This window comes from Pseudonocardia humida (assembly GCF_023898865.1).
GTDB classification, from domain to species: Bacteria; Actinomycetota; Actinomycetes; order Mycobacteriales; family Pseudonocardiaceae; genus Pseudonocardia; species Pseudonocardia humida.
This window is the reverse complement of sequence record NZ_JAGSOV010000024.1, coordinates 1-56,107: the sequence shown is the minus strand read 5'-3', so window position 1 is coordinate 56,107 and position 56,107 is coordinate 1. Positions and strand designations below refer to the sequence as shown.

55 protein-coding genes and 1 pseudogene (1 of these 56 cut by a window edge) are annotated in these 56,107 nt (G+C 72.9%); 32 read left to right on the top strand and 24 right to left on the bottom strand.

The annotated features are described in order from the left end of the window. Together KDL28_RS12120 and KDL28_RS12115 are read left to right on the top strand one after the other, a co-directional pair. Nucleotides 1–366 carry the end of a ferritin-like domain-containing protein gene (locus tag KDL28_RS12120; RefSeq protein WP_252437862.1) on the top strand. It extends 606 nt beyond the left edge of the window, so 366 of the gene's 972 nt are visible here — the last part of the coding sequence; its start codon lies beyond the left edge, outside the window; it ends in the stop codon at nt 364–366. A gap of 142 nt (nt 367–508) precedes the next feature. Further along, complete coding sequence (locus KDL28_RS12115) at nt 509–1,915, top strand: M1 family metallopeptidase (RefSeq protein WP_252437860.1); 1,407 nt, start codon at nt 509–511, stop codon at nt 1,913–1,915. 5 nt (nt 1,916–1,920) lie between these two features. On the opposite strand, the gene KDL28_RS12110 is transcribed toward KDL28_RS12115, so the two are convergent. After that, nucleotides 1,921–2,697, bottom strand: coding sequence for an alpha/beta fold hydrolase (locus KDL28_RS12110; protein WP_252437858.1), 777 nt, complete (start codon nt 2,695–2,697; stop codon nt 1,921–1,923). A gap of 43 nt (nt 2,698–2,740) precedes the next feature. Between KDL28_RS12110 and KDL28_RS12105 the strand changes: the two genes are divergently transcribed. The 4 genes from KDL28_RS12105 to zwf all read left to right on the top strand — a co-directional run bounded on the left by KDL28_RS12105 (nt 2,741) and on the right by zwf (nt 6,251). After that, nucleotides 2,741–3,373 carry a TetR/AcrR family transcriptional regulator gene (locus KDL28_RS12105; protein ID WP_252437856.1) on the top strand — a complete coding sequence of 211 codons (633 nt, stop codon included), beginning with the start codon at nt 2,741–2,743 and terminating at the stop codon, nt 3,371–3,373. 17 nt (nt 3,374–3,390) lie between these two features. Next, nucleotides 3,391–4,338, top strand: a complete 948-nt coding sequence (locus KDL28_RS12100; RefSeq protein WP_252437854.1) for an ornithine cyclodeaminase family protein — start codon at nt 3,391–3,393, stop codon at nt 4,336–4,338. Nucleotides 4,339–4,401: 63 nt separating this feature from the next. Continuing rightward, on the top strand, nt 4,402–4,677 hold the full coding sequence (locus KDL28_RS12095) for a ubiquitin family protein (protein WP_252437852.1): 276 nt from the start codon (nt 4,402–4,404) through the stop codon (nt 4,675–4,677). Between the two features lie 56 nt (nt 4,678–4,733). Then, a complete protein-coding gene (zwf, locus tag KDL28_RS12090; protein ID WP_252437850.1) occupies nt 4,734–6,251 on the top strand; it encodes a glucose-6-phosphate dehydrogenase in 1,518 nt (505 codons plus the stop codon). A 124-nt stretch (nt 6,252–6,375) separates the two neighbouring features. Here the strand turns inward: zwf and KDL28_RS12085 are convergent, their stop codons facing one another. Further along, a complete protein-coding gene (locus KDL28_RS12085; protein WP_308215992.1) occupies nt 6,376–6,588 on the bottom strand; it encodes a DUF397 domain-containing protein in 213 nt (70 codons plus the stop codon). A gap of 246 nt (nt 6,589–6,834) precedes the next feature. After that, nucleotides 6,835–7,737, bottom strand: a complete 903-nt coding sequence (locus tag KDL28_RS12080) for a helix-turn-helix domain-containing protein (protein ID WP_252437846.1) — start codon at nt 7,735–7,737, stop codon at nt 6,835–6,837. 331 nt (nt 7,738–8,068) lie between these two features. Between KDL28_RS12080 and KDL28_RS12075 the strand changes: the two genes are divergently transcribed. Beyond that, nucleotides 8,069–8,572 (top strand): hypothetical protein, encoded by a 504-nt coding sequence (locus KDL28_RS12075; protein WP_252437844.1) that lies wholly within the window; start codon nt 8,069–8,071, stop codon nt 8,570–8,572. A 13-nt stretch (nt 8,573–8,585) separates the two neighbouring features. Continuing rightward, on the top strand, nt 8,586–8,720 hold the full coding sequence (locus tag KDL28_RS40400) for a hypothetical protein (RefSeq protein WP_256501321.1): 135 nt from the start codon (nt 8,586–8,588) through the stop codon (nt 8,718–8,720). Nucleotides 8,721–8,749: 29 nt separating this feature from the next. Here KDL28_RS40400 and KDL28_RS12070 read toward each other — a convergent pair whose 3' ends face one another. The 4 genes from KDL28_RS12070 to KDL28_RS12055 form a co-directional block, all read right to left on the bottom strand. Beyond that, nucleotides 8,750–9,643: an alpha/beta fold hydrolase gene (locus KDL28_RS12070; protein ID WP_252437842.1), complete on the bottom strand. Its 894-nt coding sequence runs from the start codon at nt 9,641–9,643 to the stop codon at nt 8,750–8,752. 82 nt (nt 9,644–9,725) lie between these two features. Further along, nucleotides 9,726–10,526 carry a phosphotransferase gene (locus KDL28_RS12065; RefSeq protein ID WP_252437841.1) on the bottom strand — a complete coding sequence of 267 codons (801 nt, stop codon included), beginning with the start codon at nt 10,524–10,526 and terminating at the stop codon, nt 9,726–9,728. A gap of 249 nt (nt 10,527–10,775) precedes the next feature. Beyond that, the gene (locus KDL28_RS12060) at nt 10,776–12,023 is read right to left on the bottom strand and encodes an ARMT1-like domain-containing protein (protein ID WP_252437839.1); all 1,248 of its coding nucleotides are present in this window, start codon (nt 12,021–12,023) and stop codon (nt 10,776–10,778) included. Nucleotides 12,024–12,135: 112 nt separating this feature from the next. Further along, complete coding sequence (locus KDL28_RS12055) at nt 12,136–13,137, bottom strand: L-histidine N(alpha)-methyltransferase (protein ID WP_252437837.1); 1,002 nt, start codon at nt 13,135–13,137, stop codon at nt 12,136–12,138. A 67-nt stretch (nt 13,138–13,204) separates the two neighbouring features. Here KDL28_RS12055 and KDL28_RS12050 point away from each other — a divergent pair, with 67 nt between their 5' ends. The 6 genes from KDL28_RS12050 (at nt 13,205) to KDL28_RS12025 (ending at nt 18,357) form a co-directional block, all read left to right on the top strand. After that, on the top strand, nt 13,205–13,864 hold the full coding sequence (locus KDL28_RS12050) for a HemK2/MTQ2 family protein methyltransferase (protein ID WP_252437835.1): 660 nt from the start codon (nt 13,205–13,207) through the stop codon (nt 13,862–13,864). Then, nucleotides 13,861–14,073 carry a CDGSH iron-sulfur domain-containing protein gene (locus tag KDL28_RS12045; RefSeq protein ID WP_252437833.1) on the top strand — a complete coding sequence of 71 codons (213 nt, stop codon included), beginning with the start codon at nt 13,861–13,863 and terminating at the stop codon, nt 14,071–14,073. Before KDL28_RS12050 ends, KDL28_RS12045 begins: the two co-directional genes overlap by 4 nt. After that, the gene (locus tag KDL28_RS12040; protein WP_252437831.1) at nt 14,070–15,113 is read left to right on the top strand and encodes an iron-containing redox enzyme family protein; all 1,044 of its coding nucleotides are present in this window, start codon (nt 14,070–14,072) and stop codon (nt 15,111–15,113) included. Before KDL28_RS12045 ends, KDL28_RS12040 begins: the two co-directional genes overlap by 4 nt. Before the next feature lie 440 nt (nt 15,114–15,553). Continuing rightward, nucleotides 15,554–16,639: an NAD-dependent epimerase/dehydratase family protein gene (locus KDL28_RS12035; protein ID WP_252437829.1), complete on the top strand. Its 1,086-nt coding sequence runs from the start codon at nt 15,554–15,556 to the stop codon at nt 16,637–16,639. Nucleotides 16,640–16,812: 173 nt separating this feature from the next. Then, the gene (locus KDL28_RS12030; protein ID WP_252437827.1) at nt 16,813–17,697 is read left to right on the top strand and encodes a DUF2382 domain-containing protein; all 885 of its coding nucleotides are present in this window, start codon (nt 16,813–16,815) and stop codon (nt 17,695–17,697) included. Between the two features lie 150 nt (nt 17,698–17,847). Next, a complete protein-coding gene (locus KDL28_RS12025; RefSeq protein ID WP_252437825.1) occupies nt 17,848–18,357 on the top strand; it encodes a hypothetical protein in 510 nt (169 codons plus the stop codon). A gap of 45 nt (nt 18,358–18,402) precedes the next feature. On the opposite strand, the gene KDL28_RS12020 is transcribed toward KDL28_RS12025, so the two are convergent. Next, nucleotides 18,403–18,813, bottom strand: coding sequence for a PaaI family thioesterase (locus KDL28_RS12020; RefSeq protein ID WP_252437823.1), 411 nt, complete (start codon nt 18,811–18,813; stop codon nt 18,403–18,405). Nucleotides 18,814–18,866: 53 nt separating this feature from the next. On the opposite strand from KDL28_RS12020, the gene KDL28_RS12015 reads away from it, so the two are divergent. Continuing rightward, entirely contained in the window at nt 18,867–19,469 is a 603-nt protein-coding gene (locus tag KDL28_RS12015) for a TetR/AcrR family transcriptional regulator (RefSeq protein WP_252437821.1), read from the top strand. Between the two features lie 104 nt (nt 19,470–19,573). Continuing rightward, on the top strand, nt 19,574–20,278 hold the full coding sequence (locus KDL28_RS12010) for a FadR/GntR family transcriptional regulator (protein WP_252437819.1): 705 nt from the start codon (nt 19,574–19,576) through the stop codon (nt 20,276–20,278). Nucleotides 20,279–20,302: 24 nt separating this feature from the next. On the opposite strand, the gene KDL28_RS12005 is transcribed toward KDL28_RS12010, so the two are convergent. The 3 genes from KDL28_RS12005 to KDL28_RS11995 form a co-directional block, all read right to left on the bottom strand. Further along, on the bottom strand, nt 20,303–20,500 hold the full coding sequence (locus KDL28_RS12005) for a hypothetical protein (protein ID WP_252437817.1): 198 nt from the start codon (nt 20,498–20,500) through the stop codon (nt 20,303–20,305). Between the two features lie 74 nt (nt 20,501–20,574). Beyond that, nucleotides 20,575–22,401 carry an amino acid permease gene (locus KDL28_RS12000; RefSeq protein WP_252437815.1) on the bottom strand — a complete coding sequence of 609 codons (1,827 nt, stop codon included), beginning with the start codon at nt 22,399–22,401 and terminating at the stop codon, nt 20,575–20,577. Between the two features lie 155 nt (nt 22,402–22,556). Further along, nucleotides 22,557–23,138 carry a tetratricopeptide repeat protein gene (locus KDL28_RS11995; RefSeq protein WP_252437813.1) on the bottom strand — a complete coding sequence of 194 codons (582 nt, stop codon included), beginning with the start codon at nt 23,136–23,138 and terminating at the stop codon, nt 22,557–22,559. Nucleotides 23,139–24,531: 1,393 nt separating this feature from the next. Here KDL28_RS11995 and KDL28_RS11990 point away from each other — a divergent pair. Next, on the top strand, nt 24,532–27,120 hold the full coding sequence (locus tag KDL28_RS11990) for a PEP/pyruvate-binding domain-containing protein (RefSeq protein ID WP_252437811.1): 2,589 nt from the start codon (nt 24,532–24,534) through the stop codon (nt 27,118–27,120). A 7-nt stretch (nt 27,121–27,127) separates the two neighbouring features. On the opposite strand, the gene KDL28_RS11985 is transcribed toward KDL28_RS11990, so the two are convergent. Both KDL28_RS11985 and KDL28_RS11980 read right to left on the bottom strand, forming a co-directional pair. Then, a complete protein-coding gene (locus KDL28_RS11985) occupies nt 27,128–27,925 on the bottom strand; it encodes an alpha/beta fold hydrolase (protein ID WP_252437809.1) in 798 nt (265 codons plus the stop codon). Between the two features lie 97 nt (nt 27,926–28,022). After that, a complete protein-coding gene (locus tag KDL28_RS11980; protein ID WP_252437807.1) occupies nt 28,023–29,480 on the bottom strand; it encodes a purine-cytosine permease family protein in 1,458 nt (485 codons plus the stop codon). A 261-nt stretch (nt 29,481–29,741) separates the two neighbouring features. Between KDL28_RS11980 and KDL28_RS11975 the strand changes: the two genes are divergently transcribed. Next, nucleotides 29,742–30,551, top strand: a complete 810-nt coding sequence (locus KDL28_RS11975; protein ID WP_252437805.1) for an SAM-dependent methyltransferase — start codon at nt 29,742–29,744, stop codon at nt 30,549–30,551. Nucleotides 30,552–30,569: 18 nt separating this feature from the next. On the opposite strand, the gene KDL28_RS11970 is transcribed toward KDL28_RS11975, so the two are convergent. Both KDL28_RS11970 and KDL28_RS11965 read right to left on the bottom strand, forming a co-directional pair. Next, nucleotides 30,570–31,628, bottom strand: a complete 1,059-nt coding sequence (locus KDL28_RS11970) for a DUF6777 domain-containing protein (protein ID WP_308215994.1) — start codon at nt 31,626–31,628, stop codon at nt 30,570–30,572. Beyond that, on the bottom strand, nt 31,607–32,998 hold the full coding sequence (locus KDL28_RS11965) for an Hsp70 family protein (RefSeq protein WP_252437801.1): 1,392 nt from the start codon (nt 32,996–32,998) through the stop codon (nt 31,607–31,609). Before KDL28_RS11965 ends, KDL28_RS11970 begins: the two co-directional genes overlap by 22 nt. A 219-nt stretch (nt 32,999–33,217) precedes the next feature. Between KDL28_RS11965 and KDL28_RS11960 the strand changes: the two genes are divergently transcribed. The 12 genes from KDL28_RS11960 to KDL28_RS41470 all read left to right on the top strand — a co-directional run bounded on the left by KDL28_RS11960 (nt 33,218) and on the right by KDL28_RS41470 (nt 46,534). After that, the gene (locus tag KDL28_RS11960) at nt 33,218–34,720 is read left to right on the top strand and encodes a gluconokinase (RefSeq protein WP_252437799.1); all 1,503 of its coding nucleotides are present in this window, start codon (nt 33,218–33,220) and stop codon (nt 34,718–34,720) included. A 670-nt stretch (nt 34,721–35,390) separates the two neighbouring features. Continuing rightward, the gene (locus KDL28_RS11955) at nt 35,391–36,788 is read left to right on the top strand and encodes a DNA-binding protein (protein ID WP_252437797.1); all 1,398 of its coding nucleotides are present in this window, start codon (nt 35,391–35,393) and stop codon (nt 36,786–36,788) included. Nucleotides 36,789–36,804: 16 nt separating this feature from the next. After that, nucleotides 36,805–39,087 carry a catalase/peroxidase HPI gene (katG, locus tag KDL28_RS11950; RefSeq protein ID WP_252437795.1) on the top strand — a complete coding sequence of 761 codons (2,283 nt, stop codon included), beginning with the start codon at nt 36,805–36,807 and terminating at the stop codon, nt 39,085–39,087. Nucleotides 39,088–39,327: 240 nt separating this feature from the next. Then, on the top strand, nt 39,328–39,789 hold the full coding sequence (locus KDL28_RS11945; RefSeq protein ID WP_252437793.1) for an MSMEG_3727 family PQQ-associated protein: 462 nt from the start codon (nt 39,328–39,330) through the stop codon (nt 39,787–39,789). Nucleotides 39,790–39,801: 12 nt separating this feature from the next. Next, nucleotides 39,802–41,499, top strand: coding sequence for a PQQ-dependent dehydrogenase, methanol/ethanol family (locus tag KDL28_RS11940; protein WP_252437791.1), 1,698 nt, complete (start codon nt 39,802–39,804; stop codon nt 41,497–41,499). A gap of 32 nt (nt 41,500–41,531) precedes the next feature. After that, nucleotides 41,532–41,627, top strand: coding sequence for a pyrroloquinoline quinone precursor peptide PqqA (gene pqqA, locus KDL28_RS11935; protein WP_252437789.1), 96 nt, complete (start codon nt 41,532–41,534; stop codon nt 41,625–41,627). 140 nt (nt 41,628–41,767) lie between these two features. Continuing rightward, nucleotides 41,768–42,664 (top strand): pyrroloquinoline quinone biosynthesis protein PqqB, encoded by an 897-nt coding sequence (pqqB, locus tag KDL28_RS11930; RefSeq protein WP_252437787.1) that lies wholly within the window; start codon nt 41,768–41,770, stop codon nt 42,662–42,664. Beyond that, a complete protein-coding gene (pqqC, locus tag KDL28_RS11925; RefSeq protein ID WP_252437785.1) occupies nt 42,661–43,371 on the top strand; it encodes a pyrroloquinoline-quinone synthase PqqC in 711 nt (236 codons plus the stop codon). The genes pqqB and pqqC overlap by 4 nt, the downstream gene beginning before the upstream one ends. A gap of 5 nt (nt 43,372–43,376) precedes the next feature. Then, nucleotides 43,377–43,682 (top strand): pyrroloquinoline quinone biosynthesis peptide chaperone PqqD, encoded by a 306-nt coding sequence (pqqD, locus tag KDL28_RS11920; RefSeq protein ID WP_252437783.1) that lies wholly within the window; start codon nt 43,377–43,379, stop codon nt 43,680–43,682. Next, a complete protein-coding gene (pqqE, locus tag KDL28_RS11915; protein ID WP_252437781.1) occupies nt 43,675–44,772 on the top strand; it encodes a pyrroloquinoline quinone biosynthesis protein PqqE in 1,098 nt (365 codons plus the stop codon). Before pqqD ends, pqqE begins: the two co-directional genes overlap by 8 nt. 31 nt (nt 44,773–44,803) lie before the next feature. Continuing rightward, the gene (locus KDL28_RS11910; protein WP_252437779.1) at nt 44,804–45,940 is read left to right on the top strand and encodes a sodium:calcium antiporter; all 1,137 of its coding nucleotides are present in this window, start codon (nt 44,804–44,806) and stop codon (nt 45,938–45,940) included. A gap of 21 nt (nt 45,941–45,961) precedes the next feature. Beyond that, the gene (locus KDL28_RS41470) at nt 45,962–46,534 is read left to right on the top strand and encodes a TMEM165/GDT1 family protein (RefSeq protein WP_252437777.1); all 573 of its coding nucleotides are present in this window, start codon (nt 45,962–45,964) and stop codon (nt 46,532–46,534) included. A gap of 15 nt (nt 46,535–46,549) precedes the next feature. On the opposite strand, the gene KDL28_RS11900 is transcribed toward KDL28_RS41470, so the two are convergent. Next, a complete protein-coding gene (locus tag KDL28_RS11900; RefSeq protein WP_252437775.1) occupies nt 46,550–47,491 on the bottom strand; it encodes a LysR family transcriptional regulator in 942 nt (313 codons plus the stop codon). Between the two features lie 72 nt (nt 47,492–47,563). Here KDL28_RS11900 and pcaD point away from each other — a divergent pair, with 72 nt between their 5' ends. Both pcaD and KDL28_RS11890 read left to right on the top strand, forming a co-directional pair. Further along, a complete protein-coding gene (gene pcaD, locus KDL28_RS11895; protein ID WP_252437773.1) occupies nt 47,564–48,364 on the top strand; it encodes a 3-oxoadipate enol-lactonase in 801 nt (266 codons plus the stop codon). A 425-nt stretch (nt 48,365–48,789) separates the two neighbouring features. After that, the gene (locus KDL28_RS11890; RefSeq protein ID WP_252437771.1) at nt 48,790–49,125 is read left to right on the top strand and encodes a hypothetical protein; all 336 of its coding nucleotides are present in this window, start codon (nt 48,790–48,792) and stop codon (nt 49,123–49,125) included. Between the two features lie 255 nt (nt 49,126–49,380). Here the strand turns inward: KDL28_RS11890 and KDL28_RS11885 are convergent, their stop codons facing one another. The 8 genes and pseudogenes from KDL28_RS11885 to KDL28_RS11850 form a co-directional block, all read right to left on the bottom strand. Then, a complete protein-coding gene (locus KDL28_RS11885) occupies nt 49,381–50,253 on the bottom strand; it encodes a DUF899 family protein (RefSeq protein WP_252437769.1) in 873 nt (290 codons plus the stop codon). A gap of 222 nt (nt 50,254–50,475) precedes the next feature. Further along, nucleotides 50,476–51,271: pseudogene (locus tag KDL28_RS11880) on the bottom strand (transposase family protein). A gap of 117 nt (nt 51,272–51,388) precedes the next feature. Beyond that, nucleotides 51,389–52,054 carry a class I SAM-dependent methyltransferase gene (locus tag KDL28_RS11875; RefSeq protein WP_252437767.1) on the bottom strand — a complete coding sequence of 222 codons (666 nt, stop codon included), beginning with the start codon at nt 52,052–52,054 and terminating at the stop codon, nt 51,389–51,391. A 635-nt stretch (nt 52,055–52,689) separates the two neighbouring features. Further along, complete coding sequence (locus KDL28_RS11870) at nt 52,690–53,055, bottom strand: VOC family protein (protein WP_252437765.1); 366 nt, start codon at nt 53,053–53,055, stop codon at nt 52,690–52,692. A 591-nt stretch (nt 53,056–53,646) separates the two neighbouring features. Continuing rightward, entirely contained in the window at nt 53,647–54,438 is a 792-nt protein-coding gene (locus KDL28_RS11865) for an alpha/beta fold hydrolase (RefSeq protein WP_252437763.1), read from the bottom strand. A 23-nt stretch (nt 54,439–54,461) separates the two neighbouring features. After that, nucleotides 54,462–55,004, bottom strand: coding sequence for a dihydrofolate reductase family protein (locus KDL28_RS11860; RefSeq protein ID WP_252437761.1), 543 nt, complete (start codon nt 55,002–55,004; stop codon nt 54,462–54,464). A gap of 57 nt (nt 55,005–55,061) precedes the next feature. After that, the gene (locus KDL28_RS11855) at nt 55,062–55,751 is read right to left on the bottom strand and encodes a helix-turn-helix domain-containing protein (RefSeq protein ID WP_252437759.1); all 690 of its coding nucleotides are present in this window, start codon (nt 55,749–55,751) and stop codon (nt 55,062–55,064) included. Nucleotides 55,752–55,773: 22 nt separating this feature from the next. Continuing rightward, nucleotides 55,774–56,107: transposase (locus tag KDL28_RS11850; RefSeq protein ID WP_252437758.1), on the bottom strand; the 334-nt coding region annotated here is incomplete at its 5' end.

Below are 56,107 nucleotides of genomic sequence, written 5' to 3'. Positions count from 1 at the left end.
TACAAGGGCGCCGCCCCGCTCATCGAGAACAAGACGTTCCTGGAGGCCGCGGCCGGGATCCTGGCCGTCGAGGCGTACCACGCCGGGCTCATCCGGGCGACGCTGCAGGCGCGCGGTGCGGTCGACCTGGCCGACAAGATCTCCGACGCCCGCGACGGCCTCGACGGCGAGGACGACCTCGACCAGGGCCTCACCTTCGAGGACGAGCCCAACATCGTGCCGACCGACGAGAACGCGATCGCGTTCAGCCGCAGCGCCGGCCAGGTGCTCAACATCGTCTACCTCAACCCCGAGAGCGTCACCTCGGGCGGGTTCTTCCCCGAAGGCGTCAACGGCGACATCAACGCCAGCGACGACAACGCCTGAGGTTTCGCCGGGCGCGCCGACCGGACGTCAGGCACCGCGTCCGGTCGGCGCGCCCGTGGCGCCGCACCGAGCCCCGTGCGCGGAACCGGGATCACGCCGGATCCGACGCCCATCGCCCCGATCGGGCGTAGATTCCCCCGGCATGAGGCTCCGCGCGCGGATCGCGACGCTCCTGGGAACATCGGTCCTGGTGCTGGCGGCGGGCGCGGTCCCGGTCGCGGCGCAGGCCGGCCCGCCGGTCGAGGGCTCCACCGGCGGCGGCGACCCGTACTTCCCCGCCGCCGGCAACGGCGGCTACGACGTCGCGCACTACGACCTCGACCTGAGCTACACGCCGCAGACCCGCGCGCTCACCGCGCACGCGGACATCACCGCCACGGCCACGGCCGGCCTGCGCAGCTTCAGCCTCGACCTGCGCGCCCTCGAGGTCACCTCGGTGACCGTGGACGGCACCCCGGCCGCCCACACCCACGGGTCGGGCGAGCTGGTCGTCACGCCGGCGGAGCCGCTGGAGTCCGGTGCCGAGTTCGTCGTCGGCGTCGACTACGGCGGCACGACCGGACGTCCCGAGGACGCCACCGGCGCCCTCTACGGCTGGGTCTCCTTCGACGACGGCGCCTTCGTGGCCAACGAGCCCGAGGGCGCATCGACCTGGTTCCCGGTCAACGACACCCCCGTCGACAAGGCCACCTACTCGTTCGAGATCGACGTGCCGGAGGGCACGGCCGCGATCGCCAACGGCCTGCCGGGTGAGCCCACCACCGCCGAGGGCCGCACCACCTACACCTGGGAGGCCGACGACCCCCAGGCCAGCTACCTGGCCACCGCCTCGACCGGCGACTACCTCCTCACCGAGGACACCGGCCCGGGCGGGCTGCCGATCGTCAACGCCGTCGACGCCGACCTCGACCAGGCCGCCGCGGCCGCCGTGCTGGCGACGCAGCCCGCGATGATCGAGTACTTCGAGTCGGTCTTCGGCCCGTACCCCTTCGGCTCCTACGGCGCCATCGTCGACGACGACGAGGAGCCCGGGTACGCCCTGGAGACCCAGACCCGCCCCATCTACTCGGGCGTCCCGACCGAGAGCACGGTGGCCCACGAGCTGGCCCACCAGTGGTTCGGCAACAAGGTGACCCCGGCGCTGTGGGAGGACATCTGGCTCAACGAGGGCTTCGCCACCTACGCCGAGTGGCTGTGGGCGCAGAACACCGGCGGCCCGACGCCGCAGCAGCAGTTCGACGAGGCCTTCGCCGTCCCCGCCGACGACCCGTTCTGGACGGTGCCGCCTGCCGACCCGGGCGCGCCGAACCTCTTCGACGCCGCCGTCTACAACCGGGGCGCGATGGCGCTGCAGGCGCTGCGCGTGACGATCGGCGACGACGCCTTCGCGCAGGTGCTGCGCCAGTGGGCCGACCGCGACGAGCTCACCCCGGTGCGCACCGACGACCTGCGTGAGCTCGCCGAGGAGATCTCCGGCCAGGACCTCGAGGCGCTCTTCCAGGCCTGGCTGCGCACGCCGGCGAAGCCCGCCGCCCCCACCCCCGCCTGATCCGGTCAGCGGGGGGCGAGGGCGTCGGCGAGGACGTCGGGCTGCTGCAGGTAGACCTCGTGGTCCTTGGCGTCCTCGACGACCAGCGGCGCACGTCCGACGAGCTCGGCGAGCCGCTCGGCGATCATCGCGTGCAGCGGGCTGGTGCCCCCGCCGACGGCGATGACCACTCGGTCGGCGGGCAGCTCACCGGCGGCGAAGCGGTGCCGGGTGATGATCCGGGCGTCGTCGCGCAGGGCGGCCTCGGCGTTGACGGTCTGCAGGCGCACCGCCTCGGACGCCATGTCGGCGCGGCCCTCGGACAGCACGTCCAGCATCACCGCGTAGGCACCCGCCCAGTCGTCGGGGTGGGCCTGCAGGTGCGCGTCGATGGGCGCCACGACCTGGGCGTGCAGGGCGTCGGCGTCCGGTAGCACGCCGAGCGCCGCCGGCTCCCAGGCGATCGCCTCGGTCACGACGTCCGGGTGCCGCGCGGCCAGCGCCAGCGCGATCACGCCGCCGGAGCTGAACCCCAGCACCGTCGCCGGTGCGGCGCCGAGTCCGCGCAGCAGCGCGGCCGCGTCGTCGACGTGCGCGGCGACGCCGCCGTCGGGCCAGCCGGTGCGGGTGCTCGCGCCGGTGCCGCGACGGCTGTACCAGAGCACCCGGCGGCCGCGGGCGGCGAACGCCTCGGCCTGCGGGGCCAGCATGTCGACGTCCTCGGCCGCCCCGTGCACGAGCAGCAGCGGACGACCCTCCCCGGTCACGCGGTGGTCCAGCTCCATCGGGTCCCCCTGGATCATTCGATTAACTGCGACTATATTGAATATAGGCTAGGTTGGGTGGATGACGTCAAGGGCTTACGACGCGAGCGGGCGCCGCGAACAGGCCCGGGCCAACCGGGCCCGCGTGCTGGACACGGCCCGGGAGCTGTTCGTCGCCGACGGCTACACCGCCACGTCGATCGCGAGCATCGCCAAGGCCGCCGGGGTGTCGACCCCGACCGTGTTCGCCGCGTTCACCTCCAAGGCGAACCTGCTCAAGGAGGCCGCGGAGTCGATGCTGGTCGGCGACGCCGAGCCGGTGCCGCTGGCCCAGCGCCCGCAGATGCGCCGGGTGTACGAGGCGCCCTCGGCCGCCGAGGTCGTGGCCCGGCTCGCCGAGTTCGCCGCCGACGCCGCTCCGCGCGCGTACCCGATCTACTCCGCGGTCTTCGCCGCCGCCGACACCGACCCGCAGATCGCCGCCATCGTGCGCACCTTCGACGACCAGCGCCTGGTCGGCGCCGGCCACCTGGCCGACGCCGTGTGCCGGCACCTGCCCGACGGTCCGGCCCGCCACGCCGAGCTCCGCGACGTGATCTGGTCGCTGACCTCGCTGCACCTCTACGGTCAGCTGGTCGTCCAGCGCGGCTGGCCGGTGCGCCGCTACGGCGACTGGATCGCCCGGGTGCTCACCGCCTCGCTGCCCACCCCCTGAACCGCCGGGAGCCCGAGATGCCCCAGATCCTGGTCCTGAGCAGCGACGACGTGGCCGAGCTGCTCGACCTCGACGCCCTGCTGCCCGCGCTCGCCGAGGCGTTCCGGCGGTTCAGCGCGGGCGGGACGAGCGCACCGCCGCGCACCGGCGCCTTCGCCGGGGCCGGCGTGCTCGCCGCGATGCCCGCCCACCTGCCCGGCGCCGGGCTCACCGTCAAGCTGGTGTCGGTCTTCCCCGACAACCACGACCACGGCCTGCCCTCGCACCAGGCGCTGATCGCCGTGTTCGACGACGCCACCGGCACGCCGCTGGCCCTCATGGACGGCACGCGCATCACCACCGCGCGCACCGGCGCCGCGGCCGCCGTCGCCGCCGACGCGCTGGCCCGCCCCGACGCCGGGGTGCTGGCGATCCTCGGCGCCGGCGTGCAGGGCGGCTCGCACCTGGACGCCTTCGACCGCATCCGCGACTTCGCCGAGATCCGCATCGCCTCGCGCACCGCCGCGCACGCGTCCGCCCTCGCCGCACAGCACCCGAGGGCGCGGGCGGTCGGCTCGTTCGAGGAGGCCGTGCGCGGCGCCGACGTCGTCTGCTGCTGCACCGACGCCCGCGAGCCCGTGCTGCGGACGTCCTGGCTGAGCCCGGGCGCGCACGTCGGGTCGGTGGGCGGCAGCTTCGGCCCGGAGCTGCCCCCCGACCTGCTCGCCGACCGGCGGGTGTTCGTCGAGTGGCGCGGTGCCGCGACCAACCCGTCGCCCGCGGGCGCGCACGAGCTGCAGGGCCTCGACCCGGCGGCGGTCACCGAGATCGGCGAGGTGCTGGCCGGGACGGCGCGCGGACGGACCTCCGACGAGGAGATCACCGTCTACAAGTCCACCGGGCACGCCGTCGAGGACGCCGCCGCGGCCCGGCTCGTGCTGGACCGCGCCCGGGCCACCGGCCGCGGCACCACGGTGAGCCTGTAACCACCGCACCGAATGCGACGATCGGCGCTACCGGCGGTCACCGCCCGGCTGCACACTGCCCGGATGCTGTTCATCGGCGGCTCCGACGAGGGCATCGGGAACCACGCCGGCTTCGTCGTCGGCCGGTACCGCGACGGCGCCCTCTCCGACGCCTGGACCGACGTCACCCGCTGCGCCCCCGGCACGTTCACGGCCTTGCTGCCGGCCTGCCGGTGCGGGTGGCGGGGGCGGGCGCAGCAGCCCGACGACGCCGGCGCGCTCCGCTGCCGTCGGGAGTGGACCCGCGAGCACCTCCAGCACGTCGTCCCGACCCGGCACGCTCCGTCGCACCAGCGGTAGCACGTGGGAAGAGCCTCCATCGGAGATCGACGAAGCGGTGCGCGGGAGGCCCGGTAGTGCAACCATTCAGCGTGCTCAACTACCCGCCGCAGACCATCGCCTACCCGGCCCCTGGCTCACGGCCGTACGGACGCCTGCCGGAGAGCCTTCCGCCGCACGTCATCGTCCTGTTCGGAGCTACCGGCGATCTGGCGCGGCGCAAGCTGCTGCCGGGGCTCGCGCACCTGGCGACCTCGGCCCTCACCCCCAACATCCGGGTGGTGGGCTCGTCGCTCGAGGAGATGTCCGACGACGAGTTCCGGCAGTTCGCCCGCAGCGCGATCACCGAGTTCGGCAAGCACCGGCTGACCGACGAGCAGTGGAACGCGTTCGCCGCGAACCTGCGCTACTGCTGCAGCAAGTCCGGGTCGGAGACGCTGGCCGGGGCCGTGGCCGAGGCCGAGCGCGAGTTGGGCGACGGCCAGGAGGTGCACCGGCTGCACTACCTCAGCATCCCGCCCAAGGCCGCCCGCGAGGTCATCACCCTGCTGCACGACGCCAAGCTGGTCGACCGCGCGCGGGTGGTGATGGAGAAGCCGTTCGGCACCGACCTGGAGAGCGCGGTCGCCCTCAACCGGTTCGTGCACCTCACCTTCGACGAGAGCCAGATCTTCCGGATCGACCACTTCCTGGGCAAGGAGGCCGCGCTCAACGTACTGGCGCTGCGCTTCGCCAACGGGCTGTTCGAGCCGATCTGGAACCGCAACTTCATCGACCACATCCAGATCGACGTCCCCGAGACCCTCGGCCTCGACCGGCGCGCCGACTTCTACGAGGCCACCGGCGCCTACAAGGACATGGTCGTCACCCACCTGTTCCAGATCATGGCGTTCGTGGCGATGGAGCCGCCGACGGCGCTGGAACCGCGGGCGATCAGCGAGGAGAAGAACAAGGTCTTCCGGTCGCTGCTGCCGATCATGCCCACCGACGTGGTGCGCGGGCAGTTCGGCGGCTACCGCGAACTGGAGGGCGTGGCCCGCGACTCGGACACCGAGACCTTCATCGCGCTGCGCGCCTTCCTGGACAACTGGCGCTGGGCGGGCGTGCCGTTCTACCTGCGCACCGGCAAGCGCCTCGCGGAGGGCCAGCGGATCATCTCGATCGCGTTCAAGGAGGCCCCGCGGTCGATGTTCCCGGCGGACTCCGGCGTGGGCCAGGCCGGCCCCGACCACCTGACGTTCGACCTGGCCGACGAGTCTCGGATCTCGCTGTCCTACTACGGCAAGCGACCCGGGCCGGGCATGAAGCTGGACAAGCTGAGCATGCAGTTCTCCACCCAGGAGACCGACCGCGCCGGCGACGTCCTGGAGGCCTACGAGCGGCTGATGCTCGACGCCATGCGCGGCGACCACACGCTGTTCACCACCGCCGACGGCATCGAGAGCCTGTGGGAGCGCTCAGAGCCGCTGCTGCAGAACCCGCCGCCGGTCAAGTCGTACCCGCCGGGCAGCTGGGGCCCGAACGCCATCCACCAGCTGATCGTCCCGCACGCCTGGCGGCTGCCGTTCGAGCGGTCGTGGCGGGAGAAGCGGTAGGGGCACCGACCAGGCACGGTGGCGGGGGGGGCCCCCCCCCCCCCCGCGCGCCCCCCCCCGCGGGGGGGGGGGGGGGGGGCCCCCCCCCCCGCACGGGGGCGGCCCCCCCCCCCCCCGCGGCGGCTCACCGCCGCGGGTCGTGGTGGACCGGATCGAACTCGCCCGACCGCACACCGTCGAGAAACGCCCGCCATTCGGGGACACTGAAATCGAGGACGACTGCGCGCCGATTCTTGGAATCACGCACCAATGCGTGACCCAGCAACAGCTTGACTTCCACGCAGTTATCCGTGTCGCTGTACGAGCTCTTTCGCCAGCCAGACCCCTCACCGCCCACCGACAGCCCTCCCAGTCAGCAGGAGCCGTGCCCGCGGCACATGTGCAGTGACCACACGGCTCCCGACCCCCGCACTCCCAGGCGAGCGTATGCACCCGCACAGGGCAATGCCACCGCTGAGCGGGGGCTTCGCAACCGAGGACCCCGGTTCAGAGCATCGAGATGTGCGCTGTCCGGAGGCTCGTCACCCGCACCCTTGACACGGTGGGTGCGGCACGGTAGTGACTGCTCTTGTCGGCTAGGACGTCAGGTGGAACCTCCCGAGAAGCTGTCGATCGCACGGTCGAAATACGTGCGGAACGCCTTGGCGGGTGCCGCGATGTCCTCGAGGGCGAAGAACTTCTCCTGGTAGTCGGCCGTCAGCGCGAGGTCGTCGCTGAACGACGAGGTGCCTCGCGAGTGTTCGAGGAAGACCACGTCCGGGTCCGCGACATCGGGGAACTCCATGTGCACGTACGGACCACGCATACCGTCGTGCGCATTCAGCTCGAAGGGCAGGACCCTGATGGACGCGACGCCGTTGTCGTTGAGCGCGAGCAGGTGCTCCAACTGGCTGCGCATCACCTCGACGCCGCCGACCGCCTGCCGGAAGACGGCTTCGCCGAGCAGGACGAATACCTCCGGCCGAGTCTCGCGCTCGAGCAGCTCCTGGCGGTTGCGCCTGCTCTCGACGATCCGGTCGATCTCCTCGGAGCTGATCTTGCTGGAGGACTGCAGAATCGCCCGGGTGTACTCCTCGGTCTGCAGCAGACCCGGGACCAGGAGCGGCTCGACCTGCCGGATGAGGGATGCGGACGCCTCGTAGCCGTAGTACTTGATCGTGTCGGGAGACAGGACGTCGCGGAACTCGGCGAACGGCTGGCGCTTCGAGCCCTGCGCCATCTCGGTGAGCGCCGCGAGTTGCTCCTCGTCGGCCAACCCGTACAGCGCGGCGAGGGCCCTCAGGTCGGTGACCGTGATGCCGACCTGACCGCTCTCGATCCGGATCACCTTGGACGGCGACCAGTACAACGCCTGGGCGACGTCGCGCTGGGTCTTGCCAGCGGCCGTCCGAAGGCGCTTCAGCTCGACTCTGAGCCTGCGTCGCATTGCCGCGGGGTCTTCCAATTCCGTTCCGTTCTCCTCGTGACCGGGCCGCAGCCCGGCCACCCCATGGGGAGATCACCGACCGCCTCGTCGAGGTGGTCGGTGATCCTGCCAGTCGGCTGCTGCATGTCGTTCCGCAGCGACCGGATCGTTACCCGTCAACCAGCGCTCAGCGTGACGCTTGGCACAAGTTGCAACATAGCACTATGCTGCCAGCATGCCGCCATCAAGTGACTCGACACCCAGCGTACCGCCACGGCGCTGGGTGCGTCGTGGTGGCGTGCACCAAGCTACTCGACAGGATGAACACCCATGTGACCGGCCTCCACCTGGCAGTTCCCGGGCCGCTGGGTTGCTTCGCGGAAGGCCCGGAACCAGCCGAGGAGTGGGAAGAATGCCGAACAGCCCTGCCCGCGGCGCGAACCGTGGTCCGGCCGCCGAGGAGCCGCACCCGGTCCTGCGGTACCTGACCGACGGCGGTCGTCAGGAGTGGCAGAACGCGCTCGCCCGCTACGACCGCGAACTGGCCGGCGAGCTCGGCCGGCGGGCGGCACCCGTCCTCGACAGCGGCCGCACGCCCGAGCTGACCTCAGCCGACGTGTCAGCGGCGGTGGCCGCGTTCGAGGACCGCCTGCGGGCCGAGCCGCCCGCGGCGGAGGAGCCCGGTTCCCGCTCGTCGCTCTGGGCGGCGATCACGCTGACGCTGGCGTCGGTCGGCATCGGCGTCATGCCGAACTTCCTGGGCGACCAACCCTGGCAGTACGTCCTGTTCGTGGTGCTGATCATCGTCGGGGTCGTCGGGCTGGTGCTGACCTGGGTGGCCGGCACGAGCGGGCGCCGGCGTGCGACGCGCGGCGGCACCCAGGGACCTCCCGGCCCATCCGGCCACAACACCTGAATCGAGCGGCGCCATGCTCATCGCGGTCGTGATCGTCGGACTCGTCCTGCTGGTCGTGCTCGCCGTCCTGGTCGGCGTGGAGTCGCGGCGGCGCGGTGAGATCCGTTCCGGTGCCGGGTGGCACAACGACGAGGAGCGGCTGGACTAGCGCCCGAGCGCCGGTGCGGCTGCCACGCCTCAGGGGCGGGCCCACTGCATCAGCAGCATCCGCAGTGCGGTGACCAGCGGGAGCGGCTGGTCGAGCATCGGGTGGTGGCCCGCGTCGGGGAGCTCGACGATCGGCACCCGGTGCCCGAGCAGGGCGTCGATCTCGGCGGCCATCGACGGCGGCACCAGACCGAACTCGGTCCGGATGAACGCGGCCCGGCAGCGCAGCTGGGGCAGCATCTCGCGCAGCAGCCGGCGCCTGCCGAACATCGTCGGGTCGAACTTCCAGGTCCAGCCGCCGTCGGCGGTCTGAACGGACTGCTCGGCGATGTGGCGGCGCACGTAGGGCAGCAGCACGTCCTGCTCGGGCATCGTACGGAACCGCTCGACCATCTCCTCCCGGGACGGGTAGACCCGGGTCTGCCTGCGGCGCCTGCGCAGGCCGTCCTCCTCCGGGGGCTGGTCGTTCAGCGGGGAGTCGATGATGGCGATGCCGTCGACCCGGTCGCCGTGCTCCACCCCGACCTGGGCCGCGACCCAGCCACCCATGCTGTGCCCGACGACGAGCGGCGCCCCGGTGATGCCCCCGGCCGCGGCGGCGGCCAGCACCTCGTCGGCCCAGATCCGCATGTCGTAGTCGGGGCGCCGGCCGCTGTCGCCGTGCCCGCTCAGGTCGAGCGCGACGACCCGGTGGGTCTCGGCGAAGAACGGGGCGATGTGGTCCCACCAGCCCGAGTGCGCGGCGCCGCCGTGCACCAGCACCAGCCCCGGCAGCTCCGCGGATCCCCAGCAGCGCAGGTGCACGCGACAGCCCTCGACGGTGGTGTCGAGGTGCCGCGGCGCGACGGCGAGCGCGGTGCGGAACCAGCGCGGGGCGTCGGTCGCCGCGGCCGGCGGGGCCGACGGGCTCGGGGGTGGGGTCATGGCGGTCTCCTCGGTGCACCGCAGTTCTACCCGACCCGACGGCGCCGGTCCGGGCCGACGGGTGTGGCGCCGGGCACGGCGGTCAGGGCCCGAGGTCCCACAGCAGCCGGTAGTACGCCGTGCGCCGGGGGTCGGGCTCGACGCCGTACGCGTCGAGCAGGGTGCGCTCCCACCCGTCGCCGTAGTTCCACTGCGTGCTCCAGGTGGCCACCGCGAGGTCGGCCCAGCGGTCGGCGACGCCGAGGGCGCCGAGGTCGACGTGGCCGCTCCAGGCGCCGTCGTCGGTCAGCAGGGTGTTGGGCGCGCAGGCGTCGCCGTGGCAGACGACGGCGCGGTCGACCGGGGGTGGTTCGGCCACGGCGGCGAGCGCCGCGGCCACGTCGATGTCCCGATGGCTCGCGTGCCACCGGGCCGGGTCCAGCTCCGCGGACCTGCGGTGCGCCGACGCGACCCGGTCCGCCGCCGACCAGGTGAACGGGCACCGGTCCACCGGCAGGGCGTCGTGCAGGGCGCGCAGCCCGCGTCCGAGTGCGGTGACCGCGGTGCGCGGGTCGGCCTTCCAGCGCGGCTCGACCGCGTTGCCGCCCGGCAGCGCGGCGGTGACCATCCACTCGCCGGCGGCGTCGCGGCCGTGCTCGACGACCTCGGGCACCGGCGTGAACGGGGCGGCCCAGCTCAGCCGGGCCACCTCGCCGGCCAGCGGCGGGAGGCCGGCACCGGCGGGCGACCACTTCACGTAGTGCGGACCGATCCGGAACGTCGTGCCGCCCAGCTCGTTGACCCACACCACCTCGGGCGCCCGACCCCGCGCCATCGCGGCGACGACCGCCGGTACGGCGACCGGCTCGTCGGGACGTCCGGTGAGCGGCTGCACACCGGTCACCCTGCCACCGGGCACCAGCGGTTCGCCGGTTCGTACGGCCGGGCGGCGGCCGCGATTCGCGGCCCCGGGCACGTGGACCCGGCGAGCGCCCCGTTCGAGGGAGTCAGGCCCGGGCTCGGCGCACGGCCGTCGTCGCGATCAGGGCGGCCCGGCCAGCCAGCCGACGACCAGCGCGGCAGTCGGCAGGGTCGCCCTGCTGGGCGTGTCCGAGCTGCTCACGGCTCCCTCACTCACGGTCGCGGGACGCTTTCACCCGGCCGGACCAGCCGACGCGGCGCGCCCGGGCACGAGCTGTACGAGCGCGTGCGTGCCGGCGATCCGCCAGTCCGGCGCGCGGCGGTCGAGCTCGGCCGTCCTGGCCTCCGGCACGCCGACCACGACCTCCGACTCCAGGGTGCGCAGCGCGACGACCGGGCCGGGCAGGTGGGCGGTGGCGTGGGCGAGCCCGGTGCCGGGCGGCCAGGCCCGGTCGCCGACCAGCCGCCGGTAGTTGAGGTCGCCCTTGAGGATCGTCAGGCCGGCCCCGGAGACGTCGGCGGCCAGCTCGCCCGCCATGGCGTCGAAGCCGAGCGGGCCGACGTGGAACCAGCTGGTGCGCAGCCGGATGCGCCCGCCGCGGAAGGCCTCCCGCAGCCGGCGGGCCGCGGTCGCGGCGTAGCCGCCCGCGTCGCCGAGCCTGCGCAGCGCCGCCGCCACGTCGGACGCGGTCGCGTCGACCACGTGGAACGGCACGGGCCGCACGTGCAGCAGCACCTCCCCGGCCCGCCCGGACTCCAGCAGCTCGTCGACCAGCAGGAGATCGGCCAGCAGCTCGCGCCCGGCGTTGTCGACCACCAGGCACACCACGGCCGGCCCAGCCGCCAGCAGCTCCCACAGCGCCGCGCTGTCGTCGACGACGAGGGTCGGGTCGGGCTCGTCGGCGGCTCCGTCGGGCCCGAACCGGGCCGAGTGCGCCGCCACGCCGAGGTCGGCGCGGGCCCCCCGGACGGCGGCCATCAGCAGCGCCCGTGCGCGGCGGTCGGGATCGACGTCGGTGACCCAGTCCAGCTCGGCGAGCTCGGCCTGCAGCAGCGGGTCGACCAGTTGGGCCGTCTTCAGGTGGGCGAAGGGGTCGAGCCAGTGCCACGGTCCGGGCACGAAGAAGTCGACCGCGGCGAGCAGCCTGCGGTGGAAGAAGGTCTCCGCCCACAGCAGCGGCACCTCGTCCCAGGCCTTCCCGACGTGGCCCTTGCCCCACTCGCGCCAGGTGGCGGTGTCCGGGCCGTCGTCGGTGAGGGGGCCGACGGCGCCGGACAGCTCGGCGACGAGCCGGTCGAGCGCTCCGGTCTGCTCGGGCAGGTACGGGTTGGCGTTGCGGGCCTGCTCGGCGGCTCGCGGCAGCCGCCGGTGCACGACGGTCCAGCCGAAGGAGGCCGGGTCGGCCGCGGTCAGCACGGGGGGCTCGGGGGCCGACTCCCGGGCGGCACGCGCGGCCGCGCCGGGAACGAGGTGCCGCACCCGTCCGCCCTCCTCGCCGTCCGCCACCGCGGCGGCCCGTTCCGGGCACGCTACCGGCCCACGGCGACGCCTTGTGTGCCGGATGCAGCGGATCGCATCGATCCCTCGGGGGTCACCGGCGGCGGGCGAGCGCGATGGCGTACCGCCACCGCTGGTCGATCCACTCGTGCTCGACGTCCATGCCGAGCGCGGCGATCTCGGCCGCGAGCCGGTCGCGGTCGAACTTGGCCGAGAACCCGACGTTGATCGAGCCGCCGCGGGCGAGGTCCAGCTCGAGGTCCAGGCCGGGCAGCCGGACCCGCTGCTCGCGCAGGACGTGGAGGTGGCCCTCGACCATGCCGGTGCCCGGGTCGAAGCGGGCCAGGGGCCGGAACCGGTCGACGTCGAAGTCGGCGCCGAAGCGGCGGTTGAGGTGGGTCAGGTGGTTGAGTCGGAACCCGGCGAAGGCGTCGTGGCCGGGCGGGTCGTTGTAGGCGGTCTCGAGCACGTCCGCGGGCTTGAGCAGGTCGACCGAGAACAGGAACCCGTCGCCGGGGCGCAGGGTGGCGGCGATGTCGGCCAGCAGGTCGGCGCGCTCGGCGTCGGTGGCGTTGCCCATGTTGCTGCCCAGGAACGCCACCACCAGCCGGCCGTCGCGGTCGGCGGAGCGCAGGTGCGCGAGCCCCTGCTCGTAGCGGCCCCACAGCCCGACGACGTCCAGGCCCGGCACCTGCTCGACGAGCGCGCGCCCGCTCGCCTCCAGCATCTCGCGGCTGACGTCGATCGGCAGGTAGGTCAGCGGTCGGTGGCGCGCGGCGGCACCGAGCAGCACGGCGGTCTTCTTGGCGCTGCCGCTGCCCATCTCGGCGAGCATGTCCGTGTCGAGGCGGGCGGCGATGTCGTCGGCGTGCCGGCGCAGCAGGTCCCACTCCACGCGGGTCAGGTAGTAGGTCGGCAGCTCGGTGATGGCCTCGAACAGCTGCGACCCGCGCTCGTCGTAGCCGAAGACGGGCGGGATGCGGGGCACCGGTTCGGCCAGCGCGGCGCGCAGGGCGGTGCCGTCGTCCCAGAAGGCGTCGCCGGTGTCGACCGGGACGACACGTACGGTTCGGGCGGCATCCTCGGGTCGCACCATCCGGGCGGGTACCCGCCCAGCGGGCGAGGATGCAGTTTGATCGTGCCCGGGCCGGGCACTGATCCTCGTGCTTCTTCTTCGCCCGCCCGGCGTCTACCGGGCAGACCGCGACACCGCTCTGCTCGTCGACGTGCTCCGGGCGGGGGTGCGGCCCCCCCCCGTGCGCGCCGTCGCCCCCGGCCCGGGCGCGGGGGCCGGGGCCGCCGCCGGGGCCGGGGCCGCGTCGGTCACCGCCGTCGACCTGTCCCGCCGCTCGGCCGCCGCGACCTGGCTCAACGCCCGGTTGCACCGGGCCTCGGTCCGGGTGCGCCGCGGCGACCTGTTCGAGCCGGTCCGCGGACGGCGCTTCGAGGTCGTCGTCGCGAACCCGCCCTACGTGCCCGCCGAGCGCGAGGCACCCGCCCGCTACGGCATCGCCCGCTGCTGGGACGGCGGCCGCGACGGCCGGCTGCTGCTCGACCGCCTGACCTCCGGGCTGCCCGACGTGCTGACGGCGGACGGGCGGGCGCTCGTCGTGCAGTCCGAGGTGTGCGGGGAGGACGCCACCCTGGACGCGATGGCCGCGGCCGGGCTGACCGGCGAGGTGGTGGCCCGCGCGGCGATCCCGTTCGGGCCGGTCATGCGGGCGAGGGCGGCGCTGCTGGAGGCCCAGGGCATGATCGTGCCCGGCCAGCACGTCGAGGAGATCGTCGTCATCGAGGGCCGGATGCCGGGGGCGCAGCGGTGAGCGGGCGCAACCGGGTGGAGATCACCGGGGAGGGCCCGGTGCTGGTCAACGGCCCGGTCGACGTCACCGGCCCGGACGGCGAGGTCGTGCGGTCGGAGCGGTCGGTCACCGCGCTGTGCACTTGCCGGCGCAGCCGCCGCTTCCCGTTCTGCGACACCAGCCACCGCGACCGGGAGCGGCGCGCCCACCGGGGTGGTGGGTCACGATGACCCTGACCCGGCAGGCCCCCGCCCCGTCCACCACCGAGCCCGCCCTGCCCGCGCCCCGCGGGCCGCTCTCCGCCGCGGTGCTGGACGCGCTGCGCACCGGCGGGCGACCCGGCGGCGCGCTCGACGCGGTCCCCGACGACGTCTACGGCGAGGACGCGCAGCTGACCCTCTACTGCCTCTACGAGCTGCACTACCGCGGCTTCGCGGGCGTCGACCCGGAGCGCGAGTGGGACCCCGAGCTGCTGACGGTGCGCCGCGACCTGGAGCGCGCGTTCCTGGCCCGGCTGCGGGAGGACGCCCCGGTCGACGACGTGCGCGGGCCCGCCGACGTCGACGCCGAGATGGCCGGGCTGCTCACCGAGCCGACCGACGCCGACGGCACCGGGGTCTCCCACCACCTGCTGCGCGACGGTGAGCCGTGGCAGTTCCGGGAGTACCTGGCGCACCGGTCGATGTACCACCTCAAGGAGGCCGACCCGCAGGCGTGGGTGATCCCCCGGCTGCACGGGGCGGCGAAGGCCGCACTGGTCACCGTGGAGCACGACGAGTACGGCTCCGGCGACCCGGAGCGGGTGCACGCGCGGCTGTTCGCCGCGATGATGCGCGCCGCGGGCCTCGACGACGGCTACGGCGCCTACCTGGACCTGGCCCCCGCCGAGACCCTCGCCGAGGTCACCCTGATGTCGATGTTCGGGTTGCACCGGGCGCTGCGGGGCGCGCTGGTCGGGCAGTTCGCGGCCGTCGAGCTGACCTCGTCGCCCGGGTCCGACCGGCTCGTGCGGGCGATCGCGCGGATGGGCCTCGGCCCGGAGGTGGCCGAGTTCTACGCCGAGCACGTCGAGGCCGACGCGGTGCACGAGCAGCTGGTGCGCCGCGGGGTGATCCGCCCGCTGCTGGCCGCCGAGCCGGAGCTGGCCGCCGACGTGGTGTTCGGGGTGCGGGCGAGCTCGTTCCTGGCCGAGCGGCTCGAGCGCAGGCTGCTCGGGGCCTGGGGGGCTCGGGCCACGTCGTTGCGCGAGCCCCTTCCGCCCATCGGCTGACACGCACTGCCACAGCCGTCGAGAACGAAGCTGCCGTGATTTTGGACCGGTCCAATCGACGACAACTTCGTTCTCGACGGGAGGGGTCAGCCCTGCACGCGCAGGTCGGCCTTGGCGACCTCGACGTGGGCCGCCTCCCGGACGAGCTGGTCGGCGCCCTCGGCGGCGTCCACCCCCATCCGCTCGGCGAAGTCGGGCGGGGGGTCGCTCGGTCACCCGGGTGGATCCGGCCGGTGCGGAGTTCGGACTGCTCATCGTGGTGGTTCTCCTTCGGATGGTGACGTCGTCCCCACCGTTTCCCGCCGGGCAGACCGCAACAGCGCAGCGTCATCGATCCTGTGGAGTAGTAGACGACCCCTCGGGGTGGGTTTGTTTGACCCCGTACCTCCCCGGGCACGTCCGACGGCGGCACCAGCGAGGTACCGGGGAGCGGGAACCGCATGCGGATAGTGATCACCGGGGCGAGCGGGAACGTGGGCACCGCCCTGCTCGACCGGCTGGCCGACGGGGACGACCACGAGGTGGTCGGGGTGTGCCGGCGACCGCCCGCGCCTGCTGCGCCCTACGACGTGGCGTCGTGGGTCGCGCTGGACCTGGCCGGGCCCGACGCCTCCCTCGCGCTGCGGCCCGTGCTGCGCGGCGCCGACGCCGTCGTGCACCTCGCCTGGGGGTTCCAGCCCTCGCACGACACCGACTACCTCGACCGGACCGGCGTCGAGGGCACCCGCGCCGTGCTGAACGCCGCCGAGGCCGAGGGCGTGCCGCACCTGGTGCACATGTCCTCGGCCGGGGCGTACTCCCCCGGGCCGGACGACCCGGGCCCGGACGCCACCCGCGTCACCGAGGCCTGGCCCACCGACGGCATCGACTCCCTGGCCTACAGCACCGAGAAGGTCGCCGCCGAACGCCTGCTCGACGACCACGAGCGGTCCCACCCCGACGGCGTCGCCGTGGCCCGGCTGCGCCCGGGGCTCATCGTGCAGCGACGAGCGGCGAGCGCCCTGCTGCGCTACGGGCTGCCCGCGTACCTGCCGGCCGCGCTGCTGGGGTACGTCCCGCTGCTGCCGCTGGACCGGGGGCTGTCCATCCCCCTGGTGCACGCCTCCGACGTCGCCGACGCGATCGTGCGGGTGCTCGAACGGCGGGCCACCGGGGCGTTCAACCTCGCCGCCGACCCGCCGGTCACCCGCGACCTGATCGCCGACGTGCTCGGCGCCCCCGCCGTGCACGTGCCGCGGGGGGTGCTGCGCGCGGCCACGGCGCTGGGCTGGCGGACGCACCTGCAGCCGCTCGCCCCGGGCTGGATCGACCTGGCGTTCGCCGTGCCGCTGCTGGACACCGGCCGGGCCCGCCGGGAGCTGGGCTGGGACCCCGCGATCGACTCCCGCACGGCGCTGGCCGAGGTGCTCGCCGGGATGGCCGAGGCCGCCTGGGCCCCGAGCCCGCCGTTGCGCAGGCGCTCGGTCCACCGGGAGCTGGCCTCCCTCGTCCGGCACGGCCCGGTGACGGAGCGCAGTCGACCCTGACCCCGTTCGGCGTAACCCGTGATCGATGAAGATTCTGCATTCGATATGAGTGGGTGGACCGGACGAGGGTATCCCTACGAACGTCCGGGTCAGCAGCAGCAGCGGCGGAAGAACTGCCCGGGAATCGACTGACGACCGCCACAAACGCACTTGGGAAGGACGTGGGATTCTCGATGTTCACGCAGGACCAGATCCGCAGCCTGGTGGGGGCCACCGCCTACGACAGCGACGGCGACAAGATCGGCAAGGTCGGGCACGTCTACTTCGACGACCAGACCGACCAGCCCAAGTGGATCACCGTCAACACCGGTCTGTTCGGGCTCAACGAGAGCTTCGTCCCGCTGGCCGGCGCCGAGAGCCGCGGTGACGACGTGGTGGTGCGCTACGACAAGGCCACGGTCAAGGACGCCCCGAACGTCGACGCCGAGGGCCACCTGTCGGTCGAGGAGGAGGAGCGGCTCTACCGCCACTACGGCCTGGACTACGCCTCCGGCGGCGAGTACGGCACCTCCGGCACGGACCGCACCACCTCCGGCGCGGACTACAGCGCCGCCGGCACCACCGGTACCGCGGGTGGGCGCCACGAGCTGCGGGACACCGAGCGGAGCGACTACCAGGACCGGAGCGCCACCGACCGCGGCCTCGAGGGTCGCGGCCACGACACCAGCGGCCCCAACACCGACGACGCCATGACCCGCTCCGAGGAGCGGCTCAACGTCGGCACCGAGACCCGCGAGGCGGGCCGGGCCCGGCTGCGCAAGCACGTCGTGACCGAGCACCAGCAGGTCCAGGTGCCGGTGTCGCGCGAGGAGGTCCGCGTCGAGCGCGAGCCGATCACCGACGCCAACCGCGGTGACGCCGTCGACGGCCCGGCGATCTCCGAGGAGGAGCACGAGGTCACCCTCCGCGAGGAGCGCCCCGTGGTCGACAAGGAGGCCGTGCCGGTCGAGCGGGTGCGACTGGGCACCGAGACGGTCCGCGAGACCGAGACCGTGGGTGACGAGGTGCGCCGCGAGGAGATCGAGGTCGACGACGACGCCCGCTCCCGCCGTCGCTGACCAAGGATCTCGAGGAATTCGGTTTGCCGATCACGTGAGCCGGTAAACCCCATTCCGAGAAGCCACCGGACGAGCCGGGCAGGGCATGCAGGAACGCCCGGCCCGGCTCGTCCGTGAATACCGGGAACGGACTCGAGAAGGAGAATTCTGATGGGACTCGCCAGCCACGCGATCGCGCTCGGCATCGGATACGTGTTGGGCCATCCGGCCGGTAGGGAGCAGGCGCGGAAGCTGCCGGAGCAGGCCCGGCAGCTGGCCGCCCGCCCGGAGGCCGCCCGGCTGGCCGAGAAGGGCAAGGCCGTCGCCGGGCAGGCGGCGCAGACGGCCAGGCAGCGGCTGGGCCGCTCCGCCGACTCCGGCTCGTCGGACAGCGCCAGCGCGACCGGCGGCGGCACGTCCACCACCGGGGACACCGGCCGGATCGCGACCGAGGGGGGCGCCCGCGGGCGTCGGCGGCTCTTCCTGTTCGTCCGCCCGCGCCGCCGCCCCGGCGGCATCGACGCCCCGACCACCGCCGAGCCCGGTGTGGTCGTCGCCGAGACCAGCGGCGACCCGGCCACCGACGCCCGCTCGGTCAAGGTCACCGACCCCGCCGTCGCCGAGCGGACCGAGGCCGCGATGCACGGCACGCTGCCGCCCTCCGGCAAGCCCCGCTCCTGATCCACCGCTGTCCCGGGCCCCGGCCGCGTTCGCGCGGCCGGGGCCTCAGTCCAGCGGGATGAGGATGGTGCCGCCGGTGGCGATGAGCACCTGCCCGCCGTCGCGCTCGCCGTGCACCTCGGCCCGGGTGAAGATCTGCCGGCGGCCGGCTTTCACGACGCGGGCCGCGGCGACGAACGCCGGCCCGGCGCCCGGGGCCACGTAGTCGACCGCGCAGTGCGAGGCCACGACCCGCTTCCCGACGGCGGTGTGCGCCGCGTAGCCGCAGGCCGTGTCGACCAGCGCGGACATCAGGCCGGCGTGCAGGGTGCCGGCGTACTGCCCCAGGTCGGCGCGCCACGGCAGCCGCAGCGAGACCTCGCCCGGCCGCGCCGCGACGACCTCGAACCCGGCCCACCGGTTGAACGCCGCGGTGGCGTTGAGCTCTCGCAGGTGGTCGAGGACGGCGTCGTTCATGTAGACCAGTCTACATAGAATAGGCTCCGGAGCCCATCCCCGGAGGTCCGCCCATGCCCACCCCGCCGCGCCACCGCGCAGCGCTCGTCCGGGCGGCCGCCCAGCTGTTCCGGCGCCAGGGCTACGGCGCCACCGGCCTGAACGAGATCCTGGCCGCCAGCCGGGCCCCCCGCGGTTCGCTCTACCACTACTTCCCCCAGGGCAAGGTGCAGATCGGGGTCGAGGTCGTCGAGTACGCCGGGCAGCGGGTCACCGCGACGCTCACCGAGCTCGCGCAGACCGAAGCCTCGCCCGCCGACGTCCTGCGCCGCTACGCGCGGATGGTGGTGGGCTGGCTGGAGGACTCGCGGTTCCGCGACGGCTCACCGATCACCACCGTCCTGCTGGAGCTCGCTCCCCAGGAGGCGGGCGTGACCGAGGTCGGCCGAGCCGCGTTCGCCGCCTGGTCGCGCATCCTGCGGGACGGGCTCGTCGCCGGCGGCGTGCCACCCGGACGGGCCGAGCGGCTCGCGGGCCTGGCGCTGTCGGCGTTGGAAGGCGCGCTCGTGCGCGCCCGCGTCGAGCAGGACGGAGGGCCGGTGGTGGACGCGCTCGACCAGGTCGCCGACCTGTTCGACAGCGCACTCGCCGACGGGCGTCCAGACCGCCATCACTGACGTTTCTCGGCAACTGGTTGCGAAGTCGTGTCGCGATCGGCCAGAACGCGGCTCAACTGGTCGGACCAATTGACCAGTTGGTCCGGCTCTGCCACGGTGCCCCCGTGACCCTCGACCGCGTGCACCGCGCCGGCCTGGTGGAGGCGGTCTTCCAGCAGCTGCGCGCGGCCATCCTCGAGGGCGATCTCCCGCCCGGCTCCCGGATGCCCTCCGAGCGCACGCTCGTGGAGCGGTTCGGGGTGAGCCGCCCCGTCGTCCGGGAGGCGCTGTCCCGCCTGGAGCACTCCAGCCTGATCCGGGTGCAGCAGGGCGCCTCGACGACCGTGCGCGACTGGCGCACGGAGGGCGACCTCGGCGTCCTGCTCGACCTGGCCGAGGTCGGCGCGGTGGGCCACCTGGAGCGCGACATCATCGAGGCCCGCCAGGCCATCGGGTCCGACGCCGCCCGGCGCTGCGCCCAGCGGGCCACCCCGCACGATGTCGCGGCGATCACCGCGGCCGCCGACGACCTCGCGGGCGCGGGCCCCGACCTGGTCGAGCTCGACCGGCGCAACCTGGTGTTCTGGCGCGCGGTGATGGTCGCGACCCAGAACATCGCCTACCAGCTGGCCTACAACTCGCTGATCTCCGGCCGGCTGGCGCCGCGCGACCAGCCGGTGCAGGGCCGGGTCGACGAGCTGGTCGACATCACCGCGCACCGCCAGCTCGCGGTGCTGATCGCCGCAGGGGAGGCCGAGGCGGCGGCGGCCGTCGCCTGGGCGCTGCTCGACCGGACCGAGGCCCCGGTCAGCGACGAGGCCACCGGCTGACGACCGCCCGTCGCGGTAGCGCCGTCAGGCCGGGTCCTTGCGGCCCGCCTCCCGCAGGCTCGTCACCGCGACGTAGGCGAACCCCGCCGTGAACACCAGGTTCCACCACTCCCGGGTGAGCAGGGCGACGACCAGCGTCCCCACAGCGGCGAGCGCGCACAGGACGGCGAGCACCCGCAGGAAGCCAGGGCGCCGCTGCCACGGCGTGGTCTCGGTGGCCATGCCCCGACGCTACCGGGCGGGGGAACCGCGGCCGGGACGGTGCGGCGGCACCATCCCGACCGCGGTCGCGGGGGCTACGCGCGCAGCTGCGCCTCGATCGCGGCCAGGCCCTGCTCGCTCGTGGCCTCCCGGACCGGGCCCTTGAACCAGCGCTTGGCCGAGAGCACGTACCAGCCCCCGAACAGCACGAACGCCCCGAACACCGTCAGCGGCGCGTAGTTGACGACCTCCCAGTCGAACTCCTCCGCGCCCGGGATGCCGTTGGGCGAGACCGGCAGCAGGAACAGCACGCAGACCAGCGCGATCCAGCCCACCGCGATCGGCGAGATCCACTTGTAGTGGTTGCCCAGGCTCCACGCGCCGCGCTCGAACCGGTCGCCCGCCTTGATCCGCAGGATGATCGGCATCGCGAACGCGATGTTCAGCCCGATCACCGCGATCGAGGTGCCGACCAGGTAGCCGACCGCGCCGTTGACCAGGGTGGGGATCATCAGCGCCCAGGCCAGCACGCAGATCGCGATCACCGCGTTGACCGGGGCTCGGTTGCGCGCCACCTGCCGCCAGAGCCGGTGGCCGGGCACCGCGCCGTCGCGGGAGAACGCGAACATCATCCGCGAGGCCGAGGTGACCGACGCCGTCCCGCAGAACAGCTGCGCGACCACGGCGATGATCAGCATGAACTCCGCCCAGCCCTCGCCCAGGGCCTCGGTCCAGATGTAGACCACGGCGTCGGCGCCGGCGTCGAGCGTGCCCTGTACGTCCGGGATCGCGAAGGTCACCGCGACCAGCAGGACGAACCCGAAGACGACCGAGACGACGACCGCCATGACCATGCCCCAGGCCGCCGCCCGGGAGGCCTGCCGGGTCTCCTCGCTCATGTGCGCCGACGCGTCGTATCCGGTGATGGTGTACTGGGCCATCAGCAGGCCGATGCCGAACACGAACCAGAAGGCGGTGTCGGAGAACCCGGAGTTGTTGATCGTCTCGGTGAAGACGAAGGCCGCCGACTGGTGGCGCGGCACCACGGCCAGCACCACCACGATCAGCCCCACGCCCACCATGTGCCACCAGGCCGAGACCGCGGTCAGCCGGGCGAGCACGCCCACGCTCAGCAGGTTCAGACCCAGGTGCAGGGCGATGATGGCGGTGTAGACGATGAAGATCGTCAAGGTCTCCGTGCCGAGGCCCGGGAACCACAGGTTCAGCAGCGCGGTGGTGAAGATCGCCGCGCCGTAGTCGATGGCCGCGGTCACCGCGATCTGCCCGACCAGGTTGAACCAGCCGGTGAACCAGCCCCAGGCCGGGCCGCCCAGCTTGGACGCCCAGAAGTACAGCGCTCCCGCGGTGGGCATCGCCGAGGCGATCTCGCCCATCGCCATCGCGATCAGCACGGAGAACGCGCCGACCAGCAGCCAGCCCCAGGTCACCGCGACCGGGCCGCCGTTGTTGAACGCGATGTAGTACGAGGTCAGGCAGCCGGCCAGGATCGAGATGATGGTGAAGGAGATGGCGAAGTTGCTGAACCCGCCCATCTCCCGGTACAGCACCTGGGCGTAACCCAGCCGGTTCAGCAGCGCCTCGTCGCTGTACGCCCCGCCCGCGGGTTGGGCCGGTGCCTCGGGGCGGCCGAAGCCGCCGAAGTCGGCGCCGAGGCCGCCCTGCTGCGCGGGCGGGCCCGGGTAGCCCTGCTGGCCGCCCTGGAACCCGCCCTGGTAGCTGCCTTGGTAACCGCCCTGGTGACCGGCGGGGCCGTCGGCGTACCCGACCGGCGCGTCCGAGTACCCGCCGGATCGGCCGTAGCGGTCGGGGGCCGCGTAGCCGCCGGACGGCGGAGTGGGCGGGTACCCACCGCGGTCGTCCGACGGCTGGCCGCCGGCACGACTGTCGTAGGGAGCCGACATCGGATCACCTCGATCTGTTCATGCGCCGGCCCCGTGGGTGAAGGCCGGCGCAGGTCGAGTTCCACGCACTCCCGTCGGAGGGCGGGTGGAGACCCCGTCGCGGACCGGGGACCGGTGGGCGACGGGCGGCGGGGGGAGGACGCGGAGCCGGGCCATCAGGCGCTGGTTCCGATGAGTCCCCAGGCGTGACCGCACTCCAGGAGCATGGCCGTGTAGGTGTGCCGGGCCCCGTAGGTCTCCTCGGCGTCGGTCAGGGCGGCGACGAGCAGCCGGTGCGCCGAGGAGACGTCGCCCGCAGCCGCGTGGGCCAGCGCCAGCCCCATCCGCGAGGTGAGCGTGTCGGGGTGGGTGGGGCCGAGCCGGCGGGCCCGCTGCAGCGCGACCTTGCCGGACATCGCGACGGCGTCGTCGGCGTTGCCCTGGGTGCGGTGCACCGCCGCGAGCGCGTCGCGCGCGGTCATGGTGTCGGGGTGGTCGTCGCCCAGGACGCGCACCCGGTCGGCCAGGTTGTCGACGACCTGCTTCAGGCCGCGCCTGCGCTGCCCCGCCGCGACCTGCGCGACGCCCAGGTTGCCGGCGACGATCAGCGTCGCGGCGTGCTCGGGGCCGAGCACGGCGCGACAGCCGGCGAGCGCCTGCTCGAACTGCGGCACCGCCTCCCGGTACCGCCCGGCCGCGAACAGCGCGGCGCCCTCGTCGTTCCGGGCCGCGGACTCCTCGACGTGCAAGCGACGCACCCACCCTCCACCGTCGGCGGCCGGCTCGTTGCCGCCCGGTTCCGCACCGGTCGCGTCGGGGCCGCGGCGAGGGGACGGCACCCTGTTCCAGGTGTCGTTCTCGGCGGGGTCGAGCTGACCGGAGCTCGTGGGCTGCATCGAGGGGGCGATCCGTTCGGGTACTCAGGGCCGAGTTCGGACGTCCATGACGGGGTCATCCGGCCGGCCGATTGATCGGGGAACACTAGCGCAACACTCAACTCAAAGTAGCGATGTGCCTCACACCTGCCACCCGATCGAGGCCACCGAGCGCCGATGTGTCGGCATCGAGGGCCGAGCGGACCGCGCATCCGGAGCGGTTGTCGCATTCCCGCAGCGCACGCCGTTGACAGCGTGACGGCGACTACTCTCTCCACTCGGCTCGTTACTCTGTGTGGCGTAGTGACCGATCCGGTGCACTTAATGCGCCACGCCGGTCGCCACTCGTCGACCGCTTGCCGCACGGACCCTCAAGCAAAGCCACCGCGGAGCCGTAACAAGATCGCCATAAGAACGGAAGTCGTTCGACACATCCGTTCACTCCCCGGCGCACCGGGAATCGATGTCCATCCACATTGCCCGCCGCGCGGATCCGCACCGCGGGGTCCGATGTGGATCTCAGCTCCGCCCACCCACCGCCCGTCCGTCGGGCCGCGGCCCCACCGCCGTCGCCGTCGACCCGGGCCCGACCGGCCCGAGCCCGGTCGGGTCCGCTTCGACAGGTACCTGACCTGGACTTATGCCTGGATCACCCCGGCCGACCGGACGAAACGTGACGATCCGGGCGAGCTTCCTCGTCCCGGCTCCGGAGCACCGACCGGGCGGGCGGTTCGGCCGGTTCCCCCGATCCCGCCACGGGCGCGACGCACCTCGGCGCCGCAGCCGCCCGCCGGAATCGGCACACCGTCGACGTCGCTCCATCATTCGCCCGCGACGCGAGCCCCGGCCCTGGCGAATTCCCGCCAGTTCAGCGCCCGCTTGCGTTCGGGCGTACGCCGGTGCGGATCCCCGGCCGATTCGATGATCCATAAGGCGGCGGGCGGGCGGACGCCGCCATTGGTACGACTGCCCACCCCGTCGCCCCGCTCGCCCTACTCCGACGCCCCCTCCGAGAGCCACCCGGGAGCTGCCGGCAATGGTCGTCCCGATCATCGGCCGGGCATCGGCATGATCGTCGACCCGCCGTTCCCTCACTCCCCGTAACAGCACTCTCCGTGGCCACGTCGTGCCCGTTGTTCACTCGGACGGCTGCCCGGCAACGGTGGTGATCGTCGGGACGCCACCCGCATGCGCATCGATCGCCGCGTGGCAGGCGACGCGGCGACGTCCGGTGTTCACCTCGTATTTCATCGCGCGTTGAGTTAAGCTCACCGGCATGACAGTCGTCGGTCTCGACAGCCCCGCCGCCCGCAGCCCGGAGCTCGTGGGCGGCAAGGCGGCCAACCTCGCCGAGCTGTTGTCCGCCGGATTCGCCGTGCCGACCGGCTTCTGCGTCGTCACCGACGCCTACCGGGAGGCCGCGTGCGCCGCGGGCCTCGACGCGGTGGTCGCCCGCGAGCGCGACGCCGAGCTCGCCCGGCACGCCCGGGACGCCCTGCTGCGGGCACCGGTGCCACCGGCCGTCGCCGAGGCCGTCAGCGCGGCCTACGCGGGGCTGGGCGACGACGTCCCGGTCGCGGTGCGCTCCTCGGCCACCGCGGAGGACCTGCCCACGGCCAGCTTCGCCGGTCAGCAGGACACCTACCTCAACGTCGTGGGCACCGGCGCGGTGCTCGACGCCGTGCGCCGCTGCTGGGCCTCGCTGTGGACCGACCGCGCCGTGGCCTACCGCGACACCGCGGGCATCGACCAGCGCACGGTCGCGCTGGCCGTGGTCGTGCAGCGGATGGTCGACGCGCGCAGCGCCGGCGTGCTGTTCACCGCCGACCCCGTCAGCGGCGGGCGCACGCGGACCGTCCTGGACGCGAGCCCGGGGCTGGGCGAGGCGGTCGTCTCCGGGGCGGTCAACCCCGACCACGTCGTCGTCGACGGCCCCGCCGACACCGCCGCGGTCGACTACCGACCCGGCGACAAGGCCGTCGAGATCCGGGCGCTGCCCGGCGGCGGCACCGAGCGCGTCGAGCGGGCGGGCGCAGCGCACGAGCGCACCCTCACCGACGCGCAGGTTCGCGAGCTGGTCGCCCTCGGGCGGCGCGTGGAGGCCTACTACGGGTCCCCGCAGGACATCGAGTGGGCCTACGACGGCGGGGGCCGCGCCTGGCTGACCCAGTCGCGCCCCATCACCACGCTGCACCCGGTCCCCCCGCCGACCGGCCCCGGCCTGCGGGCCTACCTCAACCTCAGCCTGGCCCAGGGCCTGACCCGGCCGATCACGCCGCTGGGGATCTCCGCGTTCCGCGTCATCGGGGCGGTCGGCTCGCGCCTCGCCTTCGGCTTCCCCGCCGAGGAGCCCACCGGCCCGGTGGCGATGACCGTGGCCGGCGGCCGCGTCTTCGTCGACATGACCGCCGCCCTGCGCAACCCGGTCGGCAGGCGGCTGCTCCCGCTGGTCCTCGGCGTGATGGAGGCCCGGTCGGCGGTCGTGGTGCGCGCGCTGCTGGAACGCCCGGAGTACGCGGCGGGCTCGCGCTCGCCGCTGCCGTTCGCCCGCCGGGTGGCCCGGGCGCTGGTGCGGTTCGCCGTGCCGGTGCAGATCGCGCGGGCCCTGGTGAGCCCGGCGGCCGCGCGGCGGCGCATCGACCGGATCGGCGCCCGGCTGACCGACGGCCTGCCCGCGGCCGACACTGCCGCCGCCCGCCACGAGCGGGCGCTCGAGCTGCTGCGCCGGGTCTTCCCCGTGCTGCCGTCGGTGGTGCCCGCGGCCGGGGCCGGGTTCGTGATGCTCGGCGCGGCCCGGCGCCTGGCCGGCCCCGACATCGACGCCCACACCACCCACGAGCTGCTGCGCTCCCTGCCGCACAACGTGACCACCGAGATGGACCTCGAGCTGTGGCGGATCGCCGAGCGGCTGCGCGCCGACGAGGCGTCAGCGGCCCGGTTGAGCGCCGGCACCGGCCCGCTGCCCCCCGTGCTGCGCCGCGAGCTCGACGGCTTCCTGCGCGAGCACGGCCACCGCGCCGTCGCCGAGATCGACGCGGGCATGCCGCGCTGGCGCGACGACCCGGCGTACGTGCTCGGGGTGCTGGCCAACTACCTGCGCCTGCAGGACCCCGCCGCCGCGCCGGATGCGGTGTTCGCCCGCGGCACGGCGGCCGCCCTGGCCACGCTCGACGACGTCGTCGCCCGCGTGCGGCGCCGCTCGCCGGTGCGGGCCCGGCTGGTCGGCTGGGCGCTGCGGCGGATGCGCGAGCTCGCCGGGCTGCGCGAGACGCACAAGGACTACCTGGTCCGCCTCCTCGCCGCCGCCCGCGTCGAACTGGGTGCGGTCGGCGACGAGCTGGCCGGGCGGGGCCTGCTGGACGCCGCCGACGACGTCTGGTTCCTCGACCTCGCCGAGGTCCGCGGCGCCGTCGACGGCGCCGACCACCGGTCGGTCGTCGCGGAGCGCCGCGCCGAGTACGACCGGGAGCTGCGCCGCCGGCACGTCCCGCGCATCCTGCTCTCCGACGGCACCGAGCCCGAGGCGCTGCTCACCCCGACCGCCGTCGAGGGCGCGCTGGTCGGCACCGCGGCCTCGGCGGGCGAGGTCACCGGCCCCGCCCGCGTCGTGCTCGACCCCGCCGACACCCACCTCGAACCCGGCGAGATCCTGGTCGCGCCCTCCACCGACCCCGGCTGGACCCCGCTGTTCCTCACCGCTGGCGGGCTGGTCATGGAGATGGGCGGGTCGAACTCGCACGGCGCGGTCGTGGCCCGCGAGTACGGCATCCCGGCGGTCGTCGGGGTCCCCGACGCCACCGCCGCCATCCGCACCGGCCAGCGGATCACCGTCGACGGCGCCGCGGGGCTCGTCCGCCTCGGCTGAACCGGGCTCAGCCGCCAAGGAAGCCGAGCAGGTCGCGCGCGAGCCGCTCGCGCTCGGTCACGTAGAGCCCGTGCGGCGCGCCCGGGTAGAGCTCGAACCGGGCGTCGGGCAGCAGCTCGGCCGTCGGGCGCCCGGTCAGGTCGATGGGCGCGGACGCGTCGGCGTCGCCGTGCACGACCAGCGCCGGCACCTCGACGGCGGCCAGGTCGGTGGTCAGGTCGGTGCCGAACGTGGCCCGCAGGCAGGCCGTCTGGACCTCCAGCGGCGTGGCCAGGATGGTGGTGACGCCGTCGTCGACGAGCGCATGCGAGACCCCGGACGCGGGCGCGGCGAAGTAGGCGGGGGCGGCGTCGCGGAACCACCCGGGCCGGTCGGCGTGCAGCGCCGCGAGGGTCGCCTCGACGGGCTGCGGCCCCACCGCCCCGTTCAGGTACGGGGTCATGGCGCCCAGGTAGACCGCCCGGGAGACGCGCCCGCAGCCGTGGCGGGCCAGGTAGCGGGTGATCTCGCAGGTGCCCATGCTGTGCGCCACCAGCCGGACGTCGTGCAGGTCCAGCCGGTCGATCAGCGCGGCCAGGTCGTCGGCCAGGGTGTCCAGGTCGTAGCCGGTGGCCGGCTGGTCGGAGCGGCCGTGGCCGCGCCGGTCCATGGCGATGCAGCGGTATCCCGCCCCGAGCAGCACCGGCAGCTGGTACTCCCACATCGCCGAGCTGAGCGACCAGGCGTGCACCAGCACGACCGGCGGCCCCTCGCCGAGGTCCTTGAAGAACTGCCGGTTGCCGTCGGGGGTGTCGAAGTAGGGCATCGCAGGCTCCTCCGCTCGCGGTTCGGTGCGCTCACCGTCCCGCGACCGGGTCATGCCGTCGATGACCTCCGGGGTCATGCCCGCTCGGCGCGGCCGGTCAGGCCCGTGCGATCTCCCGGTTGCCCGAGAACGGCAGGTAGATGGCGGCCGCGACGACGGCGCCGAGCAGCAGGCTGATGTCCACGCCGCCGGCGATGTCCGAGAGCGGGCCGGTGAACGACAGCGTCTGGATCGTCAGCAGGCCGGCGACCGAGCCGACCGCCCAGGCCAGGGTGGCCGCCCAGTTCCAGCCGCCGCTGAACCAGTAGCGCCCGCCGGTCTCGCGGCGGTTGAACACCTGCAGGTCGTCGGGGTCGTAGTGACCGCCGGTGCGCAGGAAGTTGATCCCGACGACGACCGCCCACGGCGCCGCGAACTCGGCCATCACCAGCAGCGCCGCGGAGGCGACCTCGATGATGTTCGGCGAGGCGACCGCCAGGTAGATCAGCACGACCGCGACGACCGCGATGACCGCGGTGGCCTGCAGCCGGCTCAGCCGCACGACCAGCGCGTCGAGGTCGAGGCCCGCGCTGTAGAGCGAGGAGGCGACCAGGCCGACACCGCCGAGCACGCCCAGCGGCAGCAGCAGCACGGCGTACCAGGACGGCGCCTCGTTCGCCAGCGTGGCGGCGAAGGGGACCGCCGGGTCGGCGAAGCCGGGCGAGGAGGTCGACACCAGCGCGCCGATCGCGGCGGGGACCACGAAGCCGATGAACACGCCGATCGAGCCGATCCAGGCCAGCGAACTGGTCGAGTGCCGGTCGGAGCGGATGTAGCGGGTCCAGTCGCCGACGATCGTGCAGACCACGAGCGCGCCGGACACCCCGATGGTGGTGGCGACCAGGAACCACGTCGGCCAGTACGACCCGAGCACGGGCTCGCCGCCGGCGTAGCCCCAGTCGATGGCGCCGCCGAAGGCGACCAGCATCAGCAGCAGCAACAGCCCGCCGAGTGTCACCAGGACGACGTTGGCGCGCACCAGCCAGCGGAAGCCCCAGATCGCGATGGCCGCCGACACCGCCAGGACCACCGCGTAGCCCACCGCCTGGGTGGCCGCGGTGTCCGGCGTGCCGAGCAGCCGACCGGCCACCGCGACCCCGGCCGAGCCGCTCGTCCACGTCGTGAGCGCGACCGAGAACAGGCAGCTCAGCAGGCCGATCGTGCTGCCGATCAACCGGCCGCGGACGCCGAAGGTGGCCCCGGACGCGGTGGCGTCGTTGGTGGCGGTGCGCGAGCCCAGCAGGATCAGGGGCACCAGCAGGACCTGCCCGACCAGGGTTCCCACGGCGATGGCCGCGATGGTGTCCCACACCCCGAGCCCGAAGCCCATCCCGATCCAGCCGAACGCCACCGCACCCAGCCCCACCGAGGAGCCCACGAAGATCATCGCGAAGATGCCGGGGGTGGACGTGCGCTCCGCGTCGGGGATGCGGTCGACGCCGTGGCGCTCTATGCCGCCGCGAGCACTGGCGTCGGTGCGGTCCTCCAGCGGTGGGGCCTTCGGTTCAGCACCCATGACGGTCCTCCGGGCATTCTGGTGGCGTGGTCGGGATCGGGTTGCGTGATCCTCACGGTACGCAGCGCAGGCGGCACCCTATCGGGCGCCACCCGGTCGGTGAGCGCCGTGCCCCCGGGACCGCAGCGGCGTGTCGCGCGCGTTCGGCGAGCCGTCGACTGCACCCCGTGACCGGTGACGGTTCGATCAGCGCCGGACCTCCGGCCCGAGGTCGTACTAAGGTGCGGACGACAGCGTTCGGCACGACAGGTGGGACCACCGATGGCACAGGGAAGCAACGGCGGCCAGGCGCTGCGCGACATCGACGTCAGGGTCCCGCACTCGGCCCGCATCTGGAACTACTGGCTCGGCGGGAAGGACAACTTCCAGGCCGACCGCGACGCGGGCGACGAGTTCCTCGCCGTCTACCCCGAGCAGCGCGACAAGGCCCGCGCCTGCCGGCAGTTCCTCTACCGCGCCGTGCGCCACCTGGCCCTGGAGGAGGGCGTGCGGCAGTTCCTCGACATCGGCACCGGCCTGCCGACGGCCAACAACACCCACGAGGTCGCGCAGGCCGCCGCCCCCGAGTCGAAGATCGTCTACGTCGACAACGACCCGCTCGTGCTGGCCCACGCCCGCGCCCTGCTGACCAGCTCCCCCGAGGGCGTCACCAACTACATCGACGCCGACCTGCACGACCCCGACAAGGTGCTGGACGAGGCGGCCAAGACCCTCGACTTCGACCGGCCCATCGCGCTGCTGCTCATCGGCGTGCTCGGCCACGTCCAGGACTACGACGAGGCCCGCTCCATCCTGTCCCGCCTGCTCGCCCGCCTCCCGTCGGGCAGCTTCCTGGTCGAGAGCGACGGCACCGACAGCAGCGAGGAGTACCTGGCGGCGGTCGAGCAGTACGCCGACAGCGGCGGCGTCCCCTACAACGCGCGCAGCTACGAGCAGATCGCCGGCTTCTACGAGGGCCTGGAGGTGCTGGAGCCCGGCGTCGTGGACATCACGCAGTGGCGCCCGGCGGAGACGGTCTTCGGCCGCAAGCTCGACGTCGCCGAGGTGGGCGGGATCGGCCGCAAGCGGTAGCGCCCGAGCCGGCGCCGGTCAGCCGTCGACCTGCACCACGGCCTCGCCGGTGTCGGTGGCGGCGTCCGGGTCGGTGGTGACCGGATCGGGTTCGACGGCGGTGGGCGGGTCCGGCTCGACCTGGGACCGGGCGCCCGGGTCCGGGTCGGCGACCGGCTCGTCCACGGCACCGGGCGGCGCGCCGTCGGTCGCCGTGGTGACGCCGGGGTCGGTGGCGATGACGACGTCCGGCTCCGCGCTCGGTCCCGGTACGGCGGGCTCCGTGGTCACGGTCGGCGGGATCGCGGGGTCCGCGGCGTCCACGGTGTTCGGGTCCGGGGCGGCCGGCACCGCCGGGTCGGCGACGGCGCCGGGCGCCGCCCCTCCGGCGCCGGAGTCGGTCGCGATCGACTCCCCCACCTTCGCCGCCAGGCCCGGGTCGGCCGGGCGGTCCTGCTCGCCGCTGGTCCCCCGCGGCCGGGTCACGACCTCGTTCGTGCCCGGCGCGACGACGACGAAGTCGCGGACCTGCGCCGGGGCCCGGGTGATGACGGTGACCGCGTCCTCGGCGAAGCCGTTCCACGCCGGGTCGGTGTAGCGCACGGCGGACCGCCGGTCGGGCTCGGCGAGCGGGTTGCCGCAGTAGCAGCGCACGCGGGGCAGGCCGAGCGGGTCGACCAGGACGGCCGTGCCCGCCTGGAGCACCGACTGGAACGGCGTCGGGCGCCCGTCCTCGAAGCCGTGGTTGGTCACGGCGGTGTCGGTGCGCAGCGTCACCGGCGTGAGCGACGCCAGCAGCGGGCCGATCGCGGCGGGGGCCAGGCCCAGCGCGCTCGCCCACGCGCCCGCCTTCGCCGGGTCGGCCTCGAGGTGGGTCCGGATCGCCTGCGCGTCGCAGGCGTTGGTCCGGGTGCCGCCGTACAGCCCGGGGGTGTCGCCGGTGACGGCGGCGAGGTTCGTCACGACGGGCGCCGGCACCACCTCGGAGTCGCCGTTCGACGGGACGAACGGGGGGAACGCGCCCGCCGAGCCGGCCGGCTCCCGGTGCACGACCTCCGCCCACGGCGGGTCCGCGATCACCGCGATCGCCGAGGCCATCGCCACGGCGACCAGGAGGGAGGCGACCAGCAGCGGCGTCCGGCGCCGCGGGGGCGTTCCCGGGTCGGCGGCCGGCCGCACGTGCGGCCGGTCCGGGCGGTGCGGCTGGTGCGGGGCGGGCGCGGGCGGGCCCGCGGCGGCGCCCGGCGCCGCGGGGGGGGTCCGGGGGGGGCGGCCGGCCGCACGTGCGGCCGGTCCGGGCGGTGCGGCTGGTGCGGGGCGGGCGCGGGCGGGCCCGCGGCCGCGCGTCGCACGACGGTGGTCGGGTCCACCGCCACCGCGGCGGTGACCGCGGAGGCGTCCGGGACGGGGGCCGCGGCCCGGCGGACGGGCGCGCCGTGCAACGCGGCGCCCAGCGCGACGTCGTGCTTGGGGTGGTTGTCCATGGCCAGCGGCCTGCGGAACGCCGTGGACACGACCTGGCTCACCAGCGGGATCCGCGACGAGCCGCCCACCATGACGATCGCGGACAGGCCCTCGGGCGCGGTGCCCGCGGACTCCAGGGCCCGGTGCATCGCCGCCACCGTCTCGTCCACGGCGGGGCGGAGCATGTCGTCCAGCTCGCCGCGGGTCAGCCGCACCGAGCGGTCGATCCCCGGCAGCGCCACCCGCACCGCCGTGTCGACGTGGGACGACAGCACCTCCTTGGCCTCGACGCAGTCGCGCCGCAGCCGGGTCAGCGCGGCCAGCACCGCCGGGTCGGAGTCGTCGAGGTCGGCGTCGGCGCCCGCCGCGGCGAGCACGTGCCGGAAGACGGCCTCGTCGAAGTCGACGCCGCCCAGGTGCTCCACGCCCTCGGGCGGCCCGGCCAGCCGGAAGCCGGTCTCGCCCCGCACCAGCACCGCGGCGTCGAACGTGCCGCCGCCCAGGTCGTACACCGCCACCCGCTCGCCGAGCGCCACCCGGGCGCGCGAGGCGTAGGCGATCGCCGCGGCCTCGGGCTCGGTGCACGTGCTCGTGGGCACGCCGCGCAGACCGGCCAGCTCGACCGCCTGGCCGAGCAGGTCGCGCTTGAACGGCCCCCAGTTGGCCGGGTGGGTCACGGTGACGCGCTCGGGCGGGCCGCCCCGGCGCTCGGTGGCGACGTCGACCACCCGTCGCAGCAGCCGCGCGGTCAGCGCCTGCGCCGAGAACGGGGAGCCGCCCACCAGGATCGGCACCGGGTCGCCGATCCGGCGCTTGAACTCCCGCACCACGCGGGCCGGGTCGGTGGCGCCCAGCTGCTCGGCCGCCTCCCCGACGACGACCCCGCCGTCCTCGCGGACGAACACCACCGACGGCACCTGCATCGCCCGGATGCCCAGCCCGAGCACCTCGGCGCGGCCGTCGACCTCGACGGCGGCGGCCGTGTAGGTCATCCCGAGGTCCACGCCGAGCCGGTAACCCACAGTCGTCCTCCCGGGGCCGATGGTGTCAACGGCTCGAACCGAGGCGCCGCACTGTCGGTCGTTCGGCGTGACCACGCCAGGTGTTACGCCGACTCCGTGCAGTGATGATCCTCGGCGGGTGCGCCCACGACCCGGCGGCCGCGAGGCCGCTGCGGTAGCGTTCCCGACCCACACGACGTCGACCTCGCGGGAGCGGAGCTGATGGCCGGAAGCGGTGGTCGCGTCGGGCTGGACGACGCGCTGGACCCGTTCGTGCTGGCCATGGACGTGGGCTCGACCGCGAGCCGCGGCGACGTCTACGACGCCGCCGGGCGGCCGGTGGGGGGCGACCGGTCCAAGGTCGCGCACGAGTTCCGCACCGGCGCGGACGGCGCCAGCGAGATCGACCCGGACCAGGTGGTCGACGAGCTGGCGGAGATCATCACCGAGCTGGCCGCGGCCGCGCCGGAGGGCCGCATCGGCGGCGTCGCGCTGGACACGTTCGCGTCGTCGCTGGTGGGCGTGGACGCCGACGACCGAGCGGTCACCCCCTGCTACACCTACGCCGACTCGCGGTGCGGCGCCCAGGTCCGGGCGCTGCGCCGGGAGCACGACGAGGAGCAGGTGCGCCAGCGCACGGGGGTCCGGCTGCACAGCAGCTACCTGCCCGCGCGGCTGCGCTGGCTGCGCGAGACCGACCCCGACCGGTTCGCCGCCGCGCGGCGCTGGATGTCGCTGGGCGAGTACGCCTACCTGCGACTGCTCGGGACCACGGCCGCCGGCACGGCCACCGCCGCCTGGACGGGCATGCTCGACCGCCACACCGGCCGGTGGGACCCGGAGATGCTGGCCGCGGCCGGGGTCGAGCCCGACCGGTTGTCGCAGGTGCGCGACCCGGGCGACCCGCTCACCGACGTCGATCCGGAGGTGGCGAAGCGCTGGCCCGCCCTCGACGGCGCCCGCTGGTTCGCGCCCATCTCCGACGGCTTCGCCAGCAACCTGGGCACCGGCGCGGCCGACCCGACGACGGCCGCGGTGGCCGCGGCCACCAGCGGCGCGATCCGCGTGCTCGTGCGGGACATCCCGGAGCGGATCCCGCCGGGGCTGTGGTGCTACCGGGTCGACGCCGGCCGCTCCCTGCTCGGCGGGGCGCTCAACGACGTCGGGCGGGTCCTGAGCTGGCTGCACGACACCGTGCAGCTGGGCGACACCGACCCGGCCGACCTGATGGCCGCCGCCCCCGACCCCACGACACCGCTGGTCCTGCCGTACCTGTCCGGCGAGCGCTCCACCGGCTGGGCCGCCGACGCGCGCGCCGTGATCAGCGGGGTCTCCGGGGCCACCACCGGCGGGCAGCTGTTCCGCGGGGCGATGGAGGGCGTCGCCCTGTCCTACGAGCGGATCGCCGACCAGCTGCGAACCACCTCCGCCGACCCGCAGCGCATCCTGGCCAGCGGCCGGGTGACCCAGGACCTGCCGAGCTGGCTGCAGGTGCTGGCCGACGCGCTGGGCACGCCGGTGGAACCGGTGACCATGAAGCGGGCCACCCTGCACGGCACCGCCCTGCACGCGCTGGAGGTGCTCGCGCCGGACACCGCGCGGGAGCCGGTGCCCACCGGGCCCACGCTGCACCCGGTGCCCGAGCACCGCGAGCACTACCGCGACCGCGCCGAGGCGTACGACCGGCTCTACCGGGCCGTGATCACCGGACCCGGCACGGGCTGACGGCAGCCGCTGACCGGGCCTTCGGGCTGCTCGCAGGCCTCGCCGCCCTCCTGGGCTGGGCACCGTCCCCCACGTGCCACCCGACCCGACGGTCAGGCGCAGTACGCGGCTCGTTTTCGTACGATGATCACGCGGTTCGGTCGGGCTGAGACCCGTGACGGCGCCGACATGATCGCCTTTGCGCATCGACCCGAAAGACCCCCGCTGATCCGCGGGGCAACCGAAGTCGACATCGGCGTCGATCCCGCCGTTCTCGCCACGACGCGGAGTTCTCCCAGCATTTTCTCGCCGAGAAGATCAAAGCGCCGCGAAACACGTCGATCAATTCCGCGCATCGCCCCAGCAGCGACGGGCTCGGCCGAAGATCAGCCGGAGAGCCGGCGCTCCCCCGACCGGCGGAACGCCGGGGAGATCGAATAGCGCAGGCGCGGACCCTGTTTCCGATCTTCTCCGGGTGCCCGGCCGGGTTTCGGATCCACCGAGGGCGTGACAGGGCCCGATGGAGGTTCCTAGGGTGGGTGGTGCCGGTATGCGACGCAGCCCAGAACAGTGAAGCAGGAAGACGCGCGGCCCGGTGCCGGTCCGCCGCCCGGTCGTGATGATCGGTGACCGGAGCGGACCGGCGCAGGCCCGCGGGGGCGTTCGGGATCGACCAAAGGCGGTCTCCACCATGACCGATGTAGATCGGCTCGAACCGATGGCGGGCCACGGACGGGGCAAGGGCACCGTGCTCACGGCGTGGGAGCGCTTCGTGCGGGGCGAGGACGAGGTCCCGGGGGTCCGGCCGGTGGTGGCGATCTCCTGGCACCGCTGCCGGGAGCGCTACCGGGTCGACCCGCTCCTCACCGAGGCGCCGATCGCCGTCGCGGAGGTCGACCGCACGCCCGAGCACGACGTCGTGTTCACCGAGCTGGGCTTCTGCGCCGCCTCGGTGGCGCACGAGGTGGGCCACCTCAACGGCGTCGTCACGGTCACCGACGCCACCGGCCGGATCCTGGGCGAGTGGGGCGACCCGGCCACGCTCGCCAGGGCCTCCGACGCCAACCTGGCGCCCTGGTTCTGCTGGTCGGAGAGCGCGGCGGGCACGAACGGCATGGGCACCGCGCTGGAGGCGCACGGCCCGGTGCTGATCAGGGGCGCCGAGCACTGGTGCCAGGCGTTCCACAGCTGGGTCTGCGCGGGCATCGCGGTGCGCGACGTGGTGACCAGGGAGCCGATCGCGGTCCTGAACATCTCCTGCTGGCGCAGCCAGCTCCCCGGCCCGGCGGTGAGCTGGCTGGCGAACGCGGTCACCAAGACCCAGTGCCTGCTGACCAGGCGCGCCCGTGACAGCGGCGCCGAACTGGTCGCGTCGTTCACCCAGGCCAGGGTGCACTCGGGCGCGGCGCTGGCCGCGGTCGACACCGCGGGCAAGGTGGTGATCGCCGACGACACGGCGAGCGTGCTGCTGGGCGTGCCCGCCTCCACCCCCGCGGTCGACCCCACGCTGCGGTGGAACCCGGGGCTGCCGGAGCTGATCGCCGCCGCCCGGTACGCCAGCAGCCAGGCGGCCCGCAACCCGGACTGGGTCGGCTCGACGCAGATCTTCACCCACCTCGCCGACGAGCCGACCTCGATCAGCATCCGGCCGGTGTTCTCGTCCGGGCACCTGATCGGCAACCTGATCTGGTTCAGCGCGTCCGACGGGGCCCAGGTGCCCCACGCGGAGCAACCGGCGAGCACCGGGGTGAAGCCGCGTCGGCTGGTCGCCGTGCGCGACAACCGCATGGTGCTGCTGCAGCTGCCGGAGGTGTCCTTCGCCGAGTCGGAGGGCAACGACGTGTGGCTGTCCACCGACGAGGGGCGGCTGCGGGCGGCCTCGCCGAGCCTGGACAAGCTCGACGGTGAGCTGGCCGACGCCGGCTTCCTGCGGGTGCACCGGCGGTACGTGGTCAACCTCGGCCGCATCCGCGAGGTCGAGCGCGGGGCCAAGGGGGAGCTGTCCCTGGTCATGGACGACCGGGCGGAAGAGGTGGTGCCGGTCTCCCGGCGGAACGCGCCCGCGGTGCGCCGCGCGCTGGGCATCTGAGTTCTGGAGGGTTCGCGTGTCTGACAGCACGGACGCCGTCGTCGGCGGGATGGACGACCAGAGCGCGGGCGGCCTCGGCCTGCCCGCCTCGCCCGTGCGCCGCACCCGGCCGCCCAGGGACGGCACCGGCAACCGCGACTGGTGGCCCGACCAGCTCGACCTGGACGTCCTGCGCCGCAACCCCGCCGCGGCCGACCCGCTGGGCGCCGACTTCGACTACGCCGCGGCGTTCGCCACGCTCGACCTCGACGCACTGGCCCGCGACGTCGACGAGGTGCTGACGACCTCGCAGGACTGGTGGCCCGCCGACTTCGGCCATTACGGGCCGCTCGTGGTCCGGATGGTGTGGCACTGCGCCGGGACCTACCGCGTGGCCGACGGCCGGGGCGGCCCGGCCGCCGGCATGCAACGCTTCGCCCCGCTGAACAGCTGGCCCGACAACCGCAACCTCGACAAGGCGCGCCGGCTGCTCTGGCCGGTCAAGAAGAGGTACGGCCGGCGGGTCTCGTGGGCCGACCTGATGGTCTTCGCGGGCAACCGCGCCCTGGAGTCGATGGGCTTCTCGACGTTCGGCTTCGCCGGCGGCCGGGCCGACGTCTGGGAGCCCGACGACCTCTACTGGGGCCCCGAACGCGCCTGGCTCGGCGACGAGCGCCACGGCGGTGTCCGGGAGCTGCAGGGCCCGCTGGCCGCCGACCAGATGGGCCTCATCTACGTCAACCCGGAGGGCCCGAACACCGTGCCGGACCCGCTCACCTCGGCCAGGGACATCCGCCAGACGTTCCGGCGCATGGGGATGGACGACGAGGAGACCGTCGCCCTGATCACCGGCGGGCACACGTTCGGCAAGACCCACGGCGCGGCCGACCCGGACCGCCACCTCGGCCCCGAACCGGAGGCCGCCCCCCTGGAGGAGCAGGGCCTGGGGTGGCGGAGCAGCTACGGCACCGGCATGGGCGCCGACACCGTCACCAGCGGGCTGGAGGGGACGTGGACGCCCACCCCGACGAGGTGGGACAACAGCTTCCTGGAGAACCTGTTCGGCTTCGAGTGGGACCTGGAGCTGAGCCCGGCCGGTCTGTGGCAGTGGATCCCGCGCGACGGCGCCGGTGCCGGCACCGTGCCGGACGCCCACGACCCGGGAAGGACCCACGCCCCGACGATCCTGACGACGGACCTCGCGCTCCGGTTCGACCCCGGCTACGAGCCGATCTCGCGGCGCTTCCTGGAGCACCCCGAGGAGCTGGCCGACGCCTTCGCCCGGGTCTGGTTCAAGCTGACGCACCTGGACATGGGGCCGATCCAGCGCTACCTCGGCCCGCTGGTCCCGCGGGAGGAGCTGCTCTGGCAGGACCGGGTCCCCGCCGTCGACCACGAGCTGGTCGACGACACCGACATCGCCGCGCTGAAGGGCCGGGTCCTCGACTCCGGGCTGACGACCGCGCAGCTCGTCTCCACCGCGTGGGCGTCGGCCTCGACGTTCCGCGACAGCGACAAGCGCGGCGGCGCGAACGGGGCGCGCATCCGCCTGGAGCCGCAGCGCGGCTGGACGGTCAACGACCCGGACACGCTGGCCCGGGTGCTGGAGACGCTCGAGGGGATCCAGCGGGCGTTCGCCGACGAGCAGACCGGGGACAAGAGGATCTCGTTGGCCGACCTGATCGTGCTCGGCGGGTGCGCCGCGGTGGAGCGGGCGGCGGCGGAGGCGGGCCACGACGTCCGGGTCCCGTTCGCCCCGGGGCGCACCGACGCCTCGCCGGAGCAGACCGACGCGGAGTTCTTCGCCGCGCTGGAGCCGGTCGCCGACGGGTTCCGCAACCACCTCGCGAAGGGCCACCGCCGGCCCGCGGAGCACCTGCTGGTCGACCGGGCCGACCTGCTGACCCTGACCGTGCCCGAGATGACGGTACTGGTGGGTGGCCTGCGCGTGCTGGGTGCGAACTCCGGGCGGTCCCCGGTGGGCGTGTTCACCTCGACGCCCGGCCGGCTGACCACCGACTTCTTCGTCAACCTGCTCGACACCGGCACCACCTGGACGGCGACGTCGAAGGACGCGGCGACGTTCGAGGGCCGCGACCGCGCCACCGGCGAGCTGCGGTGGACCGGCAGCCGCGTCGACCTCGTCTTCGGCTCGAACTCCGAGCTGCGGGCCGTGGCCGAGGTCTACGCGAGCGACGACGCGGGGGGCGAGTTCGTGCACGACTTCGTGGCCGCCTGGGACAAGGTCATGAACCTCGACCGCTACGACCTCCCCCGCGCCCGCAGCGGTCGCGTACCGGGTGCGAACGGTAGCTCGTGACCGGTGAACGGTGCGGGCCGGGCCGAATTGGCGATCACCCTTGTCGGTGTGATTCATCCGGCGTAGGGTGACCGAATATCAATCTAGCAACCGGAATCGGGCGGTACGAATGACGCCCCGATGTCCGGCACTGCCTGCCGCGCTGTGGCGGATCGGTTTTCCTGATTAATCGGCGCCACCACCGCGATGACGATCGACGCACGTTGACGTAGGCGTTTTCTCAATGAGGAGGTGGAGCCGATGACGATGGCGCAGGAACGATCCGACCTGTTGAGCCAGCTCGGGCTGAACGTGCAGAACAGAGCGGCGATCGGCCGGGTTCTGGGTACCGGGAGCATCGGGCAGGCGACGGAGGGCGCCGACGGCCGGATGTCGGCGACGATCCGCATCCGGCCCGATGAGATCGCCTGGGATCCGTCGATCCTGGTCATGCCCCACGGGGGTGACATCGACCTCGAGATCATCAACGACGACCTGAACACGCACTGCGCGCTGCTGCCGAGCAACGGCGACCGGAAGTTCATCTGGCTGGTGAACCACTCGCGCGGCAGGGCGACCCTCAACCTCGACGGTCCGGGCTACTACTGGTTCAGCTCGCCCACCGGCAACGACGAGGGCCGGGGGCTGACCGGGGCCATCGTCGTGCTGGGCGACGTCCCGCCGGAGGCCCGCCTCGACCGTCCCGACCAGCCGCGGCCGTGAGAGGAGCAGACGATGACCGTTGAGTACGTCGATGCCGGTGAGGCCGTCGACCAGGCGAAGCTGAGCGGCAAGCTCCCGGGCAACGAGATCGCGCCGCCGGTCGTGGAGGGCGTCGACTACGAGCGCATCCTCAACGCCCGCTCGGAGCCGGAGAACTGGCTCACCTACTACGGCACCTACGACGGACAGCGCTACAGCGCGCTCGACCAGATCAACACCGAGAACGTCAAGCGCATCGGACCAGCCTGGATCTTCCAGGCCGGCTCCAGCGGCATCATCGCCGGCGCGTCGACCTACTCGTTCGAGGCCACCCCGATCATCGTCGACGGGATCATGTTCCTGGCCGGCTGGGACGGCTGGGTGTGGGCCCTGAACGCGAAGGACGGCACCGAGATCTGGCGGTACAAGCACGCCGTCCCCTTCGACGTGTCGCTGTGCTGCGGCAACGTGAACCGCGGGGTCGCGGTGGCGCAGGGCAAGGTCTTCGTCGTCACGGCGAACGCCCACGTGCTGGCGCTCGACGCCACCACCGGCAAGCGGGTCTGGGACAAGACCTACGGCGACGTGCGGGCCGGGGAGAGCGCCACGGTCGCGCCGCTGGTGGTCAAGAACCTGGTCATCGTCGGGAGCTCCGGCGGGGAGTTCGGGGTGCGCGGCCATCTGGACGCGTTCGACATCGGGTCCGGCGAGCACCAGTGGCGCTGCTACACGATCCCGAAGCCCGGCGAACCCGGCTCGGAGACCTGGCCCGCCGACGGCGAGGCCTGGGCGCGCGGCGGCGCGAACTGCTGGCTCACCGGCACCTTCGACGCGGAGACGAACCTGCTCTACGTGGGCACCGGCAACCCGGCGCCCGACTTCGACGGGGGCGTGCGCGAGGGCGACAACCTCTACACCGACAGCATCATCGCCGTCGACGTCGACTCCGGTCAGATTCGCTGGCACTACCAGTGCACCCCGCACGACGTGTGGGACTACGACAGCATCGCCGAGTGCATCCTGTTCGAGAAGGACGGGCGCAAGCTTCTCGGGCACTTCGACAAGAACGGCTACTTCTTCGTCCTGGACCGCACGAACGGCGAGCTGGTCAACATCACCCCCTTCGTCGACCGGATCACCTGGGGCGCGATCACCAGGGACGGCCGGGTGACGGCCAAGGTCTACCCCGACGAGGAGGGGGTGCCGGTCCACTTCTACCCGGGGCCGGCGGGCGCCAAGGAGTGGACCCACGCGGCCTACAGCCCGAAGACCGAGCTCTTCTACGTCCCGGTCCAGGACGTCGGGGCCACGGCCACGCGGCGGCGCCGGGAGTTCAAGGAGTCCATCCCGTACTGGGGCGCGGGCGTCCAGGTGGACATCGAGGACATGACCGGGTCCATCAGCGCGTTCGACGCCGACGGCGAGGAGAAGTGGCGCTGGCGCAACGAGCTGCCGATGTGCGCCTCGGTGCTGGCCACGGGCGGTGACCTGGTCTTCGCCGGGGAACCGTCGGGCGAGTTCAACGCCCTCGACGCCCGCACCGGGGAGCTGCTGTGGCAGTTCCAGTGCGGCAGCGGCCACCACAGCAGCCCTTCGACCTACATGGTCGACGGCAGGCAGTACATCGCCGTGCCGGTCGGGTGGGGCGGGTGGGCCGAGGGGTTCCTGCCCGGGATGCTCGGGGCGGGCCACGGCAGCGCGCTGATCGTCTTCGCCCTGCCGGAATCGTGAGGATCCCGGCCGAGAAGAGAGGAGGTGGATTCATGGAGTCTTCGCTCGAAGTGTGGGAGACGCCCGAGTTCGACGAGATCGGAGTCGCGCCCGAGGTGACCATGTACGTCGCCCAGATGGACGACTAGCTCCGACGGGAGGGCGCCGGACCTGGTCCGGCGCCCTCACCCGGTCTGCCCCCGGTTCTTTCCCGGGCGGGGCCGCGGGGGCCCCGCCCCCCCCCCCCCCCTCCCCGGTTCTCCCCGTCGTCGACGAACGGAGTGGTTGGATGTGGCTGCGGGTGCTGGGCTCGGCCGCGGGAGGTGGCTCCCCGCAGTGGAACTGCGGCTGCCCGGTGTGCGCCGCGGTCCGTTCCGGGGCGGCCCCCGCGCGCACCCAGTCGTCGGTCGCGGTCAGCGCCGGCCGGCGGCGCTGGTTCATGATCAACGCCTCGCCCGACGTCCGCACCCAGATCGAGGCCTCCCCCGACCTGCACCCGCACGACGGCCGGACGACACCGGTGGAGGCGGTGCTGCTCACCGACGCCGAGCTGGACCACACGCTGGGCCTGCTGCTGCTGCGCGAGGCCCGCGCCCTGCGGCTCTACGCCACGCCGTCGGTGCACAAGACGCTCTGCGACGGCTCGGGGGTGCTGAGCACGCTGGAGCGCTACTGCCCCGTCGAGTGGCGGGCCGTGGTCCCCGGCACCGACCTGGCCCTGGCCGACGGACTGTCCTGCCGGGCGTTCGACGTGCCCACCACCAAGCGGACCCGGTTCGGCCCCGGGGTGGACCACGGCCGCGTCGTGGGCTACCGGCTGACCGACGAGCGCAGCGGCGGCACGCTGGTGTACCTGCCGGGGGTGCAGGCCCTGACCCCCGCGCTGCGCGCCGAGATCTCCGGCTGCGACTGCCTGCTGATCGACGGGACCTGCTGGCGCGACGACGAGCTGGTCCGGCTCGGCCTGGCCGCCAAGACGTCGCGGGAGATGGGCCACCTGCCCATCGACGGCCCGGACGGCAGCCTGGCCCAGCTCCCCTCGCTCGGCGTCAAGCGAACGATCTTCGTACACATGAACAACACCAACCCGATCCTGCTGGCGGACTCGCCCGAGCGGCGGATCCTGCGGGACAGCGGCATGGAGGTGGCCATGGACGGCCTCGAGATCGAGGTGCAGGGCCCGTGACGACGACAGCCGGGACGACCGGAACGACGAGGAGCGACGACGGCTTCGTCGAGACGCTGCGGGCGCACTCGCGGCGCTACCACGACCAGCACCCGTTCCACGTCCGGATGAACGCCGGCCGGCTCAGCCGCGAGCAGCTGCGGGGCTGGGTGGCCAACCGCTTCTACTACCAGGAGAACATCCCCCGCAAGGACGCGGCGATCCTGTCCAACTGCCCCGACCACGAGGTCCGCAGGCGCTGGATCCGCCGGATCACCGACCACGACGGCACCGCCCCCGGCGAAGGCGGCATCGAGGCGTGGCTGCGCCTCGGCGAGGCCGCCGGGCTGAGCCGCGAGGAGGTCCGGGACCACCGGCACCTGGTCCCGGGGGTGCGGTTCGCGGTCGACGCCTACGTCACCTTCACCCGGACCCGCCCGTGGGTGGAGGCCGTGGCGTCCTCGCTCACCGAGCTGTTCGCCCCCGACCTGATGGCCGAGCGGCTGGCCGCGTTCGAGCGGTGGTACCCGTGGATCGACCCCGAGGGACTCGCCTACTTCCGCGCCCGCCTGGAGCAGGCGCCCCGCGACTGCGAGCACGCCCTGGAGGTCGTCACCGAACACTGCCTGACCGCCGAGTCCCAGGCCCGCGCCGTCGACGCGCTGTCGTTCAAGTGCGACGTCCTGTGGAGCATGATGGACGCCATCGACCAGGCCTACCCGCGGTGACCGCCGTGGACCCGGCCCCGACCCGGCCCCCCGCGGTGACCGGCTCGGACCGGCCGCGGCTGGCCCGCCACGTCCGGCTCGCCTTCGACCCGACCCGGCAGCGGCACGTCCTGCTGCACCCCGAGACGGTGGTGGTCCTGCACGGCAGCGGTGCGGACATCCTCGGGCTGTGCGACGGGCGGCGCACCGTCGCCGAGATCGTGGACGAGCTGGGCGCGCGGTACCAGGTCGTCCCCGACGACGAGGTCCGGCGGTTCCTGACCCGGCTCGCGGCCCGGCGCTGCGTCGAGCTCGTGCCCGCCGATGGATAGCCCCTTCGGGCTGCTCGCCGAGCTCACCTACCGCTGCCCGCTGGCCTGCGCGTACTGCTCGAACCCGCTGAACATGGCCGACTACTCCGACGAGCTGGCCACCCACGAGTGGCGGCGGGTGCTGGCCGAGGCCCGCGACCTCGGGGTCCTGCAGTGCCACCTGTCCGGCGGGGAACCGCTGCTGCGCCGCGACCTCGTGGAGATCGTGGCGGCCGCCCACGACCTCGGCCTCTACACCAACCTCGTGACCAGCGCCCTCGGGCTCTCGCGCGAGCGGGCCGAGGAGCTGCGCGCCGCCGGCCTGGACCACGTGCAGGTCAGCATCCAGGCCGACGAGCCCGCGGTGTCCGACCGGATCGCCGGGACGCGATCGTTCCGGCGCAAGATCGAGGCGATGGGCGTGGTCCGGGAGCTGGGCTGGCCGCTCACCGTGAACGTGGTGCTGCACCGCCAGAACATCGACCGCGTCGCCGACGTGCTCGCGCTGGCCGAGGACGTCGGCGCCGACCGGGTGGAGCTGGCCAACACCCAGTACTACGGCTGGGCCTGGCGCAACCGCGACGCACTGCTGCCGAGCCGGGCCCAGCTCGAGGCGGCCGAGGTCGTCGTGCGGGCCGCCCGCGAGCGGCTGCGGGACCGGATGGACGTCATCTACGTCATCCCCGACTACTACAGCCGCTACCCGAAGCCCTGCATGGGCGGCTGGGCGGCCCGGCAGCTGACCGTCACGCCGAACGGCGACGTGCTGCCCTGCCCTGCCGCCCAGTCGCTGCCGCTGCCCCGGGCCAGCGTCCGCGAGGAACCGCTGGAGCGGATCTGGACCGGCGCCCCGGTGATGACCGCGTTCCGCGGGACGGACTGGATGCCCGATCCCTGCCGCAGCTGCGACCGCCGGGAGCTGGACTTCGGCGGGTGCCGCTGCCAGGCGTTCCAGCTCACCGGCGACGCCGCCCGCACCGACCCGGTCTGCCACCTCTCGCCCGACCACGACCTGGTGGCGCGGGCGGTCGAGGCGGCCAACGCGCAGTCGCGGGACGAGGACCCCCGGCTGGTCCCGCGCCCGCACCGGGTCCGGGCGCTCGGCGACTGACTGCCCGTTCCGCTCAAGGGGGAGCAACCGGATGTCTTCCATCATCATCTTCGCCCTCGGCACGGCGCTGCTGGTCTACAGCGCCGAGAAGCTGATCACCTACCTGGTGGGCGCGGCGCGCGGCCTGGCGGTCTCGCTGTTCCTGCTCGCCATCCTGTTCACCGGCATCGAGTTCGACGACCTCGCCTTCGGCGTGGTGCTCAACCTGGAGGGCCTCGAAGACGTCGCGCTCGGGGTGATCTTCGGGACCGTCATCTCGCTGTCCGGCCTGGTCCTGGCGCTCGCCGCGCTCCTCGCACCCAGCCGGGTGGAGATCCCCAAGGACTACATCGCGCTGTTCGCGGTCGCCCCCCTGGTGCTGATCGTGCCCGCGCTGCAGGGCGGGCTGGGCGTCGTCTCCGGGATCGTGCTCATCGGGCTGTTCGTGCTCTTCATCGCCTACATCGCCTACCGCGAGAAGCGGCGGGCGGTGCCCACCTTCCGCAGCGCCGAAGTGCTCGAGGCGGTGGACAGCCCCGAACTCGTCGGTGCCGCCGCCGGGGGTGGTCGCGGAGCCGGTGGCGACGGCGGCGCCGGCCTGTACGAGACCGGCGAGCTGGGCCGGGCGAAGGCGAACGACCGGCCCGGAGGAGTGCTGCTCCTGCTGGCGCTCCTCGCGCTGGTCGGGCTCGTCGTCGGCGCCTGGGCCATGTCGGAGGGCACCGAGGGCATCCTCGAGGACTTCGCGATCAGCGGCACGGTCTTCGGGGCGACGATCGCGACGGTGGTGCTCTCCCTGGAGGACATCTTCCTCACCGTGCGGCCGTCCCGGCGGGGGGCGCCGGCGATCGGCGTCGGCAACATCATCGGCAGCGTCGTGTTCTCGGTGACCGCGAAGGTCGGCATCATCGCGCTGGTCGGCGGCGCGCTCCTGATCACACCGGAGATCTTCAGCTGGCACCTGCCTGCCCTCGTCGTGATCAACGGGTTCGCCGCGTACGCGCTGTTCACCGGCCACCTGCGGCGTTGGCACGGGGTGGTGCTGCTGGCGGGGTACGTCGCCTACTGGGTCGTCAGCTTCTCGGTGTTCGGGCTCGTCCCGGTCGACGACGCACCGGGCGCCGAGCAGGACGAGCAGCGGCCGGGCATCGAGGCGCCGGCGGTCCCAGGCGCACCCGACGACGACTAGCCGGGACGGGAGCGCCGTTCCGTGGTCGTCGTCATCGCCGTCACCTTCGGCATCGTCGCCCTCGCCGAACTGGCCGACACCAGTGGCCTGGTGACGCTCATCCTCGCGAGCCGGTTCCCGGCGCGGCTGGTCCTGCTGGGCGTGGCCGCGGCCTTCCTCGTGCAGGTGGTGGTCGCGGTCGTGGCCGGGAGCCTCGTCGGCCTGCTGCCCGAGCGGCCGCTCGCGGCCGCGCTCGCCGTGATCTTCCTCGTCAGCGCGGTCCTGCTGCTGCGCGGGGACGACGACGATGACGGCATCCCCGAGGCGACGCCGACGACGCCGTGGCGCGTGGTGGCCCTGTGCTTCGGCACCACCCTGCTGTCCGAGCTGGGCGACCCGACGCAGATCATCGTGGCCACACTCACCGCGCGCTACACCGACCCGCTCGCCGTCGGGGTCGGCGCCCTCCTCGCGCTGTGGGCCGTGTCCGCGCTCGCCGTGTTCGCCGGCAACCGGCTGCGGCGGGTGGTGTCGCAGCGCTGGATGACCCGCGTGGTGGCCGCGATCCTGGTGGTCCTCGCGGTGCTCAGCACAGTCGAGGCGATCCGCGGCTGAGCCCGTGGATCCCGCTCAGCACGGCGACGCCCGCCTCGCCCGGGGAACCCGGCCCAACGCCGGCCGCAGCACCGGTGCCTGCTCGGCCAGGAACTCCCACAGCTGGTCGGCGACCGGCCCGTGCGGCCGGTCGCGCCGGCGGGCCGCCGAGAGCTCCTCGACCACGCCGGGGAAGTGCCGCCCGGCGATGGACAGCAGTCGACCGTCGCGCAACTCGGCCTCGACCAGGAACCGGGGCAGGTGCCCCCACGCCATGCCGTGCAGGATCAGCTCCTTCTTCATGAGGTGGTCCGGCACGGAGCACCGGGGAGCGCCCTCGACCAGGAAGTGGCCCGGCTCGGACGGGTGCCGCGCCGAGTCGCGGACCACGCACTGGGTGAGGGTCTGCATCCGCTGCGGCGTGATGTCCGCCGTCGGGGGGAAGGGCAGGAAGCCGGGCGCCACGACCGGGACCAGCGCGACGCGGCCGAGCCCGATCCACTCCATCCGGACGTCGCTCGTGGGGACCCGGTGCACGATGAGGTCGGCCCGGTCCTCCAGCAGTCGCTCCCAGGGGCCCGTCACGGTCTCGAACTGCAGGTGCAGCCGCGTCTGCGGGCGGTGCGCGAAGAAGCGGCTCAGCAGCTCCAGCACCGGGGGCAACGGGCAGAGGTCGCCGAGCACCACGCGCAGCTCGGCCTCCTCCCCCATCGCCAGCTGGGTGGCGTAGGTCCGGAGGTCCTCGGCCTCGTGCAGCAGGAAGCGCACCTTCCGGTGGAAGGCCAGCCCCGCCTCGGTGGGCCGCACCCGGTAGCCCGAGCGGTCCAGCAGGCTCAGCCCGAGTTGACGCTCCAGCTTGGCCACCGCCGCGAAGACCGAGGGATGCGACCGGTGCAGCCGCTCGGCGGCGGCCTGGAAGCCGCCCTCGCCCACGACCGCGTCGAAGCAGTGCAACTCGTGGAGCGTGAAGTCGGACATTGTCGGAGGAGCCTACAGAGACGGTCCGTTCTTTGTCATGGCAATCTGCAGATCTCTTCCTAGGCTGGGGACATGGACACCACGACCCCCAGCGCCATCACCACGGGCGACGGCGTGCGCATCGGCTACCGCCTCGACGGGGAGCCGGACAGGCCGGTGCTGGTGCTGGCGAACTCCATCGGCACCGACCTGCACATGTGGGACGGCCAGGTGCCGGCGCTCTCCGACCACTTCCGGCTGCTGCGCTACGACGCGCGCGGCCACGGCACCTCCGACGTCCCGAGCGGCCCGTACTCCCTGGACCGGCTGGGGCGCGACGTCGTGGAGCTGCTGGACGCGCTGGACCTGCCGCGGGTGCACGTGCTGGGCCTGTCCCTCGGCGGGATGGTCGCGCAGTGGTTGGGCATCCACGCGCCGGACCGCGTCGACCGCCTCGTGCTGGCCAACACCGCCGCGTACCTGGGCCCGCCGGACCAGTGGGACCGACCGATCGCCGACCTGCTGGCCGCCCCCGACATGCGCGCCACTGCGGAGGTGTTCCTGCACAACTGGTTCCCGGCCCGGATGCTGCAGGACGAGGTCGTCGAGGGCTTCCGCCGCACGCTGCTCGCCACCCGGCGCGAGGGCGTGGCCGGCAGCTGGGCCGCGGTGCGCGACTACGACCTGCGGCGCACGGCCACGCTCATCCGCAGCCCGACGCTGGTCATCGCGGGCGAGCACGACACCGTCACCTCCGCGGGCCACGGCCAGGAGCTCGCCGCGATCATCCCCGGCGCGCGGTACACCGAGATGCCCGTGATGCACCTGACGAACGTCGAGCGGCCCGCGGAGTTCGTGGACGCGGTGGTGGAGTTCCTCAGCGAACGTCCGTGACGTCGAGAGTGGCCCGGCCGGCCAGTTGCTGATGGCGGGTGCGGTTGGCGTACGCGGCGTCGTCGAGCTGGGCGGCAGGTGAACGCGGCGATGTGGCCTCCGCCATCGATCGGCGTCGAAGACGTTCAGCTCGCCGTACCGGGTGGAACTCAGGTCGGCGGCCTTCACCGTCGCCAACCTTTCGCTCAACCGGAAGACCTCGGCGCTCGGAGCATCATGCCGCTTCCACCGATCATCCCGTTCACAGCGGTGATGGTCGCCGGGTCCGGGTCGGGCGGCCTCGGCCACATCGCCGGATGCTCCGCCCCCGTATCGGCCGACAGGTTGATTCACGGTGGCCGCCGACCCGGCGAGAGGAGTCGGCATGGCGACCGAAGCCGCGGAGACCAGGGCCGGGCCGCGATGAGGTCTAGGATCGCGGCCCGATGGGACTGGTCTTCAACGCCGTCGCCGGCGAACTCCCGCTGGTGCGACGGGTGTGGTCGGCGAGCTGTGACGCCGCGACCAGCTTCACCTCGGCGGCCAAGGCCTCATCCATGATCGCGTTCGCCCGGAGCGACGACGGGTTGACGGTGCACGTCCGCGGACCGGAGACGGCGGGCACCGCCCTGACCTGCCCGGAGGGCTGCGAGTTCTTCGGCGTCGAACTGCGGCCCGGCGCCTACCTGCCGCTGTTCCCGCCCGCTGGGGGCGACGTTCGACTGCCCGGCCCACCAGTCGTCGCCGGAGAACCTTCCGTCGACCGAGACGTGGTCGAGTGATGTCGCTCACAGCTAGTACCTGCGCTCTCGCCGCTCTGGTGCTCGCAAGCGTCGCGCAATTCGCGCCCGACGAGCACAAGTTCGCACTCAGACTCGCACCCAGAGCCCAGGGCCCACACGCACCGGCCACGACGGGGCGACGCCGACGACGACGAGCGGAGCCGCGACCGGTCCCTGCCGCAGCCGATGAAGCCGTCGACGGAGGCGGCCGTGGTGCCGAAGATCGACTCTCGATGTCGTGCTGTCCCGGTGGCGTCAGTGGTGACGGTGGGGCTCGGACGTCACCACTCCGACGCCGGGACGGGTCCACTGAACGGTGGGCCGCCCGCCGGTCCAGTTGTTCCCGATGCCGTCCTCGTGGCTGCGCCAGAACCAGCCTGGGTTCTTGCCTTCGGGCCAGCCATCGGGGTAGTCCTGCCAGGCTTCCATGCGACCGCGGGCGGTCATGTCGAGGAGGGCGAGCGCGGGCATCGTCGCCTCGCAGCCCCTGCCGGTGACGGTGTTGGTGAGGAACACCCGGTCGCCACGGCGCAGCAAGCACACCCAGGTCCCGAAGTCGTCGCCGCTCACGATGTCGTCCTCGACGTCGGCCACGGAGTACCAGTGGTGGGGGTAGCCCATGAAGCCGACGAACGCCGCGAGGTCGGGGTAAGGCGCCTTGGCGAACACGGCGAACGAGACGCCCCGCGCGTGGAGGTAGGCCGGGTTCTGCACGGCGAAGTAGGTCAGGGTGCAGCCCGGGCACTGGTTCTCGAACGGCTCGCCCAGGTGCCACATGTGCTTGTAGACGACGAGCTCCTCGCGGCCATCGAACAGGTCGAGGAGGGTCGTCGGCCCGTCCGGCCCGACGACGGTGATGGTTGCGTCGACCTCCGTCATCGGGAGCCGACGGCGGGCCGCGGCGATCGCGTCGCCCTCGCGGGTGTGCGCCTTCTCGCGCACCAGTAGCTCGTCGCGGGCGGCCTGCCAGGCCCCCCTGTCAACGATCGGGGGGACGGCGGACGCGGCCGACGCCTCGTGCTGGGTCGGGTTCTCGTGGATGCTGGTCATGCGCTGCTCCCTCGCTCGGACTGGCTTCCACAGTGCTGACCCGCGCGCCTGCCGAAAGTCATCGGTCGGCAGGCTCATCAATTCGACCGCCGGCCGACGCCGCACGTCCACGCGGTGGCTGCGCGCTCCCGGTCACGGACCGGCGGACCATCGGCTTACCGGGTTGCGCTGATGCGGAGTTCGGGCGCTGAGCTCGTCGATCGCGGTCGAGCCGATGGCCGGGACGATCGTGCCGCGCTGCGGACGAGGCGTCGGGAACGGTCACGCAGCAGGTCACGCACTGAGCCTTTGCCAACCTGATCATGCGCTGGCGATCATGAGGGTCTGAACTGCGGCGATGAGCCGGTGGGCGGTGTTCGGGCTGGAGCGGATCTTCCGCAGGACCCGCCAGTTCTTCAGCTCGGCGTTGGCCCGCTCGCCGGGTCCACGGCGGCGGGCGTGGGCGGTGTTGACGTCCTTCTGGTTCCGGGACAGGCGCCGGTAGCGGCCGGTGCCCAGATCCTTCCGACGGCGCCGCTGCGGAACCGCGACCGTCGGCCCGGCGCCCTGATAGGCGGTGTCGGCCGCCGCGGGGATCTCGTGGGTGGCCAGCGCGTCGATGATCCCGTGCTCACGGGCAGCGCCCATGTCATGTCTCGCGCGGGCAGCGGCGGCGAGATCCACACCAGCCGGCCGATCGGGTCGGCGACGACCTGCACGTTCAGCCCGTGGGCCTTGTGCTTGCCGGAGTAGAAGGCCCGGTCATAGCCCGATGTCATGCCTACCCGGTCGATGCGCAGCGGGTGCCGTCGAGGATCACGAACGCCTTGCGGCGGGCGACCTCGATCGCCTGGGCCAGGGTGGGAGCCATCGCGGCGAGCAGTTCGAGCGCCTCACGGATGTACCGGTACACCGTCGAGGTCCCGATGCGGAAGCCGCAGGCCAGGTCGGCGTAGGTCTCGCCCTTACGCAGGTGCGCGACCACGAGCAGCGCCTGCCGGCCGGGCGAGAGCTTCCGCCACCGGGTTCGGCGCTGGTTGCGCTGCGCTCGCAGCGCATCGGAGAGCACGCCGAGGGCGCGGCTGGACACGGTCATCCCGGACGGGTAGGACAGCACGTTGAAGCTCCTGGTGGGACGTGTTGATCTAGGCAATCGCCCGTCTACCAGGAGATTCACCCATTCGAGGTCACGCCACGCTGCACACCGCTGACTGCCCGCCCAGGTCGGCAAAATTCATTCGTTACTTCTGGCGTCATGGCGCGCCAGCAGGTATCCGGCGGGGGGCTTGCCTGGCGCCGGAGCAACGATTCGCAGGCGTCCGAGCTCGGCGAAGTCGTGCTCGCGCAGTCGGTCGGCGAGCGCGTCGAGGGTCCACAGATACGCCGGTGAGGCTCTGTGGTCGTACGGGACCCAACCGTTGGCGTCTGCGGTGTCGGTGATCTGCACACCGATCAGCAGGGGTCCGCCCGGCTCTACCACTCGGGCGAACTCGGTCAGGACGCGCGGAAGCAGGTCCGGCGGCGTGTGGATCAACGAGAAGTGCGCCAGGATGCCCGCGATCGACTCGTCCCCTGCGTCGAGATGGAGCATAGAACCGACCTCGTAGCGCAGGTCGGGACGATACCGGCGGGCGATCGCGACCATGGCCGGTGACAGATCGATCCCGTAAGCCCGGATACCGGCTCGATCCAGGTGATCGGTCCACTGTCCGGGACCGCAACCCGCATCGACCACAGCACCCACCGACCCACCGGCGCGGACGAGGTCGGCGAAAGCGTTGATCATCCCTGCTGACAGCGCATCGATGACTTGGTCGCCCTGTCGCACCATGTCGTCGTACAACTCGGCGACCTCGTCGTAGTCTCGGCGGGTCCGATCCAACGCTTCGTTCTCACTCACCCGCCGGACTCTAGGGAACAGGTCGGACGTAGGAGTGTCGGACACTCCAACCGCGAAGGCGACGCGATCGATCCGTCCGCCCAGGACGGTGGGCACCACCTTTACCACCGCCCCCACCAAGCTGTCCACGACGGCCGCAGCGCTGGCACATCCACTCCCGGGCCGCACGCCACGCCGCACAACCGCTGGCCAGCCCCCTCACCAGGTTGGCAAAGGCTCACTTGCTCAGGGGTGGGATGGGTGACGGCGTCGGCTTGTGCGGAGCGCCGGGCCTCGAGGAGGGCGGAGTGTAGGTCAAGTCGGTCGGGGAAGTCGTCGACGAGCTTCCGGAGGTGGTGGACCGATTTCGGCGTGCCGTGGCGGGCTAGCGCACTGATCGTGTGCCGGCAGAGGTCTGCAGCCCTGAGTTCGGGTGTCACGAAAGAGACACCCGCCTGATACGTGGGGGACTCGGGAGGGAACACGTTCGCGATCCAGCGGTAGAGCTGGTTTAAGGTGTCCTCATCGAGCGACCTGAACAGGGCGCCGGTGGTGTATGGATCGGCAACGATTTCGGCGGCGAGTGTTTTCGCGAGTTCGTTGCACCGGATGGGACACTCGCCCGCGTGGAGCGATCAGGGCTATCGGACTCCGAGCTACTTGAACTGAAGGATCGAAAGCGAGTTCTTGCCCGGATCGACGAACCATGCCGCATACGCGTGCCCGACATCCGCGATTCCGTTTATCGTCTTGATTCCCATCTCCGGCAGGTCAACGTCCAGGATTTCGACCCCGCGGGCACGCAACTCCGCGACCTCCGCGGCCACGTCATCAACCCGCCACGTGGCCTGGTCCTGCTCATCGGCGGTACCAATCGTGCTCTGGCCGACAGCGAGGCGGCTACCGCCGCCACACCTGAACCACACGGCACCCTCCTTCTCCTGCACAATCTCGAGGCCGACTTTGTGCAGGTAGAAGTCCCGAGATGCCTGCAGGTCGGTTGCCAAGAGCAGCACGTCCATGGGGTGATCACCGAGCATGTATTCCTCCGATATTGACAAGCCTGCGAGTTCCGGAATTCCCGCTCGAACTCCTCGCCGCGTGCTGTCGACAGCTCGCATCGGTTCAGCCGCGGCCCTCGACTCCGTTCTTGCATCCTCCTTCGGTCAGCTACCGATCTCAATCGGAGTGCGGGCCGGTGCCGCACGGTGATCGAGGGTGATCAGCTCCCCACAGGGGCAGGCCCACGTGATCAGCGACGGCGCGGCGACCGCTGCCACCGACACCGGTGACCTACACCATCTCGGTCGTTCCGTCGTCGGCGATCGTCGACTCGATGGTCCGTACCGGCCCGGTCTCGACGTCGATGACCATACCTGACGGCCCCACGTCATCACGCCGACCGGTGCGTCGGCGGGAGAGGTGTTGAGCAGTGCGATCAGCTCCGCAACATTCATGTGGGGCCTGCGGCGCGACGTGCTGCCGGTGCGAGCAGCCGATCGCCGGCGCCGCCCAGGCCGCCTCGGCGGCCCGTCTGGACGGCCGCGGGCTCGCCCATGCGGAATGCATCTGAGCACCCGCCGCCGGAAGGTGAGTGATAGGTCCCGGCCTGATCACTGGTTCAGGAAGGACTCCAGCATCGGCAACACCAGGCCCGGCCGGATGACCTGCAGGTGCTTGGTGTCCGGCAGGATGGCCAGCTGCGCGTTCGGCAGCTGCTGCTTCATCTCGACGGCGTGCTCGAGCCGGACGAAGTCGGTGTCGCCGATGATGATCAGGACCGGCATGATCAGCCGTGCTAGTTGATCATCGGTCCAACCCCCGAAGTCGTGCACCGCCGGCTGGATCTTCGACACGAACGGGAAGAACGCGTCGGGGTCCGGCGCCACGTCGGTGTAGGCCTTGATCATGGCCGCGGACTCCTGCTCCGTCGGCATCCGAGGCGAATGCAGCTCCAGCGCGGTGATCTCGGGGTAGTAGCCCTTCGACCGGGTCGGCCCGAAATGGGAGGCGGCCAGCACGAGCCGGCCGACGCGCTCCGGCGCCAGCACGGCAAGGTCGGTCGCGACCAGCCCGCCCAGGCTGTAGCCCATGAAATCGGCCTGCTCGATGCCGAGCTGATCGAGCAGCGCGATCACGTCCTCGGCGCACTGTCGGATCGAGAACGGACGGTCGCTGTCGGCCGTGTGGCCGTGGCCCTGCAACTCGACGCCGATCACCGTGCGCTCGGCGGTCAGCGTCGGCAGCAGCGGGTCGTAGCTGAGATGGAACGTGTACGCGCCGCCGTGCAGCATGATCAACGGCGGACCGGGCTGGTCGGCGCCGAGGACCTCGTAATAGAGGTCGATGCCGTTCACGGAGGCGTACGTGCCGTGGGACAAGTCGATTCCTTTCGCCATGATCATGGACTCACCTAATGCCGCCCTGACTAGCGGGCGGGCCGATAGGCCAGCACCACCGTGCCGTTGCCGAGATCGGTCACGTTCATCAGTTCCAGGGCGGTCGGGCCCAGGCCGGACAGCAGTGACTCACCCGATCCGGCGACGAAGGGGGAGACGCTCAGATGCAGCTCGTCGAGCAGCCTCGCCTCGACCAGGGCCCGACTGAACAGGCCGTTGCCGTACTTGATCAAGGTGCCGTCGCCGTCCCGCTTGAGCCGGGCGACAGCCTCGACCGCGTCGCCGCTCAGCACCTCGGCGTTCCATGTGGTGTCGGTCAACGTGCTCGAGGCGACGTACTTGGGCAGCGCGTTGATCTTGTCCGCGACGTCGCCGGTCATCGTCGGCCAGGTCTGGGAGAAACCTTCGTACGTCGCCCGGCCGAGCACGAGGCCGACGGCCGAGGACAGCAGCTGGAGTTGATAGGCGAAGTGATTGTCGTTGGGAACGATCTTGCTCTGGCCGGCCCACCAGGCGTCGCCGGACATCATCCCGTCGATCGAGAGGTGGTTGTATTCGATCAGTTTTCGCACGCCGGGGAGTTAATCATCGCGCCGTTCGGTCCGTCTTGTATCGAACCGAACCCCGCGTCACAACGCCAGGAACTCGACGCCGTCCCGCAACTCGCCCGGAGTGTGAGCGGTCGCCGCCCGCATCGCCCGCCCGAGCTGCGCCTGGTCGTAGTAGCCGCAGGCAGCGACCACATGGGCGATCGATCTCCCCGCGGCGAGGAGCTGGGCGGCGTGCCGAGCCTGCTCGATGCTGACGACCTTGCGATGCGAGATCCCAACCGCCCGGCGGAACCGGAGCTGCGCGATCCGTTCCGACATGTCGCGTGGGCGTTCGCCGTGCCGGATATCGTCGACCAGCGGGTCGAAGACCAACAATCCGGCGCGCACCAGTCGATCGACGAAGACGTCGACGTTCTGCGCCGTCGGCATCTCCCAAACTCGGTTGTCCAAGAGGATCCGGTCACCCGCCAGGGTCGGCAACAACGCATCCTTGAAATCGGTCAGGCTGGAGGGCGAAAACAGCGGCAGATACGCACCGAGCCGCAACTCCACCCCGAAGAACTCCCAGCCATCGGGGCACGTCATCAGGGTGCCCGCCGTCTCCGGTCCTTTGACGTGCACCGTCACGCCGCCACCGCTTCGCGCGAAACAGATCATGGACGAGGCCTTGACCGCCGAGCTGAAACCGATCGTGGCGTCACAGGTCGCCGACCACACCCGCTGCACGAGCGGGAGTTCGCCGGCGACATCGTTGAAGATCAGCCCCACGCGACCTGACCCTAGTGGCCCGTCACGCAGCCTTGGCCGGGTAATGGGTCCAGGTCCGGATCGGTGACCCGACCGCGAAGTTGACCTTGGGCTCGGCGTGGATGTTGTGCCAGCGGACGTAGCCGGCGATCGCCGCGTTCTGCTCGGCGTGGCTGCGGTGATCGGTGCCGTTGAGGGCGAAGTAGCGCAGCGCGGCGAACTCGCTCTCGATCCAGTTCAGCCAGGACCCGTAGGTCGGCAGGAACACCAACTCGACGGTGTTGTCTGCGCACCAGGTCTTGACCTTGGCGTGGTGGTGCGGGGAGAAGTTGTCGCAGACCAGGTAGAGCTTCTCGCCCGGCCGGCGGGCGCGCAGC

What these genes read in the sequence shown, in the direction of transcription:
- KDL28_RS12115 (WP_252437860.1), top strand. Translation starts at nt 509, where the DNA reads ATGAGGCTCCGCGCGCGGATCGCGACGCTCCTGGGAACATCGGTCCTG.
- KDL28_RS12110 (WP_252437858.1), bottom strand. Translation starts at nt 2,697, where the DNA reads ATGATCCAGGGGGACCCGATGGAGCTGGACCACCGCGTGACCGGGGAG.
- KDL28_RS12105 (WP_252437856.1), top strand. Translation starts at nt 2,741, where the DNA reads ATGACGTCAAGGGCTTACGACGCGAGCGGGCGCCGCGAACAGGCCCGG.
- KDL28_RS12100 (WP_252437854.1), top strand. Translation starts at nt 3,391, where the DNA reads ATGCCCCAGATCCTGGTCCTGAGCAGCGACGACGTGGCCGAGCTGCTC.
- KDL28_RS12095 (WP_252437852.1), top strand. Translation starts at nt 4,402, where the DNA reads ATGCTGTTCATCGGCGGCTCCGACGAGGGCATCGGGAACCACGCCGGC.
- KDL28_RS12075 (WP_252437844.1), top strand. Translation starts at nt 8,069, where the DNA reads ATGCCGAACAGCCCTGCCCGCGGCGCGAACCGTGGTCCGGCCGCCGAG.
- KDL28_RS40400 (WP_256501321.1), top strand. Translation starts at nt 8,586, where the DNA reads ATGCTCATCGCGGTCGTGATCGTCGGACTCGTCCTGCTGGTCGTGCTC.
- KDL28_RS12070 (WP_252437842.1), bottom strand. Translation starts at nt 9,643, where the DNA reads ATGACCCCACCCCCGAGCCCGTCGGCCCCGCCGGCCGCGGCGACCGAC.
- KDL28_RS12055 (WP_252437837.1), bottom strand. Translation starts at nt 13,137, where the DNA reads ATGGTGCGACCCGAGGATGCCGCCCGAACCGTACGTGTCGTCCCGGTC.
- KDL28_RS12040 (WP_252437831.1), top strand. Translation starts at nt 14,070, where the DNA reads ATGACCCTGACCCGGCAGGCCCCCGCCCCGTCCACCACCGAGCCCGCC.
- KDL28_RS12035 (WP_252437829.1), top strand. Translation starts at nt 15,554, where the DNA reads ATGCGGATAGTGATCACCGGGGCGAGCGGGAACGTGGGCACCGCCCTG.
- KDL28_RS12030 (WP_252437827.1), top strand. Translation starts at nt 16,813, where the DNA reads ATGTTCACGCAGGACCAGATCCGCAGCCTGGTGGGGGCCACCGCCTAC.
- KDL28_RS12025 (WP_252437825.1), top strand. Translation starts at nt 17,848, where the DNA reads ATGGGACTCGCCAGCCACGCGATCGCGCTCGGCATCGGATACGTGTTG.
- KDL28_RS12020 (WP_252437823.1), bottom strand. Translation starts at nt 18,813, where the DNA reads ATGAACGACGCCGTCCTCGACCACCTGCGAGAGCTCAACGCCACCGCG.
- KDL28_RS12015 (WP_252437821.1), top strand. Translation starts at nt 18,867, where the DNA reads ATGCCCACCCCGCCGCGCCACCGCGCAGCGCTCGTCCGGGCGGCCGCC.
- KDL28_RS12005 (WP_252437817.1), bottom strand. Translation starts at nt 20,500, where the DNA reads ATGGCCACCGAGACCACGCCGTGGCAGCGGCGCCCTGGCTTCCTGCGG.
- KDL28_RS12000 (WP_252437815.1), bottom strand. Translation starts at nt 22,401, where the DNA reads ATGTCGGCTCCCTACGACAGTCGTGCCGGCGGCCAGCCGTCGGACGAC.
- KDL28_RS11990 (WP_252437811.1), top strand. Translation starts at nt 24,532, where the DNA reads ATGACAGTCGTCGGTCTCGACAGCCCCGCCGCCCGCAGCCCGGAGCTC.
- KDL28_RS11985 (WP_252437809.1), bottom strand. Translation starts at nt 27,925, where the DNA reads ATGCCCTACTTCGACACCCCCGACGGCAACCGGCAGTTCTTCAAGGAC.
- KDL28_RS11980 (WP_252437807.1), bottom strand. Translation starts at nt 29,480, where the DNA reads ATGGGTGCTGAACCGAAGGCCCCACCGCTGGAGGACCGCACCGACGCC.
- KDL28_RS11975 (WP_252437805.1), top strand. Translation starts at nt 29,742, where the DNA reads ATGGCACAGGGAAGCAACGGCGGCCAGGCGCTGCGCGACATCGACGTC.
- KDL28_RS11970 (WP_308215994.1), bottom strand. Translation starts at nt 31,628, where the DNA reads ATGGCCTCGGCGATCGCGGTGATCGCGGACCCGCCGTGGGCGGAGGTC.
- KDL28_RS11960 (WP_252437799.1), top strand. Translation starts at nt 33,218, where the DNA reads ATGGCCGGAAGCGGTGGTCGCGTCGGGCTGGACGACGCGCTGGACCCG.
- KDL28_RS11955 (WP_252437797.1), top strand. Translation starts at nt 35,391, where the DNA reads ATGACCGATGTAGATCGGCTCGAACCGATGGCGGGCCACGGACGGGGC.
- KDL28_RS11945 (WP_252437793.1), top strand. Translation starts at nt 39,328, where the DNA reads ATGACGATGGCGCAGGAACGATCCGACCTGTTGAGCCAGCTCGGGCTG.
- KDL28_RS11940 (WP_252437791.1), top strand. Translation starts at nt 39,802, where the DNA reads ATGACCGTTGAGTACGTCGATGCCGGTGAGGCCGTCGACCAGGCGAAG.
- pqqA (WP_252437789.1), top strand. Translation starts at nt 41,532, where the DNA reads ATGGAGTCTTCGCTCGAAGTGTGGGAGACGCCCGAGTTCGACGAGATC.
- pqqB (WP_252437787.1), top strand. Translation starts at nt 41,768, where the DNA reads ATGTGGCTGCGGGTGCTGGGCTCGGCCGCGGGAGGTGGCTCCCCGCAG.
- pqqE (WP_252437781.1), top strand. Translation starts at nt 43,675, where the DNA reads ATGGATAGCCCCTTCGGGCTGCTCGCCGAGCTCACCTACCGCTGCCCG.
- KDL28_RS11910 (WP_252437779.1), top strand. Translation starts at nt 44,804, where the DNA reads ATGTCTTCCATCATCATCTTCGCCCTCGGCACGGCGCTGCTGGTCTAC.
- KDL28_RS11900 (WP_252437775.1), bottom strand. Translation starts at nt 47,491, where the DNA reads ATGTCCGACTTCACGCTCCACGAGTTGCACTGCTTCGACGCGGTCGTG.
- pcaD (WP_252437773.1), top strand. Translation starts at nt 47,564, where the DNA reads ATGGACACCACGACCCCCAGCGCCATCACCACGGGCGACGGCGTGCGC.
- KDL28_RS11890 (WP_252437771.1), top strand. Translation starts at nt 48,790, where the DNA reads ATGGGACTGGTCTTCAACGCCGTCGCCGGCGAACTCCCGCTGGTGCGA.
- KDL28_RS11885 (WP_252437769.1), bottom strand. Translation starts at nt 50,253, where the DNA reads ATGAGCCTGCCGACCGATGACTTTCGGCAGGCGCGCGGGTCAGCACTG.
- KDL28_RS11870 (WP_252437765.1), bottom strand. Translation starts at nt 53,055, where the DNA reads ATGGACGTGCTGCTCTTGGCAACCGACCTGCAGGCATCTCGGGACTTC.
- KDL28_RS11865 (WP_252437763.1), bottom strand. Translation starts at nt 54,438, where the DNA reads ATGATCATGGCGAAAGGAATCGACTTGTCCCACGGCACGTACGCCTCC.